Here is a 57,075-nt window from a genome sequence, read left to right as displayed (position 1 = left end):
CGCGGCTGCGGACGACCCTGATCATCAAGCTGGCCGCGACGCGGTGCGTAGATGGACGTGTCCTGCTGCGGAGCGCGACGTTCAGCCGGACGCATGCCAGGTTCACGATGCTGAGCCGGTTCCAGACGGGCTGCAGGCTGATCTTCCTCACGACGCGACAGACCATGAGTCAGGCGCTTCAGGAGGCTCATCGGGCCGCGCGGCTCTTCCTGTGCAGGCTGCTGCGGAGCACGACGGGCATTGATTTCAGCCTGTGCAACCGGCGGAAAATCCGAAACGGCAGGCATGCGCGGAGCAGGACGCGGTTCACGAACCGGCTGTTCATGCATCTGCGGCTGCTGGTAGGCCTGTGGCTGTGCTGCCTGATGACCTGCCGGTGCCTGCGGCATCGGTGCACGGGCAACCGGAGCGCGTTCGAAGGACTCCGGTGCCGGAGCCTGGAAAATGCGGCTCTGCGGACGGAATTCCGGCTCAGCAGAAGCTGCAGGAGCTGCTGGTGCGGCTGGAATTTCAGCTTCGGCAGACTGGATCGCCTGGGCAATCGGATCGACCTGACGCGGCTGTTCAACAACTGGAGGACGAAGTGCGCCATGCGGAGCCATTGGCTTCGCCTGTGCAGTCTGCTTTACCGGCTGGCGAAATTCCAGCGGCGCAGGCGCCGCGTCTCCTAACTGCTTATCGATACCGGTAGCGACGACAGAAACGCGGATGACGCCTTCGAGGCCTTCGTCGAAGGTTGCGCCAAGGATGATATTCGCATCCGGATCGACTTCTTCGCGAATACGCGTAGCAGCTTCGTCGACTTCGAACAGGGTCATGTCGCGACCACCGGTGATCGAGATCAGGAGGCCCTTCGCGCCGCGCATCGAGGTTTCGTCAAGCAGCGGGTTAGCGATTGCAGCTTCGGCAGCAGCCATTGCACGGCCTTCGCCGGAAGCTTCGCCCGTACCCATCATAGCCTTGCCCATTTCGCGCATCACCGAACGAACGTCGGCGAAGTCGAGATTGATGAGGCCTTCCTTGACCATCAGGTCGGTGATGCAGGCAACGCCCGAATAAAGCACCTGGTCAGCCATTGCGAAAGCATCGGCGAAGGTGGTCTTGTCGTTGGCGATGCGGAAGAGGTTCTGGTTCGGAATGACGATAAGCGTATCGACGTTCTTCTGCAGTTCTTCGATGCCGAGATCGGCAGTCTTCATGCGGCGGGCGCCTTCGAAATGGAAAGGCTTGGTCACGACGCCAACGGTGAGGATGCCCCGTTCACGGGCAGCGCGCGCCACGACCGGAGCAGCGCCGGTGCCGGTGCCGCCGCCCATGCCGGCGGTCACGAAGCACATATGCGTGCCATTCAGGTGATCGACGATTTCGTCGATGCACTCTTCAGCAGCCGCACGGCCAACTTCTGGCTGGGAACCAGCACCAAGACCCTCTGTAACGGCAGCGCCGAGCTGGATCATGCGTTCGGACTTCGACATCGTCAAAGCCTGAGCGTCGGTGTTGGCCACGACAAAATCCACGCCGCGCAGACCGGCATTGATCATGTTGTTGACCGCATTGCCGCCGCCGCCGCCGACACCGAATACGGTGATGCGGGGCTTCAGCTCGGTGATATCCGGCTTTTGCAGATTGATAGTCATAGGTCCTTGTTCCTCTTAAGCCTTACCACCGCTTCGCCGCCGCGGTGTGGATTGGTTGTTACCCAGATGGTCACGCCCCAATAATTCAACACGCTATTTCAACAGCTTACACAATACTTACTACTCAGAAACTCTCTTTCAGCCATTGGCTGACACGTTGAATGCGCCCACCCGTACCGGTCATGAGACCGGAGGAAGCCGCTTTCACCGACCGCTCTTCTATCCCGGCCACCTGCGGGTAAATCAGAAGTCCAACGGTCGCGGCAAAAGCTGCCCCCTTAGCCGCCTCAGGCAATCCCGCTATTCCTAGAGGACGCCCGATTCGTACATTTCTTGCAAGGATTCGCCTGGCTGCCTCTGGCATTCCTGGCAGCTGGCTAGCGCCGCCGGTCAGAACCACACGCTTGCCGACAATATGTCCAAGACCTGACTGGTTAAGCCTGTCGCGCACCAGTTCCAGTGTCTCTTCCACTCTTGCACGGATAATCCGCGTCAGCACCGAGCGCGGATATTGATTGGGTACATCACGCTCATCGTCGCCGATGGGCGGAACGGAAATGAGATCGCGGTCATCGGCAGCGCTCGGCAGAGCGGAGCCATACATGACCTTCAGACGTTCGGCATCTTCCATCCGGGTGGAAAAGCCGCGAGCCACATCCATCGTCACGTGATTGCCGCCAATGGCCACTGCATCGGCGTGAATAAACTTGCCTTCGGAGAAGACGGAGATCGTCGTCGTGCCGCCGCCCATATCGATGCAGGCCGCGCCCATTTCAGCTTCGTCGCCGACCAGAGCGGCAAGACCGCTGGCATAAGGCGTTGCAACGATGGCTTCCACCGACAAATGGCAGCGATTGATGCAAAGCTCCAGATTGCGCAGTGGCGCTGCGTCGGCCGTCAGCACATGCATATCGACGCCGAGGCTATCGCCCAACATGCCGAGCGGATCGCGAATACCGCGTTCACCATCGAGCGTGTAGCCAACCGGCAGCGAATGAACGAGGTGACGCTCGGCTGCAAGCGCCTGCTTGGCACCGGCAGCCAGAACACGACGAATATCGGTCTGCTCGACTTCATGGCCGCCCAGATTGACGCTGGCCGTGAAGGTTTCGCTCTTGAGGCGACCGGCTGAAATATTGACGATCAGGCTATCGACGGTAAGACCAGCCATGCGCTCAGCTGCATCGACCGCAAGGCGGATCGACTGCTCTGCCGCATCCAGATCAATGATGACGCCCGACTTGACGCCGCGCGAACGCTGATGGCCGATGCCCAGTACTTCCATACGGTGCGTGCGGCCTGGCAGCAGTGCGCCGCCTTCATGCGGACGCAACCGTGCGATAACGCAGGAAACCTTGCTCGATCCGACATCCAGAACCGTTAACAGGCGCACCTTGCGCCCTGCAGTTCCGCCTTGTGATGATCCCTTGCCGCCCAGAATACTCATACGCGCTTCCCCGTGCGGGATAGTTCTTTTTTACGCTCTGCCAGAAACTTCTGGCGCTGCTCCATGCCACTTGCAGTCAATTGAACAGTCACGCGATCATCCAGACGAAGATCGACCGCAGCGATATCGCGCGAAAGAAGATGCTGGTCCTGATCGAGCTTCTCGACCTGCGCGAGCGCCTTCAGCGGATCGGTTTCCGGCAGCATGATGCGCACGCCATTATCCAGAAGCAGGTCCCAGCGACGGTCGCCGACACGGATGTAGGCGCGAACCTTTCCGGCCAGACCCGGATAGGCAGCGATTTCATCAACGAAGCCCTTGACCTTCTTTTCCGCGCCATCGCCCACGACGAGCGGCAACGAATTGTAACGGCCCGGACGGAACGGAACGATGGTATCCCCGGCGGCGTCGATCAGCGCCAGATCCTTGTCGTTTTGCCAGATGGCGAACGCCTTGCGTTCATGCAACGAGACAAGAACCGTACCAGGATAAACCTTGCGAACTTCTGCGCTTTCAACCCATGGCAGCTTGTCGATGGATTGGCGCGCTTCTTCAGCGCTCAGACCGACGAGAGATGTCTCGCCATCAAGATCGAGCTGACCCAGAATATCTATATCGGACGTCTCGTTGTTGCCGACGACCTTTATATCCTCAATTGCGAAACCGAGTGTGGAAGCAGTCGCCTTGACCACCTCCGGCGTGTGACCGCCAACCGCCATGCCATAAAGGCCGGTAGCACCAAGGAAACCCAGCATGCCGACAGTGCCTGCATGGCGCGGAATATTTACATTGCCTTGGAAAAGGCGAGCAGCAAAGCGAAACGGCTTGCGCAGGAAACGCGGCAGGACAAAAGCAGCACCCGTCGCCCCCGATGCATCCCGCATCGAGCCCGAGCGCCCATATCCGTCCGATTTTCCGTTCAACGCAAACAAGACGCGTCCTCCACCATCCAACTCAACAATTCACCGAAAGAGATACCAGCCGCTTTGGCGATATCAGGCACGAGCGAGGTAGGAGTCATCCCCGGCTGGGTATTGATTTCCAGCCAGATAACTTCGCCATCATCAGAGAAACGATCGTCGAAACGGAAGTCTGACCGGCTTACGCCCCGACACCCGATTGCCCGATGCGCCGTAAGGGCCATTGTTTGTATTTTTTGGTAAATATTTGGTAAAATTTTTGCCGGACACACGTGAGATGACGCGCCTGCAACATATTTTGAATCATAATCGTAGAACTGATGGCCTACCGGAATGATCTCACACACGTCCATGACGCGATCACCCATCACGGCACAGGTCAATTCCCGGCCGGGAATGTATTTTTCGACCAGAACCTCGGCACCGTAGTTCCACTCAGCCGAACTGATGATTTGCGGCGGATGCGCCTGATCTTCCTTGACGATCACGACGCCAAAGCTCGAACCTTCGCGAACCGGCTTGACCACGTAAGGCGGCTCCATCGGATGCTCAGTGCCGATCTCAAAACGGTTGAGCAGAAGCGAGGAAGCAACAGCAACACCGGCAGCAGCCGCAACCTTCTTGGCGCGGTCCTTGTCCATGGCGAGCGCCGATGCGAGCACGCCCGAATGCGTGTAGGGAATCTGGAGATACTCGAGAACGCCCTGAATAGCGCCATCCTCACCGAAAGGGCCATGCAGCGCATTGAACGCAACGTCAGGCTTCAGTTCGGCAAGAACGCTGGCAACATTGCGATCCACATCAATACGCGTCACGCGATAGCCGCGCTCTTCAAGGGTCGCAGCGCAAGCCGTTCCAGAGGACAAACTGACCGGGCGCTCCGAAGAGAAACCGCCCATCAAAACGGCGACGTGCTTTCCCGTCATGTTAGCATCCCCTCTGCGCAATCCCCTGCGCATCAATTAAACAGAATCCAAGCAACCCAGCAGCGAAGGCCGCAGGCACCCGCGGCAGGAAAATCCTGCCGAATCAAATCACTGTGTGGTTAACCCTAAAGAATCAGAGGATTGATTCCGTGACAAGACCCTATAGAAAGGGACGAACCTTACGCGTCGCTTGTGAAGGCAAAAAAGCCCGGAATATCAGGTAGAAAATCCGGGCAACTTTTTTATCAAAATTTTCCAAGAAACTCTTCTACCGCCTCGCCCTCGCGGAACAAACCGAGACGTTTGATTTCCCAATGAAGGCGAATACCCGAATTTTCAAAAACTCTGGCGCGAACCGTTTCGCCCAAAGTCTCCAGATCGAGCCCCGTTGCGGTGCCTGTATTGATCATAAAATTGCAGTGCATTTCGGACATCTGCGCGCCGCCGACGCGCAAACCGCGGCAACCTGCCTTGTCGATTTCCTTCCAGGCCGATGTGCCTTCCGGATTCTTGAAGGTCGAGCCACCTGTTTTTTCGCGTACAGGCTGCACCGTCTCGCGATGATGCTGCACCTCGTCCATGGCTTGTTTGATCGCTTCATGCTTGCCGGGAGTTCCCTCGAACAAGACAGAGGTAAAAATCAGATCCGGCGATGCTGAGGAATGCCGATAGGCGTAGCCCATATCCGCATTGGAAAGCACATGCACATCGCCCTTGCGATCAAGGGCGCGAACCTCCACGACGCGCTCGCGCGTTTCCACGCCGTTGGCGCCTGCATTCATGCGCAAAGCCCCGCCCATGCCGCCGGGTATGCCATGGTAGAAGTGGAAGCCAGCCAGCCCCGCTTCCAGCGCCGCTGCGGCCACGCGCTTGTCAGGCGTCGCCGCGCCTGCCCGCAGCTGCGTCTCAGAAACCTGATCGACTTCGCCGAAGCCTTTTGCGGAAAGCCGCACGACAAAGCCTGGAACACCGCCATCGCGCACGAGCAGATTGGAGCCGATGCCAACCACGAGAATCGGTATCTCTTCCGGCACAGCCTTCAGAAACGAGGAGAGGTCTTCTTCATCGGCAGGCTGAAACAGAACCTGTGCCGGTCCGCCAGCGCGGAACCAGGTGATCTTGTCCATACCAGCATCGGGCGTCAGCCGACCACGCAAGCCCGACAATTTGCCGTCGAGCTTCTTCAGAAGCGTCTCGCCGCTTTCCATCTTACTTCTTACCCTGTTCAGCCAGTTCTTTCGGCAGCGCATATGCCCACTGCGTAATATTGCCTGCGCCGAGGCAGACCACGAAGTCGCCCGGCTCCGCTATCGAAGCAACCAACGGTGCCAGTGCTTCTGGCCCGCTGGCATAGCGTGCATCGCGATGACCTGCGGTTTTGATGCGCGATACGAGCGCCTCGGAATTGACGCCTTCGATAGGGTCTTCGCCAGCCGTATAGACCGGCGCCACGATAACCGTATCGGCATCGTTGAAACATGCCGCGAATTCATCAAACAGGCTTGCCAGACGCGTATAGCGGTGCGGCTGCACAATGGCGACCACACGACCTTTTGTGGCTTCACGTGCAGCTTTCAGCACGGCGCGGATTTCAACCGGGTGATGGCCGTAATCGTCGAATATCTCTACGCCGTTCCACGTGCCCGTATGGGTAAAGCGACGTTTCACACCGCCGAACGAACCAAGGCCACGACGAATATCGTCGGCCACGATACCCAGCTCATGCGCAACGGCGATTGCCGCCGTCGCATTGGATACGTTGTGCTGCCCCGGCATCGGCAGACGCAGATCCTTGATCTCGGTTGCCTCGCCCTTGCGCGAACGGATCACGACATCGAACAGACTCGCAGCACCATCCATGCGGTGATTGACAAAACGCACATCAGCCTGCGGGTTTTGGCCATAAGTCACAATGCGGCGGTCTTCGATCCGGCTCACCAGAGCCTGCACTTCCGGATGGTCAAGGCACATCACGCCAAAGCCATAGAACGGAACATTCTCGACAAACTGCGCGAAAGCCGCACGCACGGCATCGAAATTGCCGTAATGGTCGAGATGTTCCGGATCGATATTGGTGACGACCGCGATATCGGCTGGCAGTTTGAGGAACGTGCCGTCGCTTTCGTCGGCTTCCACCACCATCCAGTCACCATCGCCCATACGGGCATTGGTACCGTAAGCATTGATGATACCGCCATTGATGACGGTCGGATCAAGATGCCCGGCATCGAGCAATGCGGCGACCATTGAGGTCGTGGTGGTCTTACCATGCGTACCGCCAATCGCAACCGCATGACGGAAGCGCATCAACTCGGCCAGCATTTCGGCGCGGCGCACGATAGGCAGCAGCTTTTCGCGTGCAGCAACCAGCTCGGGATTGTTTTTCTTGATCGCCGTCGAAACGACAACAACTTCGGCATCACCGATATTTTCAGCCTTGTGGCCGACAAAGACCTCAATGCCTTTTTCACGCAGGCGCTGCACATTGGCGCTGTCGGACTGGTCAGAGCCCTGTACCTTGTAGCCGAGATTATGCAGCACTTCGGCAATACCGCTCATGCCGATGCCGCCAATTCCGATGAAATGGACAAGCCCGATATTCAGCGGCATTTTCATGGCCGAGTTCCTTCTTTGAATTCCTGAACAGATTTACCTGCTGCAATAGCCTCTGCCAGATCAGCAAGCAACTGCGCTGCATCCGGCTTACCAACGCTTTTTGCAGCTTTTGCTTGTACTTCGAGGCGCTGTGGCTCATTCATCGCAGCCTGGAGTATCTCGGCAAGGCGTTCTGGCGACAATTCCGACTGGCGAACAACCTCGCCACCGCCGACAGCCGCGAGCGCTGCTGCATTCGCTGCCTGATCATGATCGAGCGCGTGCGGAAACGGCACCAACATCGCCGGACGACCGATCACGGTGATCTCAGAAACGGTCGAAGCACCGGACCGCGAAATCACGAACTGAGCATCCGCCATGCGTGCTGGCATATCGTTGAAAAACGGCGCAACGTCAGCGGGAACACCAAGTTTCTTGTAAGCTTCGCGTACAGCGGCTTCGTCTTCCTTGCGGGCCTGCTGGGTGATCAGCAGCCGCGCTCGGTCGTTCTCTGGCAGCAAAGCCACGGCAGCGGGAATGGCAGTCGAAAAGAACTGAGCGCCCTGGCTACCGCCAAAAACCAGCAGGCGGAAACGTTCATCCGCCTTGACCGGCTTGTAGGGCGTTCCGGCTGCAGTCAGAACTGGTGGACGCACCGGATTGCCGGTCGTAGCCGTCTTTTCGGCATGGGCCCCACCGGTCTCGGGCAGGAAACCACCGGCAATTGCTTTCACGCGACCTGCAAGGCCCTTATTGGCGCGACCCATGACGGCATTCTGCTCGTGCACCATCGTCGGGATGTTCATGTTGCTCGCGGCATAGAGCGGCGGCAGCGTCGGATAGCCACCAAAGCCCGCAACGAGTTTGGGCTTCAGCCTGCGGAACAATTTACGGGAATCGAGATTGCCCTGCCATAGTGACCAGAACGTCTTCAGGAGCGCTATCGGGTTGCGGCCTGCAATTGTTGCCGAACGAATGACATGAACATGATCTTCCGCGAAGGCACCCGCGAAACGCTGCGCGCGCGCATCGGTCGCCAGATGGACGTCCCAACCACGCGCCTTCAGTTCATGCGCCAGCGCTTCCGCCGGAAAAAGATGACCGCCCGTTCCACCGGCGGCCAGTACGATTACGCCTTTTACCATCAGCCCCTCACAGCGCAGGAATGCGTTTGCCCATATCGACACCGCTACCGACCGTATGGGTCATGCGGGCTTCCGGACGGCGGCGCGTCAGAGCCAGAAGGATGCCCATCGTGATGGCGATGGCAATGAGCGAGGAACCGCCATAGGAGATGAACGGCAGGGTCATTCCCTTTGCAGGCATGAGATGCAGGTTCACAGCCATGTTGATGATCGACTGGAAGCCGAACAGAATGACAATCCCCGAGACAGCCAGACGGGTGAACGGATCACGCTCGCGCAACGCAATCGAAAGGCCGCGCACGACGATGAATGCGAAAAGCAGCATGATGATCATGCACAGAACGATGCCGTATTCTTCTGCCGCAACCGAGAAAATGAAATCGGTATGGCTGTCCGGGATGATGCGCTTGATGGTACCTTCGCCCGGACCTTGTCCGAACCAGCCGCCGCGCAGGATTGCTTCGCGTCCGGCATCGACCTGGAACGTGTCGCCCTCGCCTGTCATGAACCGGTTGATACGCCCGGCCACGTGATCGAACATGAAATAGGCTGAAACGCCGCCGCAAACAGCAAGACCACCCAGGACCAGAATCCAGAACATCGGCAGACCGGCGAGGAAGAACATGGCACCCCATGTGCCTGTGGTCAGCATTGTCTGGCCAAGGTCAGGCTGGAGGACGAGCAAAGCAGCAACGGTGCCGAACAGCAGCATGGCAAGAAAATTGCCGGGCATTTCGCCACCGCGTTCACGCTCCGAGAACAGCCAGGCGCAAACCACCACGAATGCAGGCTTCATGAATTCTGACGGCTGGATAGAGATCCCTGCCAGATTGACCCAGCGCCGCGCACCTTTCACTTCGATACCGAAGAACAGTGCGGCAACCATCAATACAAGCGAAATGCCGAGCAGGATCAAAGCAAATCGCCTGATCTGGCGCGGCGACAGAAACGACACGCCGATCATGACGCCAACTGCCGGCAGCATGAAGAAAATCTGGCGCTCGACAAAGTGGAACCCGTCGAGCCCGATACGCTGGGCCACGGCAGGACTTGCGGCGAATGACAGCAGAATGCCAAGCCCCATTAGAGCAAGACATGCAGCGAGGAAGAAGCGGTCTATTGTCCACCACCAATTGGCGACAGGACCGCGATCGACACGGCTTACCATCAGCTTTTCCCTCCTATCGGCTCGACGCCCGGAAGCGCCAGAACAGCGCTGCGGAATGCATCGCCGCGTTTTTCAAAATTCTGGAACTGATCGAAGCTCGCGCAAGCGGGCGACAACAGCACAACCGGTTCGGGAGCCGCATCGTTACCGGCATCGCGAGCCGCATGTTCGACGGCAACTGCAAGCGTGTCAGAAATCTCAAATGGCGCCCCATCGCCAAGCGTTGCCGCAAACTGCGCTGCGGCTTCGCCGATCAGATAGGCCTTGGCAATTCGCGGGAAGAACCCGGCCAGCGAGGTAATCCCGCCAGCTTTCGGCACACCACCTGCAATCCAGTAGATGTTCTGCGGGAAGGAGGACAACGCCGGAGCCGTTGCTTCCGCATTGGTTGCCTTGGAATCGTTGACGAACAGGACTTTCCCGCGATGCCCAACCTGCTCCATGCGGTGGGCCAGACCGGGAAAGCTCTTCAATCCCGCATCGATTTCTTCAAGGCTTAAGCCCACTGACAGGCAGGCGACGACAGCCGCAAGCGCGTTCTGCGCATTGTGCGCACCGCGCAGCGAACCGATACCTTCCAGGGAAGCGATTTCGTCAATTTCCCCGTCCTGCGACCAGAGCAGCTTTGCGCCGTCAGCGAAATAGCCTTTGCCAAGGTGCCTTTCCTTGGAAATTCGCACGACGTGTACACCATCGCGATAAAGCCGGTCCGCAATGGCTTCGCAATAATCATCATCAACGCCGACAATTGCCGTGTCGCTCGCCGCCACCAGACGTTCCTTGATCGCGGCATAGTTTTCCATTGAGCCATGACGGTCGAGATGATCCGGTGTCAGATTGAGCAGAATGCCCGCCGTCGGGTTCAGCGATGGCGCCAAATCGATCTGATAGGATGAACATTCGACCACATAGAAGCGATTTGCCTGCGGCGGCTCCAGCGTCAGGATTGCGGTGCCGATATTGCCGCCAAGCTGCATATCCCGACCGGAAGCCTTGATGATATGGGCGATCAAAGCGGTCGTCGTCGATTTGCCGTTGGTGCCGGTGATGGCGATGAACGGGCAATCGGGAGCAATGTGATTGCGCTCGTGGACAAACAGCTCCACATCACCGATGATTTCGACACCTGCGGCATGAGCCAGATCGACAGTCCAGTGTGGCTTTGGATGGGTCAGCGGAACGCCCGGCGAAAGCACGAAAGCCGCAAATTGCGTCCAGTCAGCCTGCCGCAAATCGCCTGTGGCAATGCCCGCGCTCTGGGCACGGGCAACGCTGTCGGGATTGTCATCCCAGGCAATGATCTTTGCGCCGCCCGCGAGAATGGCCTTGGCGGTCGCGATACCCGACCCGCCCAGTCCGAAAAGGGCGACTGTCTTATCCTTGAGGGCGGTGATCGGGATCATTCGATATGCCTGTTATCTGAGCTTCAGGGTGGAAAGGCCGATCATCGCGAGAATGATCGCAACGATCCAGAAGCGGATCACGACCTGGCTCTCGGTCCAGCCCTTCTTTTCGAAATGGTGGTGAATAGGCGCCATGAGGAAGACACGCTTGCCGGTCAGCTTGAAGGAGCCAACCTGAATGATGACGGAAAGCGCTTCGACGACGAACAGACCACCGATGATGGCGAGAACGATTTCATGCTTCGTTGCAACCGCAACAGTGCCCAGCATACCACCCAGCGCCAACGAACCCGTATCGCCCATGAAGATAGCGGCGGGAGGCGCATTGAACCACAGGAAGCCGAGGCCCGCGCCGATAACAGCGCCAAGAACCACAGCAAGTTCACCTGTGCCCGGCACGAAATGAATCTGCAGATAGTCGGCGAAGATCGCGTTGCCGGAAAGATAGGCAATGAAGCCGAAAGACGCTGCGGCCACCATGACCGGTACGATTGCAAGCCCGTCGAGACCATCTGTCAGGTTTACGGCATTGCCTGCGCCCACCATGACGAAGGCTGCAAACGGAATGAAGAACCAGCTCAGATTGACGACGAACTGCTTGGCAAACGGGAATGTCAGCGACGACGAGAACGGCTCCTGCCCTGCCCGCATGATGACGAACGCGGCAATAGCGGCGATCAGGAATTCGATGCCAAGACGCGCCTTGCCGGAAAAACCCTTGTCGGACTGCTTCGTCACCTTGAGATAATCATCATAGAAGCCGATGGCGCCGAAACCCACCGTAACCAGCAGAACGACCCAGACATAGACGCTGGCCAGATTGGCCCAGAGCAGGCATGACACAAGAATGCCGGTCATGATCATGAGGCCGCCCATGGTGGGTGTACCGGCCTTCTTGAAATGGGTCTGCGGACCGTCAGCGCGGATCGGCTGGCCTTTCCCCTGACGCACCCGAAGCGAGTTGATGATCGACGGGCCGAACAGGAACACGATCAGCGCCGATGTAATCATCGCGCCGCCGGTGCGGAAGGTAATGTAGCGGAACACATTGAGCGGTGTCATATGTTCGGCGAAGAAGGTGAGAAGCATCAACATGTAGAGAAAAATCCCTCAAATACCGCTTACTCCGCGGGTTCCACCGGCGGAAACTGGCTAATCAACGTCTTGACGATTTTGGAAAAGCCGATCCCCTTCGACGATTTCACCATGATGACATCGCCCGGACGGACCGCCTTGATCACCAGCGGCAACAATTCGTCGGTGCTTTGCCTGTACTCGGTCTGAATTTCAACCGGCAAGGCATTTTTCAGCGCCGACATGTCCGGTCCACCGATAAAAAGCGTATTCACTTCAGCATCCACGATCGGGCGCGCGAGATCGGCATGAAGTTTGCCCGACTGACGGCCAAGCTCCAGCATGTCGCCTAAAACCGCGATGCGACGGCCACGCGAACCTTCCGGTGTGGTCGAATGCAACAGCGACAGGGCTGCGCGCATCGAGGTCGGATTGGCGTTGTAGCTCTCGTCGATCAGCGTGAAGGTTCCTTCAGGATGCTGAAGCACATGGCGCGCACCACGACCGCCTTCTGCAGAAAGCGTCGCCATGGCCATCATCACCTTGGCGATATCAGCTCCGACCAGATCAGCGGCCCCAAGAACGGCGAGCATGTTCTGCACAATATGACGGCCCGGCATACCAACCTTCACGGCTGCTTCATGCGTTCCGATTTTGACCGTCATGCAGGAGCAGGTTGGGTGCAGCTTCACTTCGCGCAGACGATAGTCGGACCGGGCGTTCTCGCCGAATGTGGCAATGTGTTCGACACCGGCCTTTTCGGCCAGTTCTTCCAGCTGTTTGAAGCGCTTGTCATCACGATTGAGAAGCGCATAGCCGCCTGGAACTATGCCTTCGAAAATCTCCGCCTTAGCAACGGCGATTTCTTCCAGATTGGCGAAATGACCAAGATGTGCCGGTGCAATCAGCGTGATCAGCGCCACATGCGGGCGCACCATCTTCACCAGCGGACGAATTTCATCGTGATGGTTCATGCCGATTTCGAAAACGCCGTAATCCGTATCGGCAGGCATGCGCGCAAGCGTCAGCGGCACACCCCAATGATTGTTGAACGACGCCACAGAAGCATGGACCTTGCCGACTTCCGAAAGAACGTGACGCAGGGCTTCCTTGGTCGTCGTCTTGCCAACCGAACCAGTCACCGCGATGATCTGCGCCTTCGAGCGTGCCCGCGAGGCAATGCCAAGCTTGGTCAGGGCCTCAAGCACATCCTCGACCACGATCATCGGTACTTTGGAATTGCCGAATGCGGGCAGACGATGCTCGGCCACCACAAGAAGACCCGCACCAGCGGCCATGGCGCTGGTTACGAAATCATGCCCGTCGAACTGTTCGCCCTTGATGGCGAAAAAAGCCTCGCCCGGTTTCAGCGAACGGCTGTCGATTGAGATGCCGGTTATGCCGCCGGGAAGGTTGCCAAAGGGCCTGCCTTCCATGGCTTCAACCATATCGTTGGATGTCCAGAGCCAGTCACTCATTCCGAGCGCTCCTCAAGGCGGGCAGCAAGTGCTGCTGCAACTTCCGCATGATCAGAGAACGGCAAGGTAATGCTGCCGACAATCTGGCCCTCTTCATGCCCCTTGCCTGCAACGACCAGCGTATCGCCCGCCTGCATCATGGATACAGCGGTAAAGATAGCCTCTCGACGATCACCAATTTCGGTTGCGCCCGGCGCTGCTGCCATGATTTCCGAGCGGATTTGGGCTGGAACCTCCGAGCGCGGATTGTCGTCCGTGACGATTGCCACATCCGCCAGTCGCGAGGCGATTTCGCCCATGATCGGACGCTTTCCCTTGTCGCGGTCGCCGCCGCAACCGAAGACCACAATCACCCGGCCCGTCGTGAACGGACGCACCGAAGTCAGAACATTTTCCAACGCCTCAGGCTTGTGGGCGTAATCGACATAGGCCGGAGCGCCATCTTCCGTCGCACCGACGAGATCGAGCCGTCCCGGCGCACCTTTGAGGAGCGCCAAGGCACGCATTGCAGCCGCAGCCGGAACGCCCGTAACCATGGCAAGCCCTGCAGCAACCAGCGCATTTGCGACCTGAAAATCTCCGGCGAGCGGCAGTTCGATCTCAAAAATCTCGTCGCCGATGCGCACTTCGACATGCTGGCGGAAACGCTCGTGCTCGACCCGCTTGAGAGCAATGAAATTGCCTTTTCGTCCGACCGTCTTCACGTCGCATCCAGCAAGCGTCGCCGCCTCGATGGCCTGCGCCGAGAAATGATCGTCGGAGAAGATGATGGCTGGCGCACCCTTCGGCAAAAGCGTGTTGAAGAGACGCATCTTCGCGCCAAGATATTCCTCGATGGTCGCGTGATAATCCATATGGTCACGACCGAGATTGGTAAACGCACCGGCAGCGAGCTTGACACCATCAAGACGACGCTGATCAAGGCCATGCGATGAGGCTTCCATGGCCGCATGGGTCACGCCTTCATCGGCAAGCTCTGCCAGAACACGATGCAACTCCACCGGATCGGGTGTTGTCAGCGAATTATAGTCGCTGCGCGTCGGCGAAAACACGCCGGTCGTGCCGATATTCGCCGCCGGAAAACCGGCATAGGCCCAAATCTGCCGGGTAAAGGACGCGACGGAAGTCTTGCCGCTGGTGCCTGTAACTGCAACCATAACTTGTGGCTGCTTGCCATAGAACTGCGCCGCAGCAACTGCCAATGCAAGGCGGGGATCATCGACATGAAGAACCGGGACGCCTGCGTCAGCGACAGCCGTATCCTTGCCTGCGATGATGGCGCTGGCGCCGCGCTTGACGGCATCGACGACAAAAGCCGCACCGTCTGCTTTCACGCCTTTCAACGCTGCGAAAAGAAAACCGCGTTCGACCTTGCGGGAGTCCGACGTGACGCCGGTGATCTCCACCTCACCGGCATCGCCGGAGGCCAGTTCCTTAAAGAGAGCGATTTCCTTCAGTTTCATGGTCATACCAAATCCAGATTCAGTTGTGCGCGTTTCGCTGCAAGGGCTGCTTTATGCGAATCAGTCGTATTCGTTGGAAACCATTGCTGGCGGCACTTCCTGTTGAAAATCAGGCTTGCCGCTTAAATTGCTAACCATTGCTGGCTGGGCTTCGAGTTGGAAATCGGGCTTCACGCCGAGGAACGATGCAGATCGGCGGATGATCTCCGAAACCATCGGTGCTGCGTTGAGACCTGCGGTTGCGCTGAACTTGCCTTCTTCCGGCTTCGGTTCGTCGATGATGGTCAGCACGACATAGGTCGGATCATCCATCGGAAATGACGCCAGAAACGCGTTGAAACGCACGTCCTTCGAGTAGCGGCCATGCACAACCTTTTCCGCCGTGCCGGTCTTGCCGCCGACGCGGTAGCCCGGAACAGTGGCCCGCTTGCCGGAGCCGCCCTGAGCGGTCGCGTTGAGGCGATAGAGGTAACGCATATCCGCAGAAACCTGTGGATGAATGACCTGCTTGGCCACCTGATCAGCCTGAGCCTGCGTGCGCATCAGGAAAGTCGGCTCCATCAGCTTGCCGCCATTCATCAGTGCAGCCGCACCGACCGCCGTCTGCAACGGCGTCGTCATCATGCCGTGGCCGAACGAAATCGTCATCGAGTGGACCTTCTTCCACACACGCGGCTCAACGGGACGCGCCACTTCCGGCAACTCCGTCTGCATGCGGTCGAGAAGGCCGATCTTCTTCAGGAATGCGCGATGGCCTTCAATGCCGACGGCATCCGCCTCGCGGCCCGAACCGATATTGGACGAGAAGATGAAGACTTCCGGCAGCGTCAGCCAGCGGCCCTTGCCGTGGAAGTCACGGATCGTCTGGCGACCGAACACCAGCGGACGGCTGGCATCGAGTTTCGACTGCAGGTTGAACTTACCGGAATCGAGCGCCATTGCCGTGGTAAAGCTCTTGATGGTCGAACCCATTTCATAGGTGCCTGCCGACATGCGGTTCAGGCGGTCCTTGTCCAGAGCATGGACCGGGTTGTTCGGATCAAAATCCGGCACCGATGCCATGGCGATCACTTCGCCGGTCTTGACGTTCAGCACCACAGCACCGGCAGCAATTGCCCGGTAGCGTTCCATGGCCTTGACGAGTACGTCACGCATGATGTGCTGCACACGAATATCGATCGAGAGGCGCACCGGCTCCAGCGACTGTCCGGTTGCGAGCCCCACGGAACGCAGATCGGTCAGCCCCTGACTGTCGATATATTTCTCCATGCCCGCAATGCCCTGATTGTCGACATTGACGAGACCGAGGATATGCGACGCGGTCGGGCCACCCGGATAGAAGCGGCGCTTTTCCGTACGGAAGCCGATGCCCGGCACGCCGAGCGCCATGATCTGGCTCTGCTGGCGGGGCGTCAGTCCTCGCTTGATCCAGACGAAACCGGCACCACTTTTCAAACGCTTATATGTCGCTTCCCAATCAAGATCGGGCAGCACCGTCGACAGCATTTCGATGGTTTCGTCGGGATCTACGATCTTGCGCGGCTCTGCATAGAGCGAAGCCGTCTTGATGTCGGTCGCGAGGATTTCGCCGTTGCGGTCGAGAATATCCGGGCGTGACGCGAGCTGGTGAACCGCCGGACCTGCATTATCCTCATTTTCGCCGCCGATGACACCGAAATAAATGAGCTTGCCGCCCATCACACCATAGATGCCGACAAAACAGGCGATGGCCATCCAGAGACGATTGCGCGCGCGGTTGCCATGCTTTTTGCGCGAGCCGACAAACGCCATGTTGCCGGCCAGCTTTTCATCGCCAACCGGCTCGACACCGTCATCTGCCTGCATATTCTTTTTTTTGAAAAGTCTCAGCCGCATGATCAGTGCCTCGCCCCGCTTTTCTTGACGCTACCGGTCGTGATGGCATCCTTTTCAAGCACGCCACTTGCAAGCAGTTCATCGCTGCCGGAGATGATCTTCTGGATATCGTCAACCGGACGTTCCGGAATTTCGTGGACACCCAGCACAAGCTGTTCGGCTTCGATCGGCTGGAGGTTGAGTTCCTTTTCGTAGACACCAACGAGACTTTGCAGGCGGCCAGGCTGGGTCATCAATGCCCAGTCGGCGCGCAGGAGCGTGATCGTGTCCTTCTCGGAGTCGATCTGTCGCTTCAGCTTGGCGATCACCGCGATCTGCTTTTCCGCGTCATATTTGATCGTGTAGGTGACGGTCGCCGCCACCAGCATCGCCGCTATCATGATGATGTCGAAAGTACGCAGCACTCGTTCAACTCCGGGCCAGTTCGTTCGTCTCGGGCAGTTTGGGCAGTCCGAAAAGCGATAAATCGTCTTCCAGTGGCGGATTTTCCGTCCTTATTCCAGCGCGCAGCTTCGCCGAGCGCGCACGTGGATTTCGTTCTTCTTCCTCTGCGGTCGGGCCAACAGCGCCCTTGACCGCAGGTGTAAAGCTCGGCAGACGGACATGTGTTTCCGGCAGATGACGCGATCCGGCACTACCGCCAGCGCGGTCAGCGAAATAGCGCTTCACCATGCGGTCTTCGAGCGAATGGAAGGTCACGACAACCAGCCGACCGCCCGGTTTCAGGATACGTTCGGCAGCAAGCAACGCCCGCGCCAGTTCGCCCAACTCGTCATTCACATAGACCCGCAACGCCTGAAACACCCGCGTCGCCGGATGGATGCGATCCTTCGGATTGCGTCCCACCAGCGTTTCGATGGCATTGGCAAGATCGAGCGTACGTGTGAAAGGCTGTGCGGTCCGGCGTTTGTCGATCATGCGTGCAATGCGGCCTGCATGGCGCTCTTCGCCCAGAAAATTGAAGATGCGGGCAAGATCACCGGTCTTGAGACGGTTCACCACATCGGCAGCGCTTGGTCCTTTTTTCGACATGCGCATGTCGAGCGGACCATCTTTCTGGAAGGAAAAGCCGCGCTCGGCCTCATCGATCTGCATCGACGATACGCCAATATCGAGCACAACGCCGTCCACCTTGCTGCCTGCTCCCTTAACCTTCGAGACTGCTTCATCAAGAGCAGAGAACCGGGACTCGACCAGATCGAGCCGGTCCGGAAACTGCTTTTCCATCGCCCGCCCGGCTTCGATTGCGGTCGGATCGCGGTCAATCGCGATCACGTCCGCTCCCGCTTCCAGTATGCGACGCGTATACCCGCCAGCACCGAATGTCCCATCGACAATCACTGCGCCAGATACAGGCTTCAGGGCGTCGATCACTTCGGCGATCAGCACCGGAACGTGACGGACTTCAGCCCCTTCGGCTTGAGATTTGTCTCCGCCGAGGCTTGCCATCATTCCGATCCTTTCCCGGGTACTTGGCCCGTTTTAAAGCGTCTCGCGCTTCAATCTTTTGTTTTCACGCATGTTTTGTTCCAAAATCGGTTCCCAACTTCAGGAAACATGCTTTCGTGTTTTGCTTGCGGATTCCGCCCATTTGCCGTCAACGTGGCGACATGGCGGATTCGTTCGTCAGTTATCGGATATTAAGCTTAATGAAGCGTTATCCTTTGGCTCAGCACTTCTACAGAACTGTGCCAGCCCCATAATTTTCAACAGGGATTTTTTGAAGGCAGCTTGCGCTCAGCGCTTGCCCGAAAACGGATATTTGCTTCAATCCAAATGCGATGGATCCACACACTATGCATCACAAGCTTATGATTTGTGATGCCCCGCCCCCGGTTGACGCCTTCCCATCATTGGCATATTTAATGCAAATAGTTTGCAACTGCATAAACACCCAAGGCATTGAGTATGGCACCCCATGGAGCAGGCCCCTCCGGCGCTGGCGAAGTAACATTTGAAGGCTGGCGACGTGATCGCGGCGAAGCATCCATGTCCGATGTCCACCGCTCGATCCGAGTCAATCGTTCAGGTTCAAAGTTCCGTCGCGCACTTTCCTTCTTCGGTCCCGGCTATCTGGTAGCCGTTGGCTATATGGACCCCGGCAATTGGGCCACCTCGCTCGCTGGCGGCTCTCGCTTCGGCTATACGTTGCTATCCGTCGTGCTGCTGTCCAATCTTATGGCCGTGCTACTGCAGGCGCTTTGCGCACGTCTTGCCGTCGCAACCGGCCGCGATCTGGCACAGGCTTGCCGCGATGCCTATCTGCGCTTTCTCGCATGGCCGCTCTGGTTCCTCGCCGAACTGGCAATCTGCGCCACCGATCTGGCGGAAGTCATCGGCACCGCCATCGGCCTCAACCTGCTCTTCGGCATTCCGCTGGAAATCGGTGTCATCATCACTGCTGCCGATGTGCTTCTGGTTCTTTATCTCCAGAACAAGGGATTTCGCCGTGTCGAGGCGCTCATCATCACCCTTCTGGGCGTGATTGCGCTCTGCTTCCTTATTCAGATTCTGATGGCGCAGCCGCAATGGGGCGCAGTCATCAAGGGCTTTGCGCCAACGACCGACATCATCCGCAATCCGGACATGCTCTATATCGCCCTTGGTATCATCGGCGCCACGGTCATGCCGCATAATCTCTATCTGCATTCGGGCATCATCCAGACACGCGATTACGGCCACACGACCGCTGAAAAGCGCGAAGCCATACGCTATGCGACGCTGGATTCCACCATTGCGCTGACATTCGCACTCCTGGTCAATGCATCGATCCTGATCCTCGCTGCGGCAAGCTTCAACGCCACCGGCAATACCGGTGTCGAAGATCTCGACAAGGCCCATGCTCTTCTGAACCCGCTATTGGGATCGGCCCTCGCACCAACACTTTTTGCGATTGCACTTCTCTGTTGCGGCCTGAACTCGACCATCACCGCGACGATGGCCGGTCAGATCGTGATGGAAGGCTTCATCGACATACGTCTGAAGCCGTGGCTGCGCCGCGCGATCACCCGCTTCGTGGCCATCGTTCCGGCTGCTGTCGTGACGATCATGTATGGTTCGCAAGGAACGACCGAGCTTCTGATCCTGTCTCAGGTCGTGTTGAGTCTTCAGCTGCCCTTTGCCATCATTCCACTCGTCATGTTCACGGCGGAGAAAAAGAAGATGGGATCGCTGGTCGCTCCACGCTGGGTGACGATTCTTGCCGCCATTACCGCCGCGATCATCGTCGTCCTGAACATGAAGCTGATTTACGATTTCATGTCCGGCGTGCCAATTTAAGCCCCTCCCGAGGCTCTTGGAATGGGCGGTTCCGTATCGCGGAGCCGCCCTTTCTTTTACTTCACTGCGGCGTTGCCACCGTCGGCATAAAGCGCCGAACCAGCAACAAAACTCGACATCGGGCCTGCCAGGAACAGCGCTGCCTGCGCGATTTCTTCAGGCTGGGCGATCCGCTTCATCGCATGCAGGCCTGCGGCCCATTCCTTCTGCTTTTCATCTCCACCCATTGGCGTATCAACACCGCCCGGCAGAAGCGCATTCGCCCGGATGCCACGGGCGCCGTAATCAGCGGTTATGCCCTTGACCATCCCCATGAGAGCTGCCTTCGAGGTTCCGTAAACCGACATGCCGGGAATGCCAACGCTCGTGCCGACAAATGTCGAGGTGAAGACAATCGAGCCGCCGCCCCTTTCGAGCATCAGCGGGATTTGCGATCTCGCTCCCAGAAATGCCGAGGTCAGGTTGCCCGCCAGCACCCCTTCCCAATCATCGGGCACGATTTCGGCAAGCGGCGCGATAGGGCCTACAGTGCCAGCATTGTTGACAGCTATATCAAGCCCGCCGAATTTATCCTTCGCTGCCGTAGCAAGTGCCTCATGCGTTTCAGCTTCTGAGACATCGCCTGCAACACAATGCGCCTTTCCGCCAAACGCCGCGATCTCCTCCGCAACACGTTCCAGACCGGCAAGCCCGCGAGCATTCAGCACAAGGGCTGCGCCTTCTCTGGCGAAGAGCAATGCGGCGGCGCGCCCTATTCCGGACGATGCGCCGGTGATGATTGCGACCTTGTCTTTCAAACTGGACATACTGAACCTCCGTGATTTCGTGGAGGTCCCAATTAAAGTCCCGGCGGTAACGCAACTATCCGTTTCTTGCGTTTGAATGCTGAAGCAGTCGATTAGGAGCATTTTCAGCAAAAGTGTGAAACAATTTTGCGTAGGGCAATGCGACAAAACAAATAGTTAGAGCGGTTCCAATGCTTCTTTTAAAATAGAAGCCGCTCTAGAGAAAATTGTCAGTCGGTCTGTAAGCCGGGTTCTGTATGGCCGGGCTTTCGCCCGACGTGGCAGCCATTCATCTGGGACGGATGTCGCCACCCGCCTCGTGCAACCCACCCGGACGGCTGATCCGGAAACCGATTGCCGGCCCTTGCGAGCCAGCGCGCCGTCCCTATTCGGTTTTGCTCCCGATGGGGTTTACCGTGCCGTCTGCATTGCTGCAGACGCGGTGGGCTCTTACCCCACCCTTTCACCCTTACCCCGTCATCCCTGCCGTTTCGTTGCGCAACGGTACGGAAGACGGGGCGGTCTGCTTTCTGTGGCACTTTCCCTGGGGTCGCCCCCGCCGGGCGTTACCCGGCATCGTGTTTCCATGGAGCCCGGACTTTCCTCACCTGCCGCCTTTCGGCATATGACAAGCGCGGCTGCCCAACCGACTGACAGCGCGCATATAGCAACGATAGCGGAACAGTGGAACCGGATTCCGGAAAAAATCTGCAGTCACCGGAAACAGAAAAGCCGACAGTGTCTCCACTGTCGGCTTTCCGTTCACATCAGGCGGCCTGTACTCTACGCGACCGCCGACGTAAATCTGCATTCGCATCCTGAAAATGCATCAGAGAGCGCGCATATAGGCCTTGACCGAGCTGCAATATTTCGCCGAGGTCGGGTTCATACGCTTTGCACCGTGACCGGCATTGTACTTCAGGATCGTGCCGCAAGTGCTGCCGCCGCCGAGCTTCTGCGCCTGGGCCAGATACTTCATGCCGAACTGGATGTTCGTGGAAGGCTCATAGAGACCCTTGGCTGAACCCGTGTAGCCGAGGCCACGTGCGGTCGAGAGCTTGATCTGCATCAGGCCGATTTCACCGGCCTTGCCACGCACATTCGGCTGGAAATTGCTTTCGTGACGCACAACCGCATGGGCAAGTGCGGAAGGCACGCCATAGGTCGATGCGTAACGATTGATAATGCTCGAATAAGCGCCGCCGCTCTTGGCGTTACGAGCAGTCGTGTCCTTCGACTGCGAACGCTTAGCAGCAGAACCCTTGCCCGTAGAATTCTTGGCAGTCGGAGCCGCACGGCGGCTTACGACCGATGCCTTCTTCGGCGCTTTGGTTGGCTTTTCCGCCTCGGCAGTCTTGTTCTGCTGGCGTGCCTTGAGGAGAGCTGCGAGGTTGGTCGGTTCAGTTGAAGGGGCACTCAGTGCTGGATTCAGACCAAACGAACTCATCGCGCCAACAAGGGCGCAAACAACAACAAATTTAATTTTCATAACCTACCGTCTTGGAACGTTTCTTTTCTCAGACTGTCTGTCTTGGGTAAAAACAGTCCTGTTTTTTGATCCCGCCCGATATGGGTTGTCAGGCCCTTGTCCGCTGGGATTGAGCGATGAAGTGCCGGGCAAATGCAGCCGAAGATTGGTTGTAAAAGTAAAATAGTCTTACAGGTTGTAACATTCGCGATTCACGCAAACGCGGCGTAAACCTTCGCCACAACCCTTCTGCAACCGGGCTGGATCGATCTATTTTTATGAAATCATTACAGAAATACGAATCAACGCTGGATAGAGAGATTAACCGCCCGCATCTCGTCAGGCGGTAACATTCTGCAGAGAAAAAATTAGCCTGTAGAGGGTATCTATAGTAGATACATCGGCCACCCCGTCCACATTTTGTGTCCGAAAATGTCGCTGAAAGGCCTTAATCACAGTCTCGGTGCCTTCATCGAAGACACCAGTGATGGCGATTTCGTAGCCATAAAGTGCCAGCATGGATTGCAACGCCTCAACCGGCTGGCCGTTTTCGCCACGTGCCAGAAACCGCCCGCCGCGGATCGACGTCGGCTCGATGTAGTGGCCGATACCCGCCTCGTGGAGCCGCTTCCAGGGAAAGTTATGGCCCGGGTCTGTCTTGCGCGAAGGTGCAATATCCGAGTGGGCCAGAACATTTTCCGGCTTGATGGCATGACGCTCGCATATATCGCGGCAGAGGCGGATGACCGCATCGATCTGCGCATCCTTGAACGGCGGATAGCCTTCGAGATTACCCGGATTGACGATCTCGATGCCGATGGAAGCGGAATTGATGTCCGTTTCGCCCTTCCAGAAGCTCTTGCCCGCATGCCAGGCACGGGCCTTTTCCGAAACCATCTGCACGATCCGCCCGTCTTCATGGACAAGGTAATGCGCGGAAACTTCCATATCTGGCGATTTAAGAACCTGCACGGCCTCTTCGGCAGTCGCCAGACCGGTATAATGGAGAATGAGAAAGGCAGGCACCTTGCCGTCGCGACGCGGACCGAAATTGGGTGACGGATCAAGCGTTGCACCGGCAAAATCGGGCCGGTCAAGCGCCAGCTCCCGCAACAACTCGCTCTCGATTTCGCGCACGCTGCTCATGCAGCCTCCAGATTCTTCTCAATGCTTGCCCAGGCAGCGTTTATCGCTGCCAGACGCCTGTTGGCAATGGTTATGAATTCAAGCGGCAAGCCCTCTGCCACCAGCCGGTCCGGATGATGTTCCTTGACCAGAGAGCGATAGCGCTTGCGGGCCATCTCGAAGGAAACGCCGCGCTCCAGCCCCAGAATGGCATAAGGATCATCAGCACCGCGCTGGACATGCCGGATCGCGATACGATCGAAAGCGACTTCATCATAGCCGAAAATATCCGCAACGCCTGCAAGGAAGGCCATCTCTTTTTCATGCACATAGCCGTCAGCGGTGGCTATATGAAAAAGACCGTCGAGGATATCCTCAAGCAGATGGCAATCGGGTTGCCCTTCACTGCACAATCCGGCGAGCTGACGCGCATAGGATTCATAGCCAGCGACATCCTGCTTGGCGAGATCGTAGAGCCGCGCGACATGCGCCGTCTCTTCCTTCGGCACAGCGAATATGTCCTGAAAGGCGCGGATTTCGTCCTGTGTGACGACCCCGTCGGCCTTGGCCATCTTGGCTGAAAGCGCGATCATCGCAATGGAGAAGGCCACCCGGCGCCGTGTATCGGCGTCACCTTCGAAAACGGTGCGCACGGCTTCGATAACGCCAGTAATGGCATTCGACGCCACGTAAGTGACAAACTCACCGATGCGAACCCAAATCGACATGGGACTTTTCTATAGAATTCCGAATGAACTGAAAACCGCCCAGGCGAGCGAAAGTCTAAAAAACAAACATTTAGAAAGAATATCAGGACATTGGCTTAGATTGTTGCCGAGTTCCGCAACGAACGCTTATTGCTGGGGTTCGCGTTCGTCGAAGGAACGCTGTGCGGCCGTGGCTGCTGCTTGTCCAGCCGTCTGTGCCTGCTGATCCGTCTGACCGACAGATTTTGCCGCAGCGACAGCATTGGTCCGTGCGCGTTCAATGGCTGCTGCCTTCTCTTCCGGGCTCACCACACCGGAACTGTCGCGGAGCGACTTGACCAGATCGGGGCCTTTCTCCGTGCTTCCACTTTCTGCCGGTTTGGCAGGCTGCGATACAGCAGCAGCGCCCTGCTCGCCGCCATTCGTGGTGGCAGCAGTCTCGTCGTCTCCTTTGCCGCAAGCGGCAAGCACAACAAGAACAATCGCAGAGATGAAAAACAGGAAGTTACGGTTCATGACAAAAGCCATAACCGAACCGAGCCTGCGTTGAAACACGGAAAACGCAGAATGCCCGTCTTTTCCCGACATGGTTGCTTTAACGTTCATCTCAATCCTAAAACCATTGGCTTAAAGCCATTGGCCTAAAGCCTTTGACCGAAGCCTATTGGCACGAATGGCGACCCGGAAACCGGATCGCCACCCGCATGCTAGTGCATTACGACTTCCCAACCTTAGTTGGAAGGCGCTGTCCCTGTACCTGGCGCCGGGGTAGCCGGTGCCGGAGTTGCCGGGGCTGGCGTCGTCGTCGTGTCATTGTTCGAGGGCGCTGCCGGCGCGGATGGTGCCGGTGCGTTGCTCGTGTCGTCCTTCTTGTCATTGCACGCTGCAAGGCCGAGAAGCGATACGGCGGCGACAGAAGCAATCAGAAACTTCTTCACGTTGGCTCTCCTTCCTAGATCAGGCTCGTTGGCCTGGTTTCAGGCATTAAATGGCAATATTGCCAAACGCCTCTCTCTGTTTTCTCCGTGCGTGACCGGTTGATCCGGCCAATCACCTTTACGGTCACTCATCGACACAGAAATCCCGTCGACTCGGACCGTCACACAAGAAAACGGCAACAGCGCGAAAAAGTTCTCTCAAATAGTCTTACCGACCGTAATAAAGCGACAGTATTACAGGCGTATAGCCGCATTCATCTGGTTTAAAAACCCGCAATTAATTCGTCACGCCCCTGTCATTGGACGATGTTTAACTTGGCAAAATCAAAGTCGGGATTCGTGCATTAGGGGAATTTTTGATGACACAGCAAGCATCAGCCGACACAATTCTAAAACAGGCCGTGACCCAGAACAGCGCCCTCTCGCGGGCAGGCTTTTCTGAAAGGCTGTTTGCCTGGCTGTTCAAAGGGCTGGTCTATCCGCAGATATGGGAAGACCCGGAAGTTGATATGGCGGCTCTGGCTATAGAGCCGGACCATCGCATCGTCACCATCGCGTCCGGCGGATGCAATGCCATGTCCTACCTGACTGCCGATCCGGCACGTGTGGAGGCGGTCGATCTCAATCAGGCACACGTCGCGTTCAACCGGCTGAAGCTTGCGGCTGTCAAAAACCTGCCCGACTACGATGCATTCTACCGATTTTACGGGAAAGCCGACGACAAGACCAATCTTGCCGCCTACAAGCGCTTCATCCGCCCACATCTGGACAGCGAAAGCCGCGCCTATTGGGAAAAACGCAAATGGAATGGTCGCCAGCGAATTTCCATTTTCTGGCGCGACCTCTATCGCCACGGCTTGCTTGGCGTCTTCATCGGCATGGGCCATCGCGTGGCGCGCCTCTACGGGATCGATCCGCGCGACATCTTGAAGGCGCGCACAATGGAAGAGCAGCGTAGCTTCTTCGACACGGCGCTTGCCCCGCTCTTTGAAAAACGCATGGTGCGCTGGGCCACAGCCCGCAAATCATCCCTTTTCGGACTGGGCATACCGCCACAGCAATATGATGCCCTTGCCACTGCAGGAAACGGCGACATGGCGCTTGTCCTGCGCAGCCGTCTTGAGAAACTCGCTTGCGGTTTCCCCCTTACCGACAATTATTTCGCCTGGCAGGCGTTCGGGCGCGGCTATAGCGGCAATGAGGAGACCGGGCCTCTCCCGCCCTATCTGTCGCGCACCAACTTCGAAACGGTACGGGCACGCGCTGATCGCATGACCGTACAGAACGCAAGCTATACCGATTTTCTCGCTGCCAAGCCTGCGGCATCCGTCGACCGCTATATCCTGTTGGATGCGCAGGACTGGATGAATGACGAGCAGCTCAATGCCCTCTGGAGTGAAATCACCCGTACGGCAGCACCAAATGCCCGTGTCATCTTTCGTACCGCAGCCGAACCGAGCCTGCTTCCAGGACGGGTGGCACCGCAGATTCTGGATCGCTGGGAATATCAAGCGGACGAATCCCGCGCCCTGCACGACCGCGATCGCTCGTCGATCTATGGCGGGTTCCATCTTTATGCGCTGAAGGATGCCTGACATGTCGCGCAGCCCATGGAGCGTTCAGGGTATAGACCATGCCAACCTCATGGATCGGGTCTACCGTCGTCAGCGGCACTTCTATGACGCGACCCGCAAATACTATCTTCTGGGTCGCGACCCCATGATCGCAGGACTGTCCGTACCCAAGGACGGCACAGTTCTGGAGATCGGCTGCGGCACCGGCCGCAATCTGATAAAAGCTGCAGAAAACTACCCCGATGCAAAACTCTTCGGCATCGATATTTCAGCAGAAATGCTGGATACGGCACGCCGGGCGGCGGAGCGCGCTGGCATCGAAGATCGCGTCCGGCTTGATCGTGCGGATGCGGCCCAGTTCGATCCAGAACGACTGTTCGGGCAAGCCGGCTTCGACCGGATTTTCATTTCCTATGCCGTATCGATGATACCGCAATGGCAGTCGGTCATTCGTGAGAGCATCCGGCACCTCAATGCGGGCGGAGAATTGCATATCGTCGATTTTGGCGATCAGGCCCGGCTGCCGCGCTGGTTCGGAAAGGCACTCTTCCAATGGCTGGAATGGTTCCATGTCACCCCGCGCAGCGACTTGTTCGCGGTTTGCGACCAGCTTGCGCAGGAACGCAGTGCTGTCGTTGAGAAGCGCATTCTTTATCGCGGCTTTGCCTGGATAACGGTTGTTCGTTCGACAATGCCACCCTCTGCCACAGATTAGCACCAAACTTGCCCGCCAGACTGGTGACGTCCGCCTCCGGATCGCGTAACCGTTAGAAGACTGATTCGCGACACGGAACCACTATATGAACCGTCTGGCCAGCTGCAGCATTCTCGCCCTCGGCGCTTTACTTCTCTCCGCCTGCACGACGGTGGATTACGACTTTTCCGACGTAAAGAAATCAGGCGGCTCGGTGGCCCGGATCGCACCGCCGTCCGGCTCGGTAAAGGCACCGCGCTTCGGTGATCGCGACCCGCACGACTGGACCGGCAAAACGCCCTGGCACTATCCGATCCACGGCACAGACGTTTCCAAATATCAGACCAACATTGACTGGAGCGCCGTGCGCGCCAGCGGCATTTCCTTCGCCTTCATCAAGGCGACCGAAGGCGGTGACCGCGTCGACGACCGTTTCAAGGAACACTGGAACGGCGCCCATCAGGCAGGCATCGCACGGAGCGCCTATCACTTCTACTATTTCTGCCGCCCGGCCATCGAACAGGCCCGCTGGTATATCCAGAACGTGCCGCGTGATCCGAGCGCGCTTCCACCCGTTCTCGATATGGAGTGGAACCCGCAATCGCCGACCTGCAAGCTGCGCCCCAACGCAGCCGTTGTGCGCAAGGAAATGCGCATCTTCCTGCAGGCGCTGGAAAAGCATTACGGCAAACGCCCGATTGTTTACACGACGGTCGATTTCTTCGATGACAACGACTTGCGGCAGATGGCAGACTATCCGTTCTGGCTGCGCTCCGTTGCCGGTCATCCGGACGAGAAGTACGGCCCGCATCCGTGGACGTTCTGGCAATATACCGGCACCGGCTCAATTCCCGGCATTAAGGGCGACGCCGATATCAATGTCTTCGCAGGCGATGCCAACTCGTGGAAAAAGTGGCTGGAAAGCAACAAGGTCCGCTAACACGGCGCAGTTTGGCAGTTCACACCAAGTTTTGCTTCATTTCCGGGGCTTGTTGGGGCAATAGCTAAAACAATCCCCGAAAGGGAGCCTTTTGCTCCCAATCTATTAGTGTGAGTTACCAATGAAGTTTTTTGCTTCAGTTATCGCAGCCGCCTTGCTTGCATCGACAACCATGTCGGGTGCACAGGCCGCCGCGTCTCCAGCGCCTGCTGCGACGCCAACTGAAAACACCGTCAATCTTCCCAAGCCGGAATGCGAGATCGATTACGGCCAGTGGATGGACAATCTGACCAAGGAAGCCCGGGAAGCCGGTGTCGGCGAAAAGGGCATCGCCGAATTGCACAAGGCCATGCTTGAGCAAAAGGTGCTTGATCGCGACCGCAAGCAGACTGTTTTCAACCTGACTTTCACCGAGTTTTCCAAGCGCCTCATCTCGGAAGCTCGTTTGAAGAAGGGCCGCGAAAATCTGGTCAAATATGCCGACGTCTTCAAGAAGGTTGAAGATACCTATGGCGTTCCGGGGCCAGTCCTTGCCGCGTTCTGGGGGCTTGAAACCGACTATGGCGCCATTCAGGGTGATTTCGACACGCTGAATGCGCTTGTCACCCTCTCCTATGACTGCCGCCGTCCAGATCTGTTCCGCCCGCAGTTGATCGCCCTTCTCAAGCTATTTGATCAGGGCGTCGTCGATGCCGCGACAACCGGCGCATGGGCTGGCGAAATCGGCATGATGCAACTTCTGCCGAAGGATTATCTTGAACGTGGCGTCGATGGCGACGGCGATGGCAAGGTCGATCTGAAGAGCAGCGTTCCCGATGCCATGATGACCGCTGGCCGCATGATTTCGGAACTCGGCTGGAAGCGTGGCCAACCTTGGCTGGAGGAAGTTCGCCTGACCAAGGATCTGCCTTGGGAAGAAGCGATCCGCACCAACCGCAAGCCACATTCCTGGTGGGCTGAGCAGGGTGTGATGGGCCTCAACGGTCCACTCGGCCCGGATGATGGCGACGCGTCGCTTCTACTGCCGCTGGGCCGCAAGGGACCGGCTTTCCTGTCCTATCCCAACTTCGACGTGTTCGTGGAATGGAACAAGTCCATCGTCTACGCCACAACGGCTGCTTATTTCGCAACACGTCTGGCTGGTGCACCTGCCTTCGATCCGGGCAATCCAGTTCCGGGTCTGACACAGGACCAGCTAAAGGAACTTCAGACCAAGCTCCAGGCCCGCGGTTACGACATGGGCGGAAAAATCGACGGCGTGTTCGGTCTCCTGACCCGCGATGCCGTGCGCGCCGAACAGATGCGCCTTGGAATGCCTGCCGATTCATGGCCGACACAAGAGCTTCTCGATAGGCTCTGATCTCGACAAGGCGCGGTTCAAAAAACCGCGCCTTTTCCTTTCCTGAAATGAAATGCGCCCCATGCTCACAACGCTGATTGTCGTCCTTCCCGTTTTTGCGCTGATTTTCTCCGGCTGGGGTGCCTTCAAGCTGAAAATACTCGGGCCTCATGCGATAGCGGAGCTGAACCGTTTCGTCGTCTATCTGGCCCTGCCTGCTCTTCTCTTCGACATCATGGCCAATACACATGGCAGCGAGCTCTGGCAGCCGGGGTTCATCGCAGTGTTTCTGCTCTCAAGCGCCATTGCTTTCGCATTGCCCTTTCTGGTGCGACTGCGTGGAAAGCTGCCTCTGGCGGATACCGCGCTTGACGGGCTGAACGCCGCCTACCCGAATACCGGCTATATGGGCATTCCGCTTTCGATGATCGCCTTCGGGTCAGGCGTTTTGGCAACGACCACCATTTCGATCATCATCACCGTCTGCGTCACGTTTGCTTTGGCGATCGTGCTGATCGAAATCGGCCTGCAGACAGAGAAGAAGCCGCTTCATCTCATCTGGAAAGTCATGCGGTCCCTGATCCGCAATCCACTGCTTGTCGCTCCGGCGCTCGGCGCGTTGGTGTCCTTTCTGGGACTCACCGTCCCTGCCCCGGCCGAAACCTTCCTGAAGATGCTCGGTGGTGCCGCATCCCCTTGCGCGCTGGTGGCGCTTGGCCTGTTTCTCGCCCAGCCGCGCAAGATCGAACGCGAAAGCGTCAATGCCATCGCTTTTCTCGTTTCGGTGAAACTCATCGTCCAGCCGCTCGCAACCTGGCTGCTGGCGGTCTATGTATTCGGATTGCCTCCCCTGCTCGCACAAAGCGCTGCTCTTCTTGCCGCACTTCCGACCGGCACGGGCCCCTTCATGCTGGCCGAGCATTATCGTCGCGAGGCGGCGATAACCTCCAACGTCATCCTCTACTCGACAGTGATATCTATCCTCACCTTGTCGGCATATTTGGCGCTAATTCGCTAAAAAGCGCAAAAATATCGCCAAAAGCCGGTGGCAACTACGGCGAAAACAGTACCAAACGTGGCAGTTCGGTGTCTTTTTCATGAAATGTGAACAAATTTTTCTAGTCAAATATTTCAATAGTTTAGGTGGTAAACGATAGGTTTATTTCTCCATCACGCCAGATTGCAGCACGAAATCTTCTTTTGTTCGAGGCGTTTTGCGCTTAGATTCCAGTTTCCTACCAGCGCGCGTCCGGTCACCCGGGCGCATATGAAGGAGACAGACCAATGGGACTTACGCGATCTTTGAATGTCCTCATGATCTGTGCGGCATTTGCATTTGTTGCAGCGTTGATAGCAGGCGTCATCCCTTAGGGGAATTAGCCTAAACCATTACGGCGGCTTCGGTTTTGAGGATAGGCCGACCCGCACGAAAATGAAAAGCCCGGCGTCACCGCCGGGCTTTCTTTTATTTCAAGCAACCTCTAAAGCTGCTTCCGTCTTCGGCCTTATGCCGATCATGTGACAGATCGCAAAGGGCAGATCGGCGCGATTCATCGTGTAGAAATGGAAATCCTGCACGCCGCGTTCGATCAGATCCATCACCTGCTCGGCGGCAATTGCTGCGGCTACAAGCTGATGCGTCTGCGGATCGTTGTCCAGTCCTTCGAAACGCTCCGCCAGCCAGCTTGGAATATGCGTTGCCGACCGCGCGCAGAAATTCTTGACCTGTTTGAAATTGTGCACCGGCAGGACACCTGGAACGATCGGGATATAGATACCAGCACGGCGAACGCGCTCGACATAACGCTCGTAAAGGTCGTTCTCGAAGAAGAACTGGGTGATGGCGCGCGTTGCACCATTATCGACCTTGCGCTTCAGCATATCGATATCGGTGGCAAAATCCGGGCTTTCCGGATGCTTTTCCGGATAGGCGGAAACTGAAATGTCGAAATCAGCGATATTGCGCAAACCGGAGACCAGCTCGGCGCCGTTCTGATAGCCGCCCGGCGTCGGTACATATTTTTCGCCGATACCGGCGGCCGGGTCGCCGCGCAGCGCCACGAAGCGGTTGACACCAAGAGCTGCGAACTCACGCACGACGCGGTCGACTTCCTCGCGTGTTGCATCCACGCAGGTCAGGTGCGCCGCTGGCTTGACATCTGTTTCCTTGAGGATGCGCGCCACGGTACGCGCTGTGCGTTCACGCGTAGAACCGCCAGCACCATAGGTCACGGAGACAAATTCGGGTTGCAGCGGAGCGAGCCGTGTCACCGTATCCCAGAGACGCTGTTCCATTTCCTCCGACTTGGGCGGGAAGAATTCGAACGATACCCGGGTGGTCTGGCCAATATCCGGTCGGCGGGAAAGACCGTAAAAACCCATCAAACTGTCTCCGTCATGCTCATTATCTGTTTTTGTCGCATTGTCTTTATCCCAAAACCGGTTCCCACTTTTGGGAGACATGCGAAGCCGGATCGGCGATAAGAAGGCGTGGATCGCGGGCAAGCCACAGCTTCACCGTCAGCCCCTCTTCTCCATTGGCCGCCTTCGGCTCCAGTTCCAGTGTCTTTTCCGGCTCAAGACCGGCATCTCTCATCCAGCCCAGCATCTGCTCGTCACTGAACCCAAGCCGCAAATGGGCGTGTTCCTCACGCAGGAATTCGAGCTTGTGCGGCGCAAAATCGACGATCAGCAACCGTCCGTTGGGGCGTAAAGCCCGCGCCGCTTCACGAATGGCCGCAAGCGGATCGTCAAGGAAGTGCAGAACCTGATGAATAGTCACCAGATCGAAGCTCTCACGCTCCACAGGCAACGCATAGACATCGCCTTGGCGAACCTGCGCATTGCCGATAGCTGCAAGATCAAGATTGGCTCGCGCTACAGACAGCATGTCACGATTGATGTCGATGCCGACACCACGAAGATAAAGCGGGGCAAAAAGCTCCAGCAACCGACCCGTGCCGGTGCCAACATCCAGCATCGCCTGAAACGGCTTGTCACCGATAACTTTCTTAAGCGCGACTTCAACCGCATTCTCGGAAACATGCAGCCTGCGAATCTGATCCCAGCTGCCGGCATTGGCGCTGAAATAGGCGGCCGCCTTTTCCTGACGGCTGGACTTCACCTGCGACAGGCGTTCCATGTCGCGCTCAACCAGCGCATCCGCCTTGTCGAGACGAGCCAAAAGCCCACGTGCAAGATCGCCACTGATCGCATTGTCGGCGAGACGGAAATAAGCCCATGCCCCTTCCTGATAGCGATCGATAAGATCGGCTTCCCCAAGCAGCTTCAGATGGCGCGAAACCCGCGGCTGGGATTGCCCCAATATCGTCGTCAGGTCGGAGACGGTGAGATCACCGCGCGAAAGAAGCGCCAAAATACGCAAGCGGCTTGGTTCAGCCACCGCCTTCAGCACATCCACCATCAGATCGAGTTGCAGTTGCAAACCGGTCATGCCTTCCGCTCTTGATTGATCCATCACCTCATTTACGGTCCATCGCGGCAATCCGTAAAGATATAAAGATATGTTTATATGGAAAGTAATTCCTGCGCAAGCGATTTTCGTGGCACAATGAAGCAGACAAAGGATTCGCCTCAATAACTGACTGTAAGGATAAGCCATGCGTGCAGGCACAATGCGCCAGAAGGCAATCGCCAAATCGCTGACGCTCCTGCTTCCGGCAGTACCCTATTCGGATTCAGAACCGATCCGCGCTGCGGCGCTCAGCCCCCATATGAAGACGTTGCCACCATCTACTGCCGTGTGGCTGGCGACAGTCGCGCATGTGCGCCACACGCATACTGATTACGATGCACTGCGGGATGATGGATATGACAAGGATTCAGCGCGTTTCTTCGTGCTGGATGCAATCAATACCAAGCTGACCGAATGGCGCGCCACGCGCCTTCTGTCGCCCGAGGACGACGAAGCCGTGGAGATGTGAAAACACCGCCCGGAGGCGGCGTTTTCATACGTAATAGAACACCGGCTACTCGGTGCCGTGGCCTTGCAGATATCCATGTTCACGCGGGTTCGGCATGACAAGGCTGACGACGAAGACAATCACCATCATCGCGGTCACATACCAGAAGAAGCCGCTTTCCATGCCCTGCTGCTTGAACCAGAGCGCCACATATTCAGCCGTGCCGCCAAAGATCGCATTGGCGATGGCGTAGGAAAATCCGACGCCCAGCGCCCGCACTTCCGCCGGAAACAATTCCGCTTTCACGATGCCGCTGATGGAGGTGTACATGCTGACAACCGCCAGAGCGATCACGATATAGATGAATGCCCAGGTCGAGCTCTGCACCGAACCGATCAACGTCATGAGCGGGATTGTGGTCAGGATTGAAATGCCGCCAAAGCCGATCATCATCGTCTTGCGGCCGATCCTGTCGGACAACGCGCCGAAAAGCGGCTGCATCAACATATAGGCCAACAGCACGAAGGTCATGGTTTCGCTGGCCGTTTCCTTGCTCATGCCAGCCGTGTTGACCAGATATTTCTGCATATAGGTGGTGAAGGTATAGAAGGCGAGCGAACCGCCAGCCGTGAAGCCGACGACGACAAGGAAGGCCTTGCGATGGTTCTTCCAGATATTGGCGAAGCTGCCCGCCGCCTTGTTGTTGCGGGTTTCTTCCGTCGAGGTCTCGTGAAGGGTCCGCCGCAGAAAAAGCGCGACGATGGCTGCAACACCGCCAATGGCAAATGGAATGCGCCAGCCCCAGGCATGAAGCTCGTCCGATGTCAGGAAGAACTGCAGGACCACGATCACAAGAACAGCGAGCAACTGCCCGCCAATCAGCGTGACATACTGGAACGAGGAGAAGAAACCACGGCGCCCGGCCAGCGCCACCTCACTCATATAGGTAGCGGTGGTGCCGTATTCGCCGCCCACGGAAAGGCCCTGCAAGAGGCGCACGATCAACAGCAGGAATGGCGCCAGAACACCTATCGTTTCATAGGTCGGCAAAATGGCGATGGCGAAAGAGCCAAGGCACATCATCGTAACCGAAATCAGCATGGATGTGCGCCGACCAAGCTTGTCGGCAATGCGGCCAAACAGCCAGCCGCCGATGGGGCGCATGAGGAAGCCAGCCGCAAAAATCGCAGCCGCATTCAGCAACTGGCTGGTCTGGTCCTCCGCAGGGAAAAACTGCGATGCGAAATAAAGCGCACCGAAGGAATAGACGTAAAAATCGTACCACTCCACCAGATTACCCGATGCGCTGGCCACGATGGCAAAGACGCGGCGGCGCGTGTCATGGGCATCATGTGCCGCTTCGACCTCGCCATTGGCGTCAGCATGCATTTCTGCATTGTTCATTCTGAAAACTCCCGATAGCAGGCGGTTCTCAAACAACCTGCAAGCTGCCGATCCCAAGCAGGGATTACCGAAATCGGCGATTGTTTCACTTCGTAAACATAAAACTACGAACCACATTCAACCCGAAAGCAGGCTCGTATTTGAAATGTCCTCCCGGTCGAAATCACGCTGCTTGGATCTATTGCGAAGACGCAAAGACGCCTGAAACAGTCCTTGAACCGGCGGCCTCGGCGTTCATTCCCATTGAAAAATAAAAACGGAGCAAGAGCATCGAAACCGGCCTCCTGAACGAAATCGCAACGGGGATGGCGCGCATCGCGGCGTTACGATCATGACGGCTCATATTTAGAGCGGTTTCAGGATGCGGCCAGACCATAGGAACAAAATCGTTTGCATGCAATCTATTCCAATATTAGAAAGCGCTCAAATTAATGATTGACGTTGCCGAGCGATGAGCTGCCAATATAAGACATTGAAATAATTATAAAATAATTGGCTTCTTCTACACGGGCAATCGATCAATTCCCCGTGTAGAGCGATCTTCGGGCAACTATCTCTTCTGAACAACCAGGAAAATACGCGGAAAACGCAGCAGGACTTTACCGTCTACAGCCGCCGGATAATGCGGCGCAATCCTCGCCTTGTAAGCCTTCAGATAGTCGGCCTGCTCCTGTTCATCGAGCGGATCGAGAAACGGTCGCAATCCGGTCGCCTTTACCCATTCCACAATCGCATCAACGCCATCCAGCGGGTGGTTATAGACCGTATGCCATATATCGAGCCGAGCGGCCTGACCGGCGAGCGCATTATAATATTCCATCACCGGGGGCAGAGGTCCCCTGCCCTTGGTGCCGATCTTGGCGACAAAAGCCTCTGTTTTTGCGACGTCACGCATACCGACATGGGTCTGCTCGCCCATATTGTCAGGCATCTGGACGGCCAGCACCGCGCCGGGACGAAGCAGCGACAAGAGGCGTTTCATCTGCTCGATGTGATCCGGCAGCCACTGGAAAACAGCATTGGAGAAGAGGACATCGGTTTCCGCATCCGGCTCGTAGCTCGCCACATCGCCGATGGTGAAATCCACCTTCGGCAGGCGGGCCTTGGCCTTCTCGATCATGTCTGGCGATGTATCGAAGCCGGAAACATCAGCTTCCGGCCAACGCTCAACCAGAAGCTCCGTCGAGTTACCCGGTCCGCAGCCGATATCGACCACCTTGCGCGGCTTATCGACCGGTATCTGGGCCAGAAGATCGCGTGCCGGGCGGCTGCGTTCGTCTTCAAACTTCAGATATTGCTTTGCAGACCAGTCTTTCATCATGTTTCCCTTCATCAAATAAAAAAGGCCGGTGCATTGCACCGGCCTTAACTTTAAAGCGCCAAAGGTTCGTTGAGGTTCTGGCTATGGCGAGACGAAAATGGTGAGGTTCGAGAACCGGAGCGGAGCGTACTTTGCGTACGTGAGCACCGGAAGCGCAGAACCACGCCATTTGCAGACCGCCAGAGCCTGAACATCTCGAACCTTACCGTGTGAGCGGCTTGTAGGTCACCCGTTTCGGGTTGACGCTATCCGGTCCAAGACGACGGATCTTGTCTGCTTCATAGTCCTCGAAGTTGCCTTCGAACCATTCGACATGGCTGTCGCCTTCGAATGCGAGGATATGTGTTGCCAGACGGTCGAGGAACATACGATCGTGGCTGATGATAACGGCGCAGCCAGCGAAGTTTTCCAGCGCATCTTCAAGCGCGCCGAGCGTTTCCGTATCGAGATCGTTGGTCGGTTCGTCGAGCAGCAGAACATTGCCGCCGGACTTCAGCATCTTGGCAAGGTGAACGCGATTGCGCTGGCCGCCGGAAAGATTGCCGACCTTCTGCTGCTGGTCGCCGCCCTTGAAGTTGAACGCACCGCAATAGGCTCGGGAGTTCATTTCAAACTTGCCGAGCTTGATGACGTCATTGCCGCCGGAAATTTCTTCCCAGACGGTCTTGTTGGCATCGAGCGCGTCGCGGCTCTGGTCCACATAGGAAAGATGAACCGTATCGCCAATACGAACCGAACCGTTATCCGGCTGTTCCTGCTCCGTCAGCATCTTGAAGAGCGTCGATTTACCGGCGCCGTTCGGGCCGATCACACCGACAATGCCGCCTGCTGGCAGCTTGAAGCTCAGATCGTCAATCAGGAGACGGTCGCCATAGCCCTTCGACAGACCCTCGACCTCGATGACCACCTGACCGAGTCGCTCGCCGACCGGGATAATGATCTGCGCATCGCCAGGGCGGCGTTCTTCCGCGCTCTTGACCAGTTCGTCATAGGCCTTGATACGCGCCTTGGACTTGGCCTGACGCGCCTTTGGGCTCGCGGAAATCCATTCACGTTCACGCGACAGCGCCTTTTCACGGGCAGCCTCTTCGCGGCCTTCCTGCTGCATGCGCTTGGCCTTGGCTTCCAGATAGGCGGAATAATTGCCTTCATAAGGAATGCCGCGACCACGGTCGAGCTCGAGAATCCAGCCCGTCACATTGTCGAGGAAGTAGCGATCGTGGGTGATGATCAGCACTGAACCCGGATATTCACGCAGGTGCTTTTCAAGCCATGCAGTCGTTTCGGCGTCCAAATGGTTGGTCGGTTCGTCGAGAAGCAGCAGATCAGGCTTCGAAAGCAGAAGCTTGCAAAGTGCCACACGGCGCTTTTCACCGCCCGATAGTTTGGTCACGTCAGCATCGCCCGGAGGGCAACGCAGCGCTTCCATGGCCATTTCAACCTGGCTTTCGAGATCCCAGAGGTTCTGGCTGTCGATGATGTCCTGAAGCTTCGCGCCTTCATCCGCAGTTTCGTCGGAATAGTTCATCATCAGTTCGTTGTAACGGTCGATGATCGCCTTCTTGGCGGCCACACCTTCCATCACATTACCGAGCACGTCCTTGGAAGGATCGAGTTCCGGTTCCTGAGCAAGATAACCGCAGGTCGCGCCATCGGCCAGCCAGGCCTCGCCGGTATATTCCTTGTCGAGACCGGCCATGATCTTGAGGATGGTCGACTTACCGGCGCCGTTCGGGCCGAGAATGCCGATCTTCGCGTCGGGATAGAAGGAGAGATGGATATTCTCCAGAATCTTCTTGTTGCCATAGGCCTTATTGAGGCCGGACATGTGATAAATGAACTGGCGTGCCATAAAGCGCGTCGTCTCCGCAGGTTGAGAAGCGCGATCGGTCTTAACATTGCCGAACCGCGCGGAAATTGCTGACGCGTATGTAGGCCAAATATGCCCCGGACGCAAACGGCAACCCACCAAACGGAAGCAGCCGGAACCGCAAATCAAACTCTGATGAAAACCATAAATAATGAAACCGGGCGCGGATATTTCCGTCACCCGGTTTCCCCTCTGGCCACCGTCCGCGAAAGTTTCCTCCCTTTCATCGGACGGCCTGCAAGTTATGACGTGGAATCCCGTTTAAAACGCCCCTGATTGCCCTTCAAAAACCCCGTCTGCAAAGCTAGATTTGCCCAAGCTTTTGCGCTTTTCAAGCGGAATCTGCACAAAAAACGCAATTGCCTAAAATTCATTCACACTCCGTTCCAGTGCCTGTTTAAGCGACGCCGCAACGGAGGAGATTGACTATTTGCACGGCATAAAATCAGATGGCGAAATGACATTCAAAACCATTCATCATCTGCCGGTTTCAGACAAATCAGAACTCCCGTTCCGCACCGTCCGCGCCGGGACACCGCGAGCCGTTGTCCAGATATGCCACGGCCTTGCCGAACATTCCGCACGCTATGAACGCTTCGCGTCCGTCTTGGTCGCAGCAGGCTACCACGTCTATATCCACGACCATCGCGGCCACGGCGCCAATATCGGCGCTCATGCGCCAAGAGGAATGTTCGCACAAAAGCAGGGCCATCTTGTGGCTATCGAGGACGTGCTGGCGCTCAACCGGCATATTCACGAGAACCATCCGGGCCTTCCGGTCGTGCTTTTCGGACATTCCATGGGCGGGCTGATCGCGCTGAACTATGTGCTGGACTACGCTAACACAGTCGATGCCGCCGCGATCTGGAATGCCAATGTCGATGGTGGCGCGGAAAGCGCTGCAGCGCTCGCACTTCTTTATATGGAGCGCATACTGAAAGGCTCGGATGTTCCGAGTACCATTCTGCCAAGGATGACTTTCCGCGCCTGGGGTCGATCCATAAAGGGCCACCGCACGCTATTCGACTGGCTCTCGCACGACCCGGCAGAGGTCGACGCCTATGTCGCCGATCCGCTTTGCGGCTTCGATGCCAGCGTGGCGTTATGGATCGACATTTTCCGCTTGATCCGCCGTGGCGCCGACGACCGGAACTTTTCCAATATCCCGCGAAACATGCCCTTCAATCTTGTTGGTGGGACCGAAGACCCTGCAACGGTGAACGGTGCCGCCGTGCGCAGACTGGCAGACAGAATGCGGAAAATGGGTTTCGAGCGTGTCAATTGCACGATCCTGCCCGGCACCCGCCACGAGAGCCTCAATGAAATCAACCGGGATGAGGTGACACAGAATTTTCTGGATTGGCTGGCGGAGGCTCTTCCGTATCCGGCAATGTCCGGCTAAAAAACGGCAGTCAACCGATCAATCGAGCTATTATCCGGGCCAGAACTCACGTTTACTTGAACCGTCTTGGCTTTGCCATCCAATCAATGCTATGGAGCGCGCCTTGCGCGTTATCGGGTTTCCGGGCAGGAAAGCCGAGCTTAAGCAGATAGCGCGAGGAATAAAGGAACACTCCGCTTGGACACACCGACGATTTCTGTGGTTATCCCCTGCCGCAACGAAGCCGACAATCTTGCCTTTTTGCTGGATGAAGTCGATGCCGCCATGCAGGGCCGCGCATACGAAGTCATCGTCGTCGACGACGGTTCGACGGACTCGACCAGCGATGTACTCGCGGGCCGCATTCATGCCGGCAAGCCACTCCGCCATCTGCGCCATGACCGGTCGTCAGGCCAGAGCGCTGCTGTGCGCTCCGGTGTTTTCGCGGCACGCGGCAAGATCGTCGTGACTATGGATGGCGACGGACAGAACAACCCCGCCTATCTCCCGGTTCTGGCAGATGCACTGTTAAAAGCCGGGCCTGATTACGGCATTGCAGCCGGACAGCGCCTCAAGCGCACGGATACGAAACTCAAGCAGCTTTCGTCTCGCTTTGCTAACAATCTGCGCGGCGCGATCCTCAAGGACAAGACCCGCGATTCCGGCTGCGGCCTGAAAGCGCTGCACACTGACCTGTTCCGGCAACTGCCTTTCTTTGACGGATGGCATCGCTATCTGCCTGCTTTGGCAATCCGCGAAGGTTTCGACGTCGTGCATGTCGATGTTGTCGACCGCGAACGCCGCCACGGCAAATCCAATTACGGCATTCTGGACCGTGGAGTGCGTGGCATTCTGGACCTTTATGGCGTCTGGTGGCTGCGGAAGCGCCGCAAGGTCGTTCCGCGTGTGAGAGAGATCACCCATGACTGATATTTTCAACAGCCTGTCACAGTGGCTGCACGAGGTTTTCGTGGCGCAGTGGGATGGCTGGATCGTACTGGGCTTCGTCGCTCAGGCCTGTTTCACCATGCGCTTCGTTGTGCAATGGTTGGCTTCCGAAAAGGCAAAACGCAGCGTCATGCCGGTTGCCTTCTGGTTCTTCTCACTCTTCGGCGGCACTTTGCTGCTGATCTATGCGATCCAGCGTAAAGACCCGGTCTTCATCGCTGGCCAAGGACTTGGCCTCATCGTCTATGTTCGCAATCTCTGGCTCATCGCCAATGAGAAGAAGCGGCTGACAGCCGGGGAGTAAACTCCCCGGTCGTTTCCAGAGCATTTCTGGACGCAAAACCGGTTTCCACTTTTATTGGAAATGCTCTGGTCAGGCCCGAAGCGTCCGCCCAACCGAACGATAATCTAGCCCGGTGCCTGCAATATCTTCTGCCTTGTAGACATTGCGCAGATCAATCAGCACATTTCCGGCCATGACATTGGCCACTCGCTTAAGATCGAGCGCACGATAAGCGTTCCATTCGGTCAGCAGGGCAACGACGCCTGCGCCCTTCGCCGCTTCGTAAGCTGAATTGCACCAGACAACATCAGGAAGCACCGCCCTGGCAGCGTCCATGGCCTCAGGGTCATGCGCCTGAACCTTGATCCCGGCTTTCTGAATGGCCGCGATAATGTCGAGCGCAGGAGACTCGCGAATATCATCGGTGTTCGGCTTGAAGGCGACGCCCAGAACAGCAACCGTGTCTGCACCGTTTTCCTTGGCCGCAGTCACGATCCGTTCGGCCATCGACTGTTTGCGCGTCTCATTGACCGCAATGACCTGTTCGATCAGCGATTGCGGCGCATCATATTTCTTGCCCGTCGCAGCAAAGGCCCGCGTATCCTTCGGGAAGCACGATCCGCCGAAGCCCGGACCGGCATGCAGGAATTTCGAGCCGATGCGATTATCCATACCGATGGCACGCGCGACTTCCTGCACATTGCCGCCGGTCTTCTCACAAAGGTCCGCAACCTCGTTGATGAACGTCACCTTCATGGCCAGAAAAGCATTGGCCGCATATTTGATGATTTCCGCATTTTCCAGCGACGTGACGACCATCGGCGTTTCACGCAGGTAAAGCGGACGATAGAGGCGCTGCATCGCGGCCCTGCCGCGCTCGTCTTCCACCCCAACAACAACACGGTCGGGTCGCATGAAATCCTCGATCGCCGAGCCTTCCCGCAAGAATTCTGGATTGGACACCATCGAGAACGACACAGCCGGATTGGCAGCCTTGATACGGTCGCGTATGCGCGCATTGGTGCCAACCACGACCGTCGACTTGATGACGACCACCGCGCCCGGCTTCATGGCGGCGGCGATTTCATCCGCAGCTGCTTCGATATATTGCAGGTCCGCCTCGCCATCACCGCGACGGGACGGTGTGCCGACAGCGATGAAGATGACATCGGTATCCGCGACACTTGCCGGAAGATCGGTGCTGAACTCCAGCCGACCATCGCGAATATTGCGGGTCATCAACTCATCAAGCCCCGGCTCGAAGATGGTGACTTTCCCGGCCTTCAGCCGCTCGATGATCGACGGGTTCTTGTCGACGCAGGTAACGTGAAAGCCGAATTCGGCAAAACACACACCCGAAACCAGACCCACATAGCCCGTTCCGATCATCGCCAGCTTCATATGCTCAGTCCTTCAGTTTGGCTTCGTGTGAGATTCCGGCCCCGGTTTGCCGGAAATGGCAGCGTTAGAGAACCGGAGCATCGTTCACTTAAAGTTACATGCAGACCGGAAACGTCAAACAACGCCATTTGCAGGCGGCTAGAACCGAAATATCGGTAGGCTCACAGCCATTTGTCGTAGTCGGATACCAGAAGATGCAGCGGCTTCTCGTTTTCATCGATATTCGAAAAACGGCCAATCGGCTCGCGGAAAATATTGTCGGTCAGGTCGTCGTTGACAGTCGAAACCTCGCCGATCAGCACATCGCCGCCTTCTCCCCAGAAAGCATGCCAATTGCCCGGCAGCAGCGTCACGCTTTCGCCCGGCTGCAGCTTCAGATGAGCACCAGCCTTCTGCGTCACAAGGCGTCCGTCGGTGGCAACAGTCACGTCGGTTTGCCCATCCACACTGCCATCCGGCAGCGAGTTGAACAGTTCCAGCACCAGCGTGCCGCCACCACGATTGATGATGTCTTCAGCCTTCACCACATGCCGATGCATCGGAGAAAGCTGGTTCTTGCGCGAGATCATGATCTTTTCGGCATAAAGCATGCCGCCGCCGCGCTTGAGGTCTTCTGCGTTGCCGTTACGCGTGGTGAAGAGGAACAGGCCAAGATCAGCGAACTTGCCCTGCCCGTAGTCCGTAATATCCCAACCAAGGCGCGCGTCGCGAATGGCATGCGCATCCGAAGAGGTCCGCGCCTTCAATTCCTCGGGCGACCAATATGCGAAAGGCGGCATGACATAGCCGAAAGAGCGGATGAAAGCGTCGCTTTCGCGGATGATTTCGTTGATTTCAGAACGTTTCATGGCCACCGAGCCTCCCATGGAATGAAACAGATTGGGATGTGGTTGACGTGGTAACTGGCTTTTAAACCAATTTGCAATCCCGGAAACGCTCCGAAGGCGGATGTAACACATATTTGCGACGATCTGATCGCGCCGCAAAAGCGACATTTTGGCGTGTCGTCTTTACGCGAAAACCATGTCGCATCCCAATGCGCGTTTAGAATAGTTCAGTGATTGAATCGGGATAACGGAAGCTAGTTCACAGACCTCGGGAGATGTGGGCAAGCCATTGAGATAACGGGACAAGCCGTGCTTCCGGAAGACAAAGGGAACACCGGATCGAGCCATAGTCGCTGGGAGAACAGCAGAAGGCAGATCCAAGATGGAAAGCAAGGGTTCGAGGCTATGGACGTTCGCAACGAAATGCTGGGGCTGTTGACCGGGCGCGACCCCAATTTCAGCCTGGAGCAGAAATTCTACACCGATCCAGAATATCACAAGCTGGATCTGGAGAACATTTTCTACAAGGACTGGCTGTTTGTCGGCCATGATTGCGAGCTGCCGAAGACCGGTTCCTATATGACCGTGCAAATCGGCGCTTATCCTGTTGTCATCGTTCGCGATGCGCAGGGCGGCATTCGTGCTTTCCACAATTCCTGTCGCCATCGTGGCTCGCGCATTTGCGCGGCTGAAAAGGGAACCGCCGCGAAGCTCGTCTGCCCTTATCACCAGTGGACCTATGAACTGGACGGGCGTCTGCTTTTCGCGCGTCAGGTCGGCCCTGACTTCAAGCCTGCCGAATACGGCCTGAAGCCGGTTCATTGCGAAACCGTCGCCGGCTATATCTATGTCTGCGTCGCCGAGGAAGCGCCCGATTTCGGGGCATTCCGCAATCTGGTCGAGCCTTATCTCGCACCGCACAATATCAAGGATGCAAAGGTCGCCTTCGAAAGCTCGATCATCGAGAAGGGCAACTGGAAGCTCGTCTGGGAAAACAACCGCGAGTGCTATCACTGCGCCGCGAACCATCCAGAACTCTGCCGCACCTATCCGGAAGCTCCGTCGGCAACCGGCGTGCAGGGCGTGATGGAAGACCCGGAGATCAACCAGCTCTGGAAGAATTGCGCCAGCGTCGGTCTGCCTGCAGAATTCAACATGTCCGAAGATGGGCGCTATCGCATCACCCGCATCCCACTTCTGCGCGACGCGGTGAGCTACACCATGTCTGGCAAGGCGGCAGTCAAGAAGCCTTTGAGCGATCAGGTGGCTGGCAACACGAATATCGGTGCAATGTTGATGTTCAACTATCCATCGACCTGGAACCACCTGATGGCAGATCATGCGATTTCCTTCCGCGTTCTGCCGATCAGCGCCGAGGAAACGCTTGTCACCACCAAATGGCTCGTCCACAAGGATGCCGTCGAAGGCGTGGACTATGATCTCGATGAACTGACCCATGTGTGGATCCAGACCAATGACCAGGACCGGCAGATCGTTGAAGAAAATGCGGTGGGCATTCGCTCGCCCGCTTATCAGCCGGGCCCTTACTCGGTTGAACATGAAGGCGGTGTGATGCAGTTCCTCGAATGGTACACCAACACCATTACGCCGCGCCTGCGTGGTGAAGCGGCAAAGCTCAGCCGCGTCGCCTGATTTTTGAAATGCAGTTGAAGAAGTGAGAAGGCCATGCAGCCTCTGAAATATCTGGACGAGATGCTGCCGTGGAACGACAGGTTGCAGATGCTGGAATGCATCTCGGCCATCGAAGAAGCGCCAGACGTCATGACCTTCTCCTTCAAGACCGCCGAGGACAACTGGTTCCGCTATACGCCGGGCCAGTTCGTCACTCTGGAACTGCCGATTGAACGGGCAGATGGCCTCGGCCCGGTGCTACGGACCTATACGCTTTCCTCGACCCCATCCCGCCCCTACCATGTCTCCGTCACCGTCAAGGCGCAGAAGGACAGCATCGGCACGCGCTGGATGCTCGACAATCTGCGTCCGCCGATGAAGATCAAGGCTTACGGACCGAACGGCGATTTCTCACTCGCCAGTCATCCGGGCGAAAAGTATCTTTTCGTCTCTGCAGGTTCCGGCATCACGCCGATGGTCTCCATGACGCGCTGGCTCTTCGACTGCGCACCGGCAACCGACGTCGCGTTCATCAATTGCGCGCGCACGCCGGACGACATCATTTTCCGCCGTGAACTGGAGCTGCTCGCCGGTCGCATGGAAGCAATGCATCTGGCCTTCATTGTCGAGCAATCATCGGCACGCCATGTCTGGCCGGGCTTGCATGGGCGAATAGACCGCGCCCGGCTTGAACTGCTGGCGCCTGATTTCCTGCATCGCAAGGTCTTCTGCTGTGGACCGGAGCCGTTCATGAACGGTGTACGAGGCTTGCTGGAAGACGCCGGTTTCAACATGGCCAACTATCATCAGGAGAGCTTTAATCCGGCCAGCGAGATTTCGTCGGTTCCGGTGCCGTCCACGCTCTCCGAACCGGCGAGCACAGTGACAGCACCCATCGCCCCGGCCGTGGCAGCAGCCAGCGTCGTCTTCAGCCTTTCCGGCGTGGAAGTAGAATGTACGGAAAACGACACAATCCTGCTTGCCGCCCGTAGTGGCGGCCTCAAGATTCCGAGCGCCTGCGAGTTCGGAATCTGTGGCACCTGCAAGGTGAAGTGCCTCGGCGGAGAGACCGAGATGAACCACAATGGCGGCATTCGCGACGACGAAATTGCCGAGGGCTATATCCTCGCCTGCTGCAGCCGCCCACGCGGTCGCGTGGAGATCGATGCTTAGAGCGCATCCAGAAAAGTGCGAAGCGGTTTTCGGAATAAGATGCGCGCTCTGATAATCAGGCTTTCTTCAGGAATTCGGTCCGCAGCACCAGTCCCTTGACCTGCTTGGTGCTGCAATCGACTTCGTCCGGATTTCCGGTGAGGCGAATGCCCTTGACCAGCGTTCCCCGCTTCAATGTCGTGGAGGTTCCCTTGACCTTCAGGTCCTTGATCAAGGTGACGGAATCACCGTCATTCAACTGAGTTCCATTGCTGTCGCGGACGATAACATCTGTCATGATGGTTTCCTGTCTGATGTCTGATTTGAGCCGTCCGTAGCACTCTTGCCGATGTTATACCAGAACGCGGCTTATTGCTGGTCTCGTGAACCCTGTCTGGCTATAGTCGGTTACGGAATAAGCTGGATGTTTGTATTTACGCATGTCTTTATCCTGAAACCGGTTTCCACTTCCGGGAGACATGCTCTAAGCGGGAGCACCTTATGATCGGCCATGCACTTGTGGTTGTCGACGTCCAGAATGATTTCTGCCCCGGCGGTGCGCTAGCCGTCGATCGCGGTGACGAAATCATTCCCACCGTCAACCGGCTGATCGATGAAAGCGAACACGTGATCCTCACGCAGGACTGGCACCCGGCCAATCATTCAAGCTTCGCCTCGACTCAAGCCCACGCCCAGCCTTTCGATACGATCGAGATGGCCTATGGCCTGCAGACGCTCTGGCCCGACCATTGCGTTCAGGGCGGTCATGGTGCAGATTTTCACGCCGATCTGCAGTGGACACGGGCACAGCTCGTCATTCGCAAAGGCTTTCGCATCGGCATAGACAGCTATTCTGCATTCTTCGAAAACGACCGCAGCACGCCGACCGGTCTTGGCGGGTATTTACGCGAACGTAACATTGGTTCGCTCACTCTGGCGGGACTGGCAACCGACTTCTGCGTCGCCTATTCGGCGCTCGACGCCATTGCAGAAGGCTTTCAGGTGCGCGTCCGTCTGGATGCGTGCCGCGGGATCGACCTTAATGGCTCAATGGACATCATGCTGCAGAAGATGAAACAGGCTGGTGTCGAGTTGATTGACGAGCCTGTTTCAGCATCACATTTACTCTAGTGGTCTGATTCCGACATTTGCGTCCCTCTGATACAGGCGCCGAGCAAATGTCGGAATCGCAAAGACCACTGGTAACTTCATGTATCTAGTGGATTTTTCGAATTTGACGTTTGAAACAGCATCTCATGAAGTCGGGATTCAAACGTCAAATTCAATCCACCAGTTCGCCGTCCGGCAGCACGACGAAGATCAACACAGCGATGATGGTGATGAAGAACCGGAACGCGGATTCGATCCCGTTCCAGGTTTGCGACATCCACATGCCGAACCATTCGCCGCCAACCGACATGAAGCCGACCTGCCAGACCAGAAAACCAAGTGCGAGACCGGCAATGGCCCATTTCTTCGAACGGTTGAAGCTGACCGCCCGGTCAGTCAGACGGCCGAGCATCGCAAACGCCCCGATCCAGCACAGGATCGCCGTCAGCGTCTCTGCCGCGATGATGAGAATATAGGCGGCATTGTGCAGCATCGGATTAGTGATGGCGCGATACTTGATAGTGGCATCGGGAAAGATGGTATCCATCATCAGGACGTGCTGCACGAACCCGAAATTCGTGTCGTAATCGGTGATATTACCGAACGAAACCAGCGTTGCGAAAAAGGCTATCGCCGCCACGAAGGCGGTTTTGCTCAAACGTGTTATGATCATGGAAATCCCCTTCCCCGAATGAGCCGCAGCGCGCCGATCATGATCCCCTGAAAACGATCTGCAGCATGAAAGCGCGATGTCAGTCGCGTCCGGTGATGGTCCTCAACTCCGGCGATTCGGTCAAGGCCAACAAAAAGGGCAGCCGAAGCTGCCCTTCTAATCCAAGGATACAAGGCCAACTAGTGCCCTGTCACCTCTTCGGCTTCTTCCTGCCAGTTCGGATTGAGCCGGTTGTAGCGCAGCGAAGACATGAACGAGAGACCGATCAAAGCCGCGCCGATAAGGCCGGTAATGACTTCCGGAATATGTACCAGCGTCTGGACATACATGATGACCGCCAGAACCAGGATCGCATAGAAAGCACCATGTTCGAGGTAGCGGTACTGACCCAGCGTCTTGCGCTCGACAAGCATGATAGTGAGCGAACGCACATAGAATGCACCAATACCGAGACCGATAGCGATGATGAACAGGTTCGTGGTCAGCGCGAACGCACCGATAACACCGTCGAACGAGAAGCTGGCATCCAGCACTTCAAGATAGATGAAGGCGCCGAGACCACCGCGATGGACCATATCCATCTGCTCCTGCGTCGCATCCAGAACCTCGCCCAGTCCTTCGACAGCGAGGAAGGTCAGAAGACCGAACAGGGCTGCGATCAGGAAGGTGTGCGAATGTTCGGCATCAAGCTGGTACGAGAAGAAGATGATCAGAGCGATTGCCACACCGATCTCGACCCCCTGCACCGAAGCAAACTTCGACATACGGCTTTCGATGGCCTTGATCCAGTGCACGTCCTTCTCGACATCAAAGAAGTACTTCATGCCGACCATCAGCAGAAATGTACCGCCAAAGGCAGCAATACCTGTATGGGATTCCGAGATCACGCGAGCATATTCATCCGGCTGCCAGATCGCGAGTTTCAATGCCGAGATCGGATCGGTCCACATGGCAACGGCGACAATGGCAAGCGGGAAGATGATGCGCATGCCGAAAACGGCAATGATAATGCCCCAAGTCAGGAAGCGATGCTGCCATTCCGGCGTCATGTCGCGCAGGATGCGCGCATTGACGATAGCGTTATCGAAAGAAAGCGATATTTCGAGAACGCTCAAAACTGCACAGATGATGAAGACGGAGACCATTCCCCCAAAAGTGCCGGTCATTTCGAAACCGAGCCAAACGGCACCAGCGAGACCCAGTACGGTAAAAACCATGGGCCAAATAAAGTAACGAAGAGTGGCCATTTCAAACCATTGAATTCTTATTGTTTATCAAACGGAAACAGACACTGGCCGCTACAGCACACTGCCGTGAAGCGAAATCCGCTTCCCGTCGCGCGCTACCTGACCACTGCTCTTCCCGCCAAGGCGTACCGGCTATGTAAGTAGCTTGCCAGATGCAAACAAGAGAAAGCGTGGCAATAATTTGGCCAATTTGCGGATTTGATGTGCTGAAATATTTCGTTACTATTCTGTGATACTAAAGTAGAACAGCCTCACAGCTCCACCTACTCGCCCTCATAGTAAAATCTGCCGGAACGTCAGATTTGTGCGAATTGTCACGTGGCAAAAACTTCATCACAACATAGATTTATAATGTGGGCTGCGCACCGCTGCCGGTTGCGGGCCTTTCAGGAATAAGGGAATTCAACAGATGATTGCTCCGGAAGAGCTACAGCGCCGAATAGAAAAAAGACTTGCCGAGAGCAGTTTTTCACAACCGGAACTTCTGATCCGGCGGGCGCATCGTTTGGCGCAGGAAGGCAAGAACGGATCAGCCTCGGTGGCCGACGCACTGCTGAAGGAAGCCGGTTCGCAAATAGGTCTGCAGGAGCTTTCCGAAATAATCGACCACAAGCCCTGGCTGCTCGAAACGATTATCAATGGCGCTGGGAAAAAGGTCGGCAACTCCGACCATCATTAGATGTGCGTTAGAACAAACATTTAGAGCGCATTTCCAGTATTTTTCTTTCGATACATGACTGCAAGGGGAGACACAGATGATGATAACCGGACCTCAATGCCGTGCAGCCAGAGCGCTTGTGGAATTCTCACGCGACCGTCTGGCCCAACTATCGGGGATCGACGCAGCGACCATCGAGCAGTTTGAGCGCAAGCTCGGTACGCCAACGGGCGAACAGATACAGGCATTGGCCAATGCGCTGGAAAAAGCCGGTGCGCAATTCATTCCCGAAAATGGTGGCGGTGTCGGGGTACGCCTGAAATTCAATCGTTCGGAGACCAAACGCATTGCCAATCTGGAGAACGAGGGCGGCCCGACTGCCTCCGACGAGGTGCCGTAGCAAGCGCAGGCTTTTCGATAGCGCGTCCTGAAAACGACCGCGTAAATAGTTGGAGCGCCGACCCGGTTCAATCAGCTCGGCGCTCCAGACTCTCAATTCCTGAAAAGGCTTACTTGTCAGTCAGGGCTGGCGGATTCAGACGCTCCTGCATCTTGATCGTCACCAGATCCTTGGCTTCAAGATTATAATCTTTGAAAGCAGCACCGCGAAGAACCTGATCGTCATAGGTCTTGACGTAGTAAGTCATGTTCTTCATGTCGGCGATGGTCGTCCACTGCGTGTATTCGAGCGGCGTTGCCGGGTCCACGATCCAGCCCTTGGGAATATCAAAGTTGTTGGCGATATGCTCGGCCAGACGAACGCTTTGCGGCCCGCTCGGCACCTTTGCGGCCGACAGAACGAAAGCCGTTGCGCGCACAAACCTTGATGGAGGCGTCGTGTCTCCAGGCACGCCCAGCATACCCGATCCTTCACCCAATGGCGTGAAAGTAGCGCCATTGACCTTGAGCGGCTTGGTATTGTCCGGCGACAGGTGAACATAATTGCGCAGATTGGTCATGTGCCAGTCGAAGGACGGCGAATTCGTCATCACTCCGAGCGGATTGTCATAAACCTTCAGCTTGCCATCGATGGGTTCAATGACAATCGATGCACCCGTCGCATCGTGCAGTGTATAATGCACAGGTGGTGCGAAACCCATATTGGGTTGCTTGACATCAATGACGGCAATGCTGCCAAGAGCTGCCTTCACTTCCGCCACGGTGGAGAAATTGGTCAGGGCCCAGCTCAAAACATCCCAAGGAGCAAGGCTGTCTTCCGCCTTGGCCGTGGAAGGATCCTGGAACTTGGCGTAATCCGGGAAATAGAGGATGCCGCCCGCAAGTCCCTTCTCATTCATGCCATCCGTGAGAGCCGGAATGCCGAATGCATTCATGCCGATCACGGCATATTTGCTCTTCCATTGCTTGCCGGGTTTCGCATCGGCGGCGGTCGCCGTGAAAGCATAGTTTCGCGGAACGACGATCATATCGGACTTGAGTTCGAACCCGAACTCCATCGTGCGCGCATAGACCATACCACCGTCGCTCGTCGGGAGAACGAAGCTGGTGCAGGCGAAAGCTGCCTGAGGAACGACCAGAGCTGCAGCGATGAGAGCAGTTGCAGCGCCCCGCGCAAACATCCGGCGAGACGACTTCCAGATAGATTGTTTCGTTTTCATGATGACCTCGTTACTCCACGATTTGTCATATTAAGAATTGCCAAAATAACTTCCTCGCCTCGCCTCAATGAGAAAAGAGGCGCCGCTCCCATTCCGAATAAATGGTTGCACCTGATGAAAGTCAACAGAACAAACCTTAATATAAGTATCAATTTTCAGTTTATTTCCCTGAATGATTAACATATATATGGAGAAAGATTTGAATCTGATGTATTATCGAAATTGCTAATACATAATCCAGGGGGTTTTTTCGGTGAAAGACGGAAGATCGCGTAACCAGAACGGGAATTTACTGTTAAAATTTTCCAGAAGTATTATATTAGCATCAACTGTTTTAATAGGTATGTCAGCGACATCGTTCGCGTCAGATGCCGTGACAACACAACCAGAAATTCAGGACCAGCAGCGCTGGCGCGTGATTTTCAGCCCATATGTCTGGGGTGCATCGCTGAACGGCACCGCTGGTCTGCTGGGCCGCAGCACCGATGTCAACGTCCCCTTTCGCGAGATTTTCGATAATCTCGATATGACTTTCATGGGCAATGTCGATATCAGCAACGGCACGGTTGGTTTTTTCATCGACGGTCAGTACGTCAAGACCAGTCAGGATGAAAACCTCCGCGACAACGAACTCGCCCTCGATATCAAGACAACCACCTTGGCAGTTGGTGCTTATTATCGCGTCTATGAACAGCAGCTCGAGGGAACGACGCTCTTCGGAAACCAGCGGATTTTCGCGATTGAACCAACCGTGGGTGTTCGCTGGACAAGACTGGAGGCCGGACTTGAAGTTGGCCCTTACAGCGAGTCGCGCAAGGTGGAATGGACCGATCCCTTTGTAGGCGCGCGTGTCTTCTACGACATCAATGACCGGTGGAACATTTTTGCGGAAGCCGACATTGGTGGTTTCGGAGCTGGAACCAAACTCAGCGCCAATGGCCAGATCTATCTTGGATATCGAACAATGGTTTTCGATATTCCCACGACATTCCGTGTCGGCTACCGGGCGCTTTATCAGGACTACAAGGACAACGATACGGTTGAGAATTTCAAGTATGACGTGACCCAGCATGGGCCAGTCGTCGGTTTTTCCGTCTCGTTCTAGTTCACAACAAATTAGTTTCTGTTGTTTGACCCGCCGGCAAAACCGGCGGGTTTTTTGCTATTCTCTCCCCTTGATCAGCTCTAAGTAAAATTCAACGACTTCCGGTAATAATAAGCGGGGAATAATGTGGGGGAATGAATGACCTATATCTTCGAGCTGCCGATCTATCTTTCTTTTACGGCCTTCGCCGTACTTGGAATTGTGTTCTATGCGGTTGGACGTTTCGCGCTCGACATGCTGTCCAAACATGCCGCCAGCGACGTTCTGTCCATTCCGATCGGTGCTTTCATCAGCACCATTGCGACGGCCTGGGCCTTGTCGCTCGGTTTTGTTGCCGCTGATATCTGGAGCGTCAATTCCCGGGCAGATCAGGCGATCAGTGAAGAACGCTCGGCCATTTCCCGTCTGATCGGAACGTCCAGGGCCGAGATATTGAATGCGCCTGAACTTACTGCCGCCCTCACCGGCTATCGCCTTGCCGTGATCGATGACGAATGGCGCGAAAAGATCAATGTCGAGCCAGCAGGTTCCGTTGAAACGGCGTTGCAGAGTATCCGGCGCGAGATCATCAATCTGGCACGCGCCGACGTGCCGTCACCCGTTATCTCCCAGCTCATCAACGACTTCGATGAACTGCAGGACGCGCGCAATACCCGTCTGGCTGTCGGATCGACCTCAATCGACTATTACAAATGGTATCTCGTGCTTTCTCTTACATTCCTCACGGCGATAACCATTGCAGCGACCCATGCGGACCGTGTGCGAGCTGGTGTAAAGGCGCTCGTCATTTATTCGCTGACAGCCTCATTCTGCCTCTGGATTCTCGCAATCCACGCCAATCCCTATCAGGGGCTGGAACGCCTTGAACCGTCCCTGCTTTTCACCAGCCACAAGCACGGTTAAGATAGCTGAAGATTCGATTTATTTTATCCTGCTGAAATTGCAGGAAAATCTTCTCAATCGAACGCGGAGCAGCGATTTGATGAAACTGCTGGGCGCTGGCGCCCTCATAGGCTTGGCCTTCCCGGTCGGAATGGCTTCTGCACAAACCTTCAGCGTCTGCCACGGTTATGAATGCCATTACCGGACCAAAGTTACGCTGACCGCGAAGGACCAACAGCGTATCCGGAACCTTCTGCAAAATGGCAGTCGCAGCGCAGATGGCGAACGGAAAGCACTGCGAACGGCAGTTGCTATCTTCGAACAGCGCGGCACCGCAGCGATTGGCGTCCGGGACAAGCCGAGAATGCAATTCGGCAAGGCCCGAATCAAGGGCCAGATGGATTGCATCGATGAATCGACCAATACCGATAACTTCCTGCGCTACCTGCAATCACGCGGCTGGCTGAAGCACCACACTGTCGCGCGACGCACGTCCCGCGGCGCTTTCTTCGATGGACGATATCCGCACTGGACGGCAGTTGTCGAAGACAAGCAGGGCCAGAAATGGGCCGTCGATTCCTGGTATGAGGCAGGCGGCGGACCGCCAGACATCATGCCGCTGCAGCAATGGAAGCAGCGCGGTTATATGGGCGAGCGTTAAAACCCGTTCGCCCGTCTTTCCACTTACAATCACTGCCTTATATCGCCCTGCGAAGGGCATTCACTCAATAGCGAACGGGCATCCTGCCCTAGAGATTACCGGGCATCACAGAGGGGACGATCCATGCCGATTTTGAAGCGGTCTTTTTCCAGCATCTGCACTACAGCGCTCGTTGCAGGCAGCATGCTTGCCGCACCGATTGCCGAAGCTTGCACACGTTTCGTGTATCACGGGGCCAACGATCAGGTGATGACCGCCCGATCCATGGATTGGAAAGTGGATGTTGCGACCAATCTCTGGGTCTTTCCACGCGGCATGAAACGTTCCGGCGAGGCCGGCAAGAACTCGCTTCAGTGGACATCCAAATATGGCAGTGTGATCGCCTCCGGTTACGACATTTCCACGACAGATGGACTGAACGAAGCAGGACTTTCCGTTGGCGCATTGTGGCTCGTTGAATCGGAATATCCGAAATATGACGGCACCACACCGGGCCTCAGCATCGCGGCTTGGGCGCAATATGTGCTTGATAACTTTGCCACAGTCGACGAGGCGGTCAAAACTCTGCGCGCAGAGCCTTTCACCATCGTGACGGACAAGGTCCCCGGTGAAGACAGATTGGCCACGTTGCATCTGGCCATATCCGATTCCAGCGGCGACAGCGCGGTCATCGAATATATCAACGGCAAGCAGGTGATCCATCACGGCAAGCAATATCAGGTGATGACCAATTCGCCGACATTCGACGAGCAGCTTGCGCTCAACTCCTATTGGACCCAGATCGGCGGCACTGTCATGCTGCCGGGCACCAATCGCGCCGCCGACCGTTTCGCGCGCGCATCGTTCTATGTAAACGCCGTCCCGAAAACCGACGACCCTGTTGAGTCGATTGCCAGTGTTTTCAGCGTCATCCGGAACACTTCGGTGCCTTTCGGCCTGACAACACCTGACCAGCCGAACATTTCCTCGACGCGCTGGCGGACGGTGGCCGACCAGAAGCGCATGCTTTATTTCTTCGAATCGGCTTTGACACCCAATGTCTTCTGGGTTGATCTCAAGGAAATCGACTTTTCGCCAGAGACCGGCAAGGTCAAGAAACTCGACCTCGGCGTCAATCAGACCAACACGTTCAATGGCGTCGTCAACGACAGTTTCAAGGAAAGCGAGCCCTTCAAGTTCCTCGGTCTTTGAGCTGGTTCTACAGTTTTTTGCTGAACCAATCACGCTCCGCTGCGTTAGTTATCCATAACCAACCCAGAACGGAGGACCAACCAATGGACTGGAATCGCGTTGAAGGAAACTGGAAACAGGCCAAGGGCAAGATCAAGGAACAGTGGGGTAAACTCACCGATGACGATCTCGACCAGATCAATGGCCGGCGCGAGCAGTTGGAAGGCAAAATCCAGGAACGCTACGGCATAGAAAAAGACCGCGTGCGTTCTGATCTGGATGATTGGTACAATCGCCAGACCTGGCTTTCATAAAGCCGCATCCTTCAAGAGAAAGCCCTGCCCATTGGCAGGGCTTTTTCAATTATTACCGGCAGCCATCCACGCGCTGCAGAGAGGCGGAAAGCCCCATCAGGGAGAAGGTATAGCGAGTCTGTGTACCGCGTGCCGACGTTGCCTGCACATTGAGCGTTTTGCCCGCGCGCATTGCCCGCATCAGCTTCGCTTCGTCGGCAACATTTTCCGCCCAGGCGCGATTGCCCTCGCTGAAGAACGGAAAGCGCGCGCCATCCACCATCACATTGACCGAACTGTTGGCTTTCAGCTGATATCCCATCACCAATTGAGGGCTATACTGGCCATCCGCCTTGGAAATAATCACGAAATTATCGCCGTGCTGCACGCCGGTCGGCTGAAAATTGATCGGCACAGTCAAAGCATAGCATTTGTTACCCGCAAGCTCGGTGTTCTGGTAAACGCCCCAATCGCGGAATTCACCCAAATAACTCGTCTTCGCTGAAGCCGCGAGAGAGCTCGCCACCAACCCTGCCAATGCCAGCGCAACGGTGGTTGCATTTTTTCTCATCGCCCAAAACCTCCATTTTGTCGCCAGTTCACGTCACTTAAAAAATTGTTTCATTGCGTTACTATTTTCTTAACGAACTGCTAAAATTTGTTGAAAGTTTGCGATGGAAAGCAAAAACACCGGTCTGTTGAACAGACCGGATACCGCACAAGGTAACAGCTCCAATGGAAATATCGCGCAACGCGACAAAATTGATTGAAGGAGACATCGCAATCCCCAAGAAGCCCCCCCTTAGACCTCCCGAAATATTTGGTCTGGTACCACATTGCCGTTTTTGCCTGCATTGCACAGGATAACGCGGCACCCGACAATCGCGAGTACAGTTAAGTTCAAAAAAGTCCATGAAGACATGCCGACCACGTATATATGTAGATCGGCATATCTCAATGTTACGCGTTGATTACATCTTTGGCAGCAAGACCTTATCAATTACATGAATAACGCCATTTGACTGCTTCACATCAGCAATGGTTACGTTCGCAACATTGCCATTCTCGTCGGTTAACGTAATCTTATCGCCGCTTTCCTTTGCCTTGAGAATACAGCCACCGACTGTCTTCACATCATGCGAGCCCTTGTCATCGGCAATCATCTTCTTGATGTTCTTTGACATCGCGTCCGCTGCAACGACGTGGCACGTCAAAACCTTGGTTAGCTTTGCCTTGTTTTCAGGCTTAAGCAGTTCATCAACAGTGCCTTTTGGAAGTGCGGCAAACGCTTCGTTTGTTGGTGCAAACACTGTAAATGGCCCCTTACCTTTCAGCGTTTCCACAAGGTCTGCGGCCTTTACTGCTGCAACCAGTGTAGTGTGGTCTTTGGAGTTCATCGCATTTTCAACTATGTTTTTGTTCGCATACATTGGCGAGCCGCCGACATTGGGGTTTTCGTGCATAACGGCAATCTAGGTGAGATTCAGCGTCAATCAGGATGAGACTCGCGCCGGGGTGTGACGGAGTGAGGGCGT

At 56.4% G+C, this 57,075-nt stretch carries 54 protein-coding genes and 1 other RNA gene (1 of these 55 only partly in view); 20 read left to right on the top strand and 35 right to left on the bottom strand.

Annotated features, from left to right (window positions below; genetic code table 11):
• From ftsZ to rsmH, 15 genes are all read right to left on the bottom strand, one after another.
• On the bottom strand, window positions 1–1,637 hold the 5' portion of the coding sequence (gene ftsZ, locus FG152_RS18555) for a cell division protein FtsZ (protein ID WP_010659735.1). It extends 61 nt beyond the left edge of the window; 1,637 of the gene's 1,698 nt are visible here — the first part of the coding sequence; the start codon lies at window positions 1,635–1,637; its stop codon lies beyond the left edge, outside the window.
• 124 nt (window positions 1,638–1,761) lie between these two features.
• Window positions 1,762–3,084 carry a cell division protein FtsA gene (ftsA, locus tag FG152_RS18550; RefSeq protein WP_010659734.1) on the bottom strand — a complete coding sequence of 441 codons (1,323 nt, stop codon included), beginning with the start codon at window positions 3,082–3,084 and terminating at the stop codon, window positions 1,762–1,764.
• Window positions 3,081–4,016 (bottom strand): cell division protein FtsQ/DivIB, encoded by a 936-nt coding sequence (locus tag FG152_RS18545; RefSeq protein WP_010659733.1) that lies wholly within the window; start codon window positions 4,014–4,016, stop codon window positions 3,081–3,083. The genes ftsA and FG152_RS18545 overlap by 4 nt, the downstream gene beginning before the upstream one ends.
• A complete protein-coding gene (locus FG152_RS18540; RefSeq protein WP_010659732.1) occupies window positions 4,004–4,930 on the bottom strand; it encodes a D-alanine--D-alanine ligase in 927 nt (308 codons plus the stop codon). Before FG152_RS18540 ends, FG152_RS18545 begins: the two co-directional genes overlap by 13 nt.
• Window positions 4,931–5,175: 245 nt before the next feature.
• Window positions 5,176–6,138 carry a UDP-N-acetylmuramate dehydrogenase gene (gene murB, locus FG152_RS18535; RefSeq protein WP_010659731.1) on the bottom strand — a complete coding sequence of 321 codons (963 nt, stop codon included), beginning with the start codon at window positions 6,136–6,138 and terminating at the stop codon, window positions 5,176–5,178.
• 1 nt (window position 6,139) lies between these two features.
• A complete protein-coding gene (gene murC, locus FG152_RS18530) occupies window positions 6,140–7,546 on the bottom strand; it encodes a UDP-N-acetylmuramate--L-alanine ligase (protein ID WP_010659730.1) in 1,407 nt (468 codons plus the stop codon).
• Window positions 7,543–8,670 carry an undecaprenyldiphospho-muramoylpentapeptide beta-N-acetylglucosaminyltransferase gene (gene murG, locus FG152_RS18525; protein ID WP_010659729.1) on the bottom strand — a complete coding sequence of 376 codons (1,128 nt, stop codon included), beginning with the start codon at window positions 8,668–8,670 and terminating at the stop codon, window positions 7,543–7,545. The genes murC and murG overlap by 4 nt, the downstream gene beginning before the upstream one ends.
• Before the next feature lie 7 nt (window positions 8,671–8,677).
• Window positions 8,678–9,838, bottom strand: coding sequence for a putative lipid II flippase FtsW (gene ftsW, locus FG152_RS18520; protein WP_010659728.1), 1,161 nt, complete (start codon window positions 9,836–9,838; stop codon window positions 8,678–8,680).
• Window positions 9,838–11,241 (bottom strand): UDP-N-acetylmuramoyl-L-alanine--D-glutamate ligase, encoded by a 1,404-nt coding sequence (gene murD, locus FG152_RS18515; protein WP_010659727.1) that lies wholly within the window; start codon window positions 11,239–11,241, stop codon window positions 9,838–9,840. Before murD ends, ftsW begins: the two co-directional genes overlap by 1 nt.
• A 12-nt stretch (window positions 11,242–11,253) precedes the next feature.
• Entirely contained in the window at window positions 11,254–12,336 is a 1,083-nt protein-coding gene (mraY, locus tag FG152_RS18510) for a phospho-N-acetylmuramoyl-pentapeptide-transferase (RefSeq protein ID WP_010659726.1), read from the bottom strand.
• A gap of 26 nt (window positions 12,337–12,362) precedes the next feature.
• Entirely contained in the window at window positions 12,363–13,793 is a 1,431-nt protein-coding gene (locus tag FG152_RS18505; RefSeq protein WP_010659725.1) for a UDP-N-acetylmuramoylalanyl-D-glutamyl-2,6-diaminopimelate--D-alanyl-D-alanine ligase, read from the bottom strand.
• Window positions 13,790–15,262, bottom strand: coding sequence for a UDP-N-acetylmuramoyl-L-alanyl-D-glutamate--2,6-diaminopimelate ligase (locus FG152_RS18500; protein ID WP_010659724.1), 1,473 nt, complete (start codon window positions 15,260–15,262; stop codon window positions 13,790–13,792). Before FG152_RS18500 ends, FG152_RS18505 begins: the two co-directional genes overlap by 4 nt.
• 54 nt (window positions 15,263–15,316) lie before the next feature.
• Window positions 15,317–17,131, bottom strand: coding sequence for a peptidoglycan D,D-transpeptidase FtsI family protein (locus FG152_RS18495; protein WP_010659723.1), 1,815 nt, complete (start codon window positions 17,129–17,131; stop codon window positions 15,317–15,319).
• A gap of 2 nt (window positions 17,132–17,133) precedes the next feature.
• Window positions 17,134–17,535 carry a cell division protein FtsL gene (gene ftsL / locus FG152_RS18490; RefSeq protein WP_010659722.1) on the bottom strand — a complete coding sequence of 134 codons (402 nt, stop codon included), beginning with the start codon at window positions 17,533–17,535 and terminating at the stop codon, window positions 17,134–17,136.
• Window positions 17,536–17,539: 4 nt separating this feature from the next.
• A complete protein-coding gene (rsmH, locus tag FG152_RS18485) occupies window positions 17,540–18,583 on the bottom strand; it encodes a 16S rRNA (cytosine(1402)-N(4))-methyltransferase RsmH (protein WP_029376071.1) in 1,044 nt (347 codons plus the stop codon).
• Between the two features lie 456 nt (window positions 18,584–19,039).
• On the opposite strand from rsmH, the gene FG152_RS18480 reads away from it, so the two are divergent.
• Window positions 19,040–20,410: an Nramp family divalent metal transporter gene (locus FG152_RS18480; RefSeq protein ID WP_498987918.1), complete on the top strand. Its 1,371-nt coding sequence runs from the start codon at window positions 19,040–19,042 to the stop codon at window positions 20,408–20,410.
• A gap of 56 nt (window positions 20,411–20,466) precedes the next feature.
• On the opposite strand, the gene FG152_RS18475 is transcribed toward FG152_RS18480, so the two are convergent.
• From FG152_RS18475 to FG152_RS18445, 7 genes are all read right to left on the bottom strand, one after another.
• The gene (locus tag FG152_RS18475; RefSeq protein ID WP_010659719.1) at window positions 20,467–21,216 is read right to left on the bottom strand and encodes an SDR family oxidoreductase; all 750 of its coding nucleotides are present in this window, start codon (window positions 21,214–21,216) and stop codon (window positions 20,467–20,469) included.
• A gap of 205 nt (window positions 21,217–21,421) precedes the next feature.
• An RNA gene (rnpB, locus tag FG152_RS18470) (RNase P RNA component class A) lies at window positions 21,422–21,849 on the bottom strand.
• A 175-nt stretch (window positions 21,850–22,024) separates the two neighbouring features.
• Window positions 22,025–22,684 carry a lytic transglycosylase domain-containing protein gene (locus FG152_RS18465; protein WP_010659717.1) on the bottom strand — a complete coding sequence of 220 codons (660 nt, stop codon included), beginning with the start codon at window positions 22,682–22,684 and terminating at the stop codon, window positions 22,025–22,027.
• Between the two features lie 318 nt (window positions 22,685–23,002).
• A complete protein-coding gene (locus FG152_RS18460; RefSeq protein WP_010659716.1) occupies window positions 23,003–23,809 on the bottom strand; it encodes an N-acetylmuramoyl-L-alanine amidase in 807 nt (268 codons plus the stop codon).
• On the bottom strand, window positions 23,806–24,516 hold the full coding sequence (locus FG152_RS18455; RefSeq protein WP_010659715.1) for a J domain-containing protein: 711 nt from the start codon (window positions 24,514–24,516) through the stop codon (window positions 23,806–23,808). The genes FG152_RS18460 and FG152_RS18455 overlap by 4 nt, the downstream gene beginning before the upstream one ends.
• Window positions 24,517–24,642: 126 nt before the next feature.
• Window positions 24,643–25,101, bottom strand: coding sequence for a hypothetical protein (locus FG152_RS18450; protein ID WP_029376069.1), 459 nt, complete (start codon window positions 25,099–25,101; stop codon window positions 24,643–24,645).
• Window positions 25,102–25,226: 125 nt separating this feature from the next.
• Window positions 25,227–25,433 carry a hypothetical protein gene (locus FG152_RS18445; RefSeq protein ID WP_010659713.1) on the bottom strand — a complete coding sequence of 69 codons (207 nt, stop codon included), beginning with the start codon at window positions 25,431–25,433 and terminating at the stop codon, window positions 25,227–25,229.
• A gap of 359 nt (window positions 25,434–25,792) precedes the next feature.
• Between FG152_RS18445 and FG152_RS18440 the strand changes: the two genes are divergently transcribed.
• From FG152_RS18440 to FG152_RS18420, 5 genes are all read left to right on the top strand, one after another.
• Window positions 25,793–27,028: a BtaA family protein gene (locus FG152_RS18440; RefSeq protein ID WP_010659712.1), complete on the top strand. Its 1,236-nt coding sequence runs from the start codon at window positions 25,793–25,795 to the stop codon at window positions 27,026–27,028.
• Window position 27,029: 1 nt separating this feature from the next.
• Window positions 27,030–27,722, top strand: coding sequence for a class I SAM-dependent methyltransferase (locus FG152_RS18435; RefSeq protein WP_010659711.1), 693 nt, complete (start codon window positions 27,030–27,032; stop codon window positions 27,720–27,722).
• An 85-nt stretch (window positions 27,723–27,807) separates the two neighbouring features.
• A complete protein-coding gene (locus tag FG152_RS18430; RefSeq protein WP_029929055.1) occupies window positions 27,808–28,641 on the top strand; it encodes a glycoside hydrolase family 25 protein in 834 nt (277 codons plus the stop codon).
• Between the two features lie 121 nt (window positions 28,642–28,762).
• Window positions 28,763–30,001: a lytic murein transglycosylase gene (locus tag FG152_RS18425; protein WP_010659710.1), complete on the top strand. Its 1,239-nt coding sequence runs from the start codon at window positions 28,763–28,765 to the stop codon at window positions 29,999–30,001.
• Window positions 30,002–30,062: 61 nt separating this feature from the next.
• Window positions 30,063–30,998 carry an AEC family transporter gene (locus FG152_RS18420; RefSeq protein ID WP_498987911.1) on the top strand — a complete coding sequence of 312 codons (936 nt, stop codon included), beginning with the start codon at window positions 30,063–30,065 and terminating at the stop codon, window positions 30,996–30,998.
• Between the two features lie 452 nt (window positions 30,999–31,450).
• On the opposite strand, the gene metF is transcribed toward FG152_RS18420, so the two are convergent.
• Together metF and FG152_RS18410 are read right to left on the bottom strand one after the other, a co-directional pair.
• Window positions 31,451–32,362: a methylenetetrahydrofolate reductase [NAD(P)H] gene (gene metF / locus FG152_RS18415; protein ID WP_010659708.1), complete on the bottom strand. Its 912-nt coding sequence runs from the start codon at window positions 32,360–32,362 to the stop codon at window positions 31,451–31,453.
• 46 nt (window positions 32,363–32,408) lie between these two features.
• Window positions 32,409–33,434, bottom strand: a complete 1,026-nt coding sequence (locus tag FG152_RS18410; RefSeq protein WP_010659707.1) for an ArsR/SmtB family transcription factor — start codon at window positions 33,432–33,434, stop codon at window positions 32,409–32,411.
• 166 nt (window positions 33,435–33,600) lie between these two features.
• Here FG152_RS18410 and FG152_RS18405 point away from each other — a divergent pair, with 166 nt between their 5' ends.
• On the top strand, window positions 33,601–33,924 hold the full coding sequence (locus tag FG152_RS18405) for a DUF2293 domain-containing protein (protein WP_010659706.1): 324 nt from the start codon (window positions 33,601–33,603) through the stop codon (window positions 33,922–33,924).
• 45 nt (window positions 33,925–33,969) lie between these two features.
• Here the strand turns inward: FG152_RS18405 and FG152_RS18400 are convergent, their stop codons facing one another.
• The 3 genes from FG152_RS18400 to ettA all read right to left on the bottom strand — a co-directional run bounded on the left by FG152_RS18400 (window position 33,970) and on the right by ettA (window position 38,480).
• Window positions 33,970–35,307, bottom strand: a complete 1,338-nt coding sequence (locus FG152_RS18400) for an MFS family transporter (RefSeq protein ID WP_029376068.1) — start codon at window positions 35,305–35,307, stop codon at window positions 33,970–33,972.
• A 550-nt stretch (window positions 35,308–35,857) separates the two neighbouring features.
• Entirely contained in the window at window positions 35,858–36,625 is a 768-nt protein-coding gene (gene tam, locus FG152_RS18395) for a trans-aconitate 2-methyltransferase (RefSeq protein WP_010659703.1), read from the bottom strand.
• A 205-nt stretch (window positions 36,626–36,830) separates the two neighbouring features.
• Window positions 36,831–38,480 (bottom strand): energy-dependent translational throttle protein EttA, encoded by a 1,650-nt coding sequence (ettA, locus tag FG152_RS18390; RefSeq protein WP_012091727.1) that lies wholly within the window; start codon window positions 38,478–38,480, stop codon window positions 36,831–36,833.
• A gap of 475 nt (window positions 38,481–38,955) precedes the next feature.
• On the opposite strand from ettA, the gene FG152_RS18385 reads away from it, so the two are divergent.
• The 3 genes from FG152_RS18385 to FG152_RS18375 all read left to right on the top strand — a co-directional run bounded on the left by FG152_RS18385 (window position 38,956) and on the right by FG152_RS18375 (window position 41,131).
• The gene (locus FG152_RS18385; protein WP_029376066.1) at window positions 38,956–39,900 is read left to right on the top strand and encodes an alpha/beta fold hydrolase; all 945 of its coding nucleotides are present in this window, start codon (window positions 38,956–38,958) and stop codon (window positions 39,898–39,900) included.
• Window positions 39,901–40,077: 177 nt separating this feature from the next.
• A complete protein-coding gene (locus tag FG152_RS18380) occupies window positions 40,078–40,809 on the top strand; it encodes a glycosyltransferase family 2 protein (RefSeq protein WP_010659700.1) in 732 nt (243 codons plus the stop codon).
• Window positions 40,802–41,131 carry a lipid-A-disaccharide synthase N-terminal domain-containing protein gene (locus FG152_RS18375; RefSeq protein WP_012091725.1) on the top strand — a complete coding sequence of 110 codons (330 nt, stop codon included), beginning with the start codon at window positions 40,802–40,804 and terminating at the stop codon, window positions 41,129–41,131. The genes FG152_RS18380 and FG152_RS18375 overlap by 8 nt, the downstream gene beginning before the upstream one ends.
• 69 nt (window positions 41,132–41,200) lie before the next feature.
• On the opposite strand, the gene FG152_RS18370 is transcribed toward FG152_RS18375, so the two are convergent.
• Window positions 41,201–42,511 (bottom strand): UDP-glucose dehydrogenase family protein, encoded by a 1,311-nt coding sequence (locus FG152_RS18370; RefSeq protein WP_010659698.1) that lies wholly within the window; start codon window positions 42,509–42,511, stop codon window positions 41,201–41,203.
• Between the two features lie 161 nt (window positions 42,512–42,672).
• Window positions 42,673–43,359: a D-lyxose/D-mannose family sugar isomerase gene (locus tag FG152_RS18365; RefSeq protein WP_498987902.1), complete on the bottom strand. Its 687-nt coding sequence runs from the start codon at window positions 43,357–43,359 to the stop codon at window positions 42,673–42,675.
• 384 nt (window positions 43,360–43,743) lie between these two features.
• Here FG152_RS18365 and FG152_RS18360 point away from each other — a divergent pair, with 384 nt between their 5' ends.
• Both FG152_RS18360 and FG152_RS18355 read left to right on the top strand, forming a co-directional pair.
• Window positions 43,744–44,991: an aromatic ring-hydroxylating oxygenase subunit alpha gene (locus FG152_RS18360; RefSeq protein ID WP_029929072.1), complete on the top strand. Its 1,248-nt coding sequence runs from the start codon at window positions 43,744–43,746 to the stop codon at window positions 44,989–44,991.
• A 33-nt stretch (window positions 44,992–45,024) separates the two neighbouring features.
• The gene (locus tag FG152_RS18355) at window positions 45,025–46,143 is read left to right on the top strand and encodes an FAD-binding oxidoreductase (protein WP_498987898.1); all 1,119 of its coding nucleotides are present in this window, start codon (window positions 45,025–45,027) and stop codon (window positions 46,141–46,143) included.
• Window positions 46,144–46,198: 55 nt separating this feature from the next.
• Here FG152_RS18355 and FG152_RS18350 read toward each other — a convergent pair whose 3' ends face one another.
• Entirely contained in the window at window positions 46,199–46,420 is a 222-nt protein-coding gene (locus tag FG152_RS18350) for an alkylphosphonate utilization protein (protein WP_010659694.1), read from the bottom strand.
• Between the two features lie 203 nt (window positions 46,421–46,623).
• On the opposite strand from FG152_RS18350, the gene pncA reads away from it, so the two are divergent.
• Window positions 46,624–47,253: a bifunctional nicotinamidase/pyrazinamidase gene (gene pncA / locus FG152_RS18345; protein ID WP_498987896.1), complete on the top strand. Its 630-nt coding sequence runs from the start codon at window positions 46,624–46,626 to the stop codon at window positions 47,251–47,253.
• 151 nt (window positions 47,254–47,404) lie between these two features.
• On the opposite strand, the gene FG152_RS18340 is transcribed toward pncA, so the two are convergent.
• Window positions 47,405–47,905, bottom strand: a complete 501-nt coding sequence (locus tag FG152_RS18340) for a DUF2165 family protein (RefSeq protein WP_029929077.1) — start codon at window positions 47,903–47,905, stop codon at window positions 47,405–47,407.
• A 179-nt stretch (window positions 47,906–48,084) separates the two neighbouring features.
• Window positions 48,085–49,152, bottom strand: coding sequence for a DUF475 domain-containing protein (locus FG152_RS18335; protein WP_012091719.1), 1,068 nt, complete (start codon window positions 49,150–49,152; stop codon window positions 48,085–48,087).
• A 409-nt stretch (window positions 49,153–49,561) separates the two neighbouring features.
• Here FG152_RS18335 and FG152_RS18330 point away from each other — a divergent pair, with 409 nt between their 5' ends.
• Window positions 49,562–49,831 carry a hypothetical protein gene (locus FG152_RS18330; RefSeq protein ID WP_010659690.1) on the top strand — a complete coding sequence of 90 codons (270 nt, stop codon included), beginning with the start codon at window positions 49,562–49,564 and terminating at the stop codon, window positions 49,829–49,831.
• Between the two features lie 76 nt (window positions 49,832–49,907).
• The gene (locus FG152_RS18325; protein WP_012091718.1) at window positions 49,908–50,210 is read left to right on the top strand and encodes a helix-turn-helix domain-containing protein; all 303 of its coding nucleotides are present in this window, start codon (window positions 49,908–49,910) and stop codon (window positions 50,208–50,210) included.
• A 109-nt stretch (window positions 50,211–50,319) separates the two neighbouring features.
• Here FG152_RS18325 and FG152_RS18320 read toward each other — a convergent pair whose 3' ends face one another.
• Window positions 50,320–51,429 (bottom strand): linear amide C-N hydrolase, encoded by a 1,110-nt coding sequence (locus tag FG152_RS18320; RefSeq protein ID WP_010659688.1) that lies wholly within the window; start codon window positions 51,427–51,429, stop codon window positions 50,320–50,322.
• 343 nt (window positions 51,430–51,772) lie between these two features.
• On the opposite strand from FG152_RS18320, the gene FG152_RS18315 reads away from it, so the two are divergent.
• The 5 genes from FG152_RS18315 (at window position 51,773) to FG152_RS18295 (ending at window position 55,561) form a co-directional block, all read left to right on the top strand.
• A complete protein-coding gene (locus tag FG152_RS18315; RefSeq protein ID WP_235784311.1) occupies window positions 51,773–52,534 on the top strand; it encodes a hypothetical protein in 762 nt (253 codons plus the stop codon).
• Between the two features lie 138 nt (window positions 52,535–52,672).
• Window positions 52,673–53,437 carry a bestrophin-like domain gene (locus FG152_RS18310; protein WP_029929084.1) on the top strand — a complete coding sequence of 255 codons (765 nt, stop codon included), beginning with the start codon at window positions 52,673–52,675 and terminating at the stop codon, window positions 53,435–53,437.
• A 79-nt stretch (window positions 53,438–53,516) separates the two neighbouring features.
• Complete coding sequence (locus tag FG152_RS18305; protein WP_010659685.1) at window positions 53,517–54,077, top strand: hypothetical protein; 561 nt, start codon at window positions 53,517–53,519, stop codon at window positions 54,075–54,077.
• Between the two features lie 123 nt (window positions 54,078–54,200).
• Window positions 54,201–55,268 carry a linear amide C-N hydrolase gene (locus FG152_RS18300; RefSeq protein WP_010659684.1) on the top strand — a complete coding sequence of 356 codons (1,068 nt, stop codon included), beginning with the start codon at window positions 54,201–54,203 and terminating at the stop codon, window positions 55,266–55,268.
• 83 nt (window positions 55,269–55,351) lie between these two features.
• Window positions 55,352–55,561, top strand: coding sequence for a CsbD family protein (locus FG152_RS18295; protein ID WP_498987889.1), 210 nt, complete (start codon window positions 55,352–55,354; stop codon window positions 55,559–55,561).
• 52 nt (window positions 55,562–55,613) lie between these two features.
• Here the strand turns inward: FG152_RS18295 and FG152_RS18290 are convergent, their stop codons facing one another.
• On the bottom strand, window positions 55,614–56,111 hold the full coding sequence (locus tag FG152_RS18290; RefSeq protein WP_012091713.1) for an invasion associated locus B family protein: 498 nt from the start codon (window positions 56,109–56,111) through the stop codon (window positions 55,614–55,616).
• Between the two features lie 400 nt (window positions 56,112–56,511).
• Entirely contained in the window at window positions 56,512–57,003 is a 492-nt protein-coding gene (locus FG152_RS18285) for a fasciclin domain-containing protein (RefSeq protein ID WP_498987887.1), read from the bottom strand.
• Window positions 57,004–57,075: the final 72 nt, after the last annotated feature.

The sequence above is a fragment of the Ochrobactrum sp. XJ1 genome (assembly GCF_024701725.1).
GTDB classification, from domain to species: Bacteria; Pseudomonadota; Alphaproteobacteria; order Rhizobiales; family Rhizobiaceae; genus Brucella; species Brucella anthropi.
Note: the sequence above shows the minus strand (reverse complement) of the source record. Positions and strands in the feature narration are given on the sequence as shown.

What these genes read in the sequence shown, in the direction of transcription:
- FG152_RS18320 (WP_010659688.1), bottom strand. Translation starts at nt 51,429, where the DNA reads ATGAAAACGAAACAATCTATCTGGAAGTCGTCTCGCCGGATGTTTGCG.
- FG152_RS18540 (WP_010659732.1), bottom strand. Translation starts at nt 4,930, where the DNA reads ATGACGGGAAAGCACGTCGCCGTTTTGATGGGCGGTTTCTCTTCGGAG.
- FG152_RS18405 (WP_010659706.1), top strand. Translation starts at nt 33,601, where the DNA reads ATGCGTGCAGGCACAATGCGCCAGAAGGCAATCGCCAAATCGCTGACG.
- ftsA (WP_010659734.1), bottom strand. Translation starts at nt 3,084, where the DNA reads ATGAGTATTCTGGGCGGCAAGGGATCATCACAAGGCGGAACTGCAGGG.
- FG152_RS18400 (WP_029376068.1), bottom strand. Translation starts at nt 35,307, where the DNA reads ATGAACAATGCAGAAATGCATGCTGACGCCAATGGCGAGGTCGAAGCG.
- FG152_RS18330 (WP_010659690.1), top strand. Translation starts at nt 49,562, where the DNA reads ATGATTGCTCCGGAAGAGCTACAGCGCCGAATAGAAAAAAGACTTGCC.
- FG152_RS18455 (WP_010659715.1), bottom strand. Translation starts at nt 24,516, where the DNA reads ATGTCGATTTGGGTTCGCATCGGTGAGTTTGTCACTTACGTGGCGTCG.
- FG152_RS18435 (WP_010659711.1), top strand. Translation starts at nt 27,030, where the DNA reads ATGTCGCGCAGCCCATGGAGCGTTCAGGGTATAGACCATGCCAACCTC.
- FG152_RS18365 (WP_498987902.1), bottom strand. Translation starts at nt 43,359, where the DNA reads ATGAAACGTTCTGAAATCAACGAAATCATCCGCGAAAGCGACGCTTTC.
- FG152_RS18325 (WP_012091718.1), top strand. Translation starts at nt 49,908, where the DNA reads ATGATGATAACCGGACCTCAATGCCGTGCAGCCAGAGCGCTTGTGGAA.
- FG152_RS18475 (WP_010659719.1), bottom strand. Translation starts at nt 21,216, where the DNA reads ATGTCCAGTTTGAAAGACAAGGTCGCAATCATCACCGGCGCATCGTCC.
- FG152_RS18335 (WP_012091719.1), bottom strand. Translation starts at nt 49,152, where the DNA reads ATGGCCACTCTTCGTTACTTTATTTGGCCCATGGTTTTTACCGTACTG.
- FG152_RS18500 (WP_010659724.1), bottom strand. Translation starts at nt 15,262, where the DNA reads ATGACCATGAAACTGAAGGAAATCGCTCTCTTTAAGGAACTGGCCTCC.
- FG152_RS18450 (WP_029376069.1), bottom strand. Translation starts at nt 25,101, where the DNA reads ATGAACGTTAAAGCAACCATGTCGGGAAAAGACGGGCATTCTGCGTTT.
- FG152_RS18355 (WP_498987898.1), top strand. Translation starts at nt 45,025, where the DNA reads ATGCAGCCTCTGAAATATCTGGACGAGATGCTGCCGTGGAACGACAGG.
- FG152_RS18300 (WP_010659684.1), top strand. Translation starts at nt 54,201, where the DNA reads ATGCCGATTTTGAAGCGGTCTTTTTCCAGCATCTGCACTACAGCGCTC.
- FG152_RS18465 (WP_010659717.1), bottom strand. Translation starts at nt 22,684, where the DNA reads ATGAAAATTAAATTTGTTGTTGTTTGCGCCCTTGTTGGCGCGATGAGT.
- FG152_RS18285 (WP_498987887.1), bottom strand. Translation starts at nt 57,003, where the DNA reads ATGCACGAAAACCCCAATGTCGGCGGCTCGCCAATGTATGCGAACAAA.
- FG152_RS18440 (WP_010659712.1), top strand. Translation starts at nt 25,793, where the DNA reads ATGACACAGCAAGCATCAGCCGACACAATTCTAAAACAGGCCGTGACC.
- mraY (WP_010659726.1), bottom strand. Translation starts at nt 12,336, where the DNA reads ATGTTGATGCTTCTCACCTTCTTCGCCGAACATATGACACCGCTCAAT.
- murG (WP_010659729.1), bottom strand. Translation starts at nt 8,670, where the DNA reads ATGGTAAAAGGCGTAATCGTACTGGCCGCCGGTGGAACGGGCGGTCAT.
- FG152_RS18295 (WP_498987889.1), top strand. Translation starts at nt 55,352, where the DNA reads ATGGACTGGAATCGCGTTGAAGGAAACTGGAAACAGGCCAAGGGCAAG.
- FG152_RS18460 (WP_010659716.1), bottom strand. Translation starts at nt 23,809, where the DNA reads ATGAGCAGCGTGCGCGAAATCGAGAGCGAGTTGTTGCGGGAGCTGGCG.
- FG152_RS18480 (WP_498987918.1), top strand. Translation starts at nt 19,040, where the DNA reads ATGGCACCCCATGGAGCAGGCCCCTCCGGCGCTGGCGAAGTAACATTT.
- FG152_RS18370 (WP_010659698.1), bottom strand. Translation starts at nt 42,511, where the DNA reads ATGAAGCTGGCGATGATCGGAACGGGCTATGTGGGTCTGGTTTCGGGT.
- FG152_RS18495 (WP_010659723.1), bottom strand. Translation starts at nt 17,131, where the DNA reads ATGCGGCTGAGACTTTTCAAAAAAAAGAATATGCAGGCAGATGACGGT.
- FG152_RS18420 (WP_498987911.1), top strand. Translation starts at nt 30,063, where the DNA reads ATGCTCACAACGCTGATTGTCGTCCTTCCCGTTTTTGCGCTGATTTTC.
- FG152_RS18505 (WP_010659725.1), bottom strand. Translation starts at nt 13,793, where the DNA reads ATGAGTGACTGGCTCTGGACATCCAACGATATGGTTGAAGCCATGGAA.
- FG152_RS18350 (WP_010659694.1), bottom strand. Translation starts at nt 46,420, where the DNA reads ATGACAGATGTTATCGTCCGCGACAGCAATGGAACTCAGTTGAATGAC.
- FG152_RS18375 (WP_012091725.1), top strand. Translation starts at nt 40,802, where the DNA reads ATGACTGATATTTTCAACAGCCTGTCACAGTGGCTGCACGAGGTTTTC.
- FG152_RS18340 (WP_029929077.1), bottom strand. Translation starts at nt 47,905, where the DNA reads ATGATCATAACACGTTTGAGCAAAACCGCCTTCGTGGCGGCGATAGCC.
- FG152_RS18360 (WP_029929072.1), top strand. Translation starts at nt 43,744, where the DNA reads ATGGACGTTCGCAACGAAATGCTGGGGCTGTTGACCGGGCGCGACCCC.
- murC (WP_010659730.1), bottom strand. Translation starts at nt 7,546, where the DNA reads ATGAAAATGCCGCTGAATATCGGGCTTGTCCATTTCATCGGAATTGGC.
- FG152_RS18410 (WP_010659707.1), bottom strand. Translation starts at nt 33,434, where the DNA reads ATGACCGGTTTGCAACTGCAACTCGATCTGATGGTGGATGTGCTGAAG.
- FG152_RS18290 (WP_012091713.1), bottom strand. Translation starts at nt 56,111, where the DNA reads ATGAGAAAAAATGCAACCACCGTTGCGCTGGCATTGGCAGGGTTGGTG.
- tam (WP_010659703.1), bottom strand. Translation starts at nt 36,625, where the DNA reads ATGAAAGACTGGTCTGCAAAGCAATATCTGAAGTTTGAAGACGAACGC.
- FG152_RS18305 (WP_010659685.1), top strand. Translation starts at nt 53,517, where the DNA reads ATGAAACTGCTGGGCGCTGGCGCCCTCATAGGCTTGGCCTTCCCGGTC.
- pncA (WP_498987896.1), top strand. Translation starts at nt 46,624, where the DNA reads ATGATCGGCCATGCACTTGTGGTTGTCGACGTCCAGAATGATTTCTGC.
- rsmH (WP_029376071.1), bottom strand. Translation starts at nt 18,583, where the DNA reads ATGATGGCAAGCCTCGGCGGAGACAAATCTCAAGCCGAAGGGGCTGAA.
- FG152_RS18425 (WP_010659710.1), top strand. Translation starts at nt 28,763, where the DNA reads ATGAAGTTTTTTGCTTCAGTTATCGCAGCCGCCTTGCTTGCATCGACA.
- FG152_RS18385 (WP_029376066.1), top strand. Translation starts at nt 38,956, where the DNA reads ATGACATTCAAAACCATTCATCATCTGCCGGTTTCAGACAAATCAGAA.
- murB (WP_010659731.1), bottom strand. Translation starts at nt 6,138, where the DNA reads ATGGAAAGCGGCGAGACGCTTCTGAAGAAGCTCGACGGCAAATTGTCG.
- metF (WP_010659708.1), bottom strand. Translation starts at nt 32,362, where the DNA reads ATGGGTTTTTACGGTCTTTCCCGCCGACCGGATATTGGCCAGACCACC.
- ftsW (WP_010659728.1), bottom strand. Translation starts at nt 9,838, where the DNA reads ATGGTAAGCCGTGTCGATCGCGGTCCTGTCGCCAATTGGTGGTGGACA.
- FG152_RS18310 (WP_029929084.1), top strand. Translation starts at nt 52,673, where the DNA reads ATGACCTATATCTTCGAGCTGCCGATCTATCTTTCTTTTACGGCCTTC.
- ettA (WP_012091727.1), bottom strand. Translation starts at nt 38,480, where the DNA reads ATGGCACGCCAGTTCATTTATCACATGTCCGGCCTCAATAAGGCCTAT.
- FG152_RS18430 (WP_029929055.1), top strand. Translation starts at nt 27,808, where the DNA reads ATGAACCGTCTGGCCAGCTGCAGCATTCTCGCCCTCGGCGCTTTACTT.
- FG152_RS18315 (WP_235784311.1), top strand. Translation starts at nt 51,773, where the DNA reads ATGTCAGCGACATCGTTCGCGTCAGATGCCGTGACAACACAACCAGAA.
- murD (WP_010659727.1), bottom strand. Translation starts at nt 11,241, where the DNA reads ATGATCCCGATCACCGCCCTCAAGGATAAGACAGTCGCCCTTTTCGGA.